The organism is Pseudonocardia sp. ICBG601 (genome assembly GCF_020496245.1).
This window is the reverse complement of sequence record NZ_JAHLJA010000041.1, coordinates 1-40,733: the sequence shown is the minus strand read 5'-3', so window position 1 is coordinate 40,733 and position 40,733 is coordinate 1. Positions and strand designations below refer to the sequence as shown.

Genomic DNA, 40,733 nt, shown 5'->3' with positions numbered 1-40,733 from the left:
GAGAGCGTGTTTGGAAATGGTGGGTGTGTCGGGATGGTCGACACGGCTGGGGTGCTCCATCGTGGTCGGCATGCAGGAACGACCGCGCCGGTACCCCTCGGACACCAGTGATGCCCAGTGGGTGGTGATCGAGCCGTTGTTACCGCCGCTCGCGCGGCGGGGGCGGCCTGTTGCTCATGCTCGTCGGGACGTGCTGGACGCGATCTTGTATGTCGTGCGGACCGGGTGTGCCTGGCGGGCGTTGCCGGTGGACTTCCCGCCCTGGCAGACCGTCTACTGGTACTTCAACCAGTGGGAACAGCAGAAGGTCACCGAGAAGATCCTCCCGGTCGTGCGGGGGCAGTTACGTATCGCCGAGGGCCGTGATCCGGAGCCGAGTGCGGGGATCATCGATTCCCAGTCGGTCAAGGGCGCCGACACCGTCGGCCAGGACTCCCGCGGCTACGACGCCGGGAAGAAGACAGGCGGACGGAAACGGTTCATCGTGACCGACACCCTCGGTCTGCTGCTGACCACGATGGTGTGCTCGGCCTCGGTACAGGACCGCGACGGCGCCAAGCCGATCCTGCTCAACCTCTACCTGCGCACCAGGGTGCGGTTCGTCTACGCCGACGCCGGCTTCGCCGGGCGACTGCTCGACTGGGCCGCCACGATCCTGCAGACAACGATCGAGATCATCCGCAAGCCACCCGAGCAGCGCGGATTCACCGTCCTCCCACGAAGGTGGGTGGTCGAACGGACCCTGGCCTGGCTCACCGCACACCGACGCCTGGCCCGAGACTACGAACGCCACCCCACCACATCCGAAGCCATGATCCGCTGGGCCGCGATCAACACCATCACCCGCCGCATCGCCCGTGGATACCCCGCCACCCGCCAGCAGAAAACACACGACACCCTCAACCCACTAGAATTTCCAAACACGCTCTTAGTGCTTCGCCGCGGGCTGACGGAGCGCGTCGAGGAGGGCCTGTTTGTCGGCGGGGACGGCGGGCGGGAAGGTCTGCTGGGTGCCGTTGATGGCGATGGTGGCCGAGCGCAGTGGTCGGAGCTGGCGGACGACGTTGCGGATGGTGAGCCCGGTGCGGTTCTGGATCTCGCGGGCGACTGCGAGGGCGGTGAACACGATGGTCAGGTGCGCTTCGATGGACTGGCGTTGGTGGTGGAACATCGGGCGGGCGCGTAGGTCGGTTTTGCTCATCCGGAAGGACTGCTCGACGTGCCAGAGGTCGTGGTAGTCGCCGATGATCTCCCCGGCCGCTGCGCCGCCGGCCGGGATGTTGGTCACGTAGCCCTTCAACCCGACCAACCGGTATGCCCGAGCCAAGGAGGCCTCGTCCAGGGCGCGGGAGCCGTTGGTGACCTTGACGAACCGCGGTGTGCGCGCGGGCTTCTCGCCGGCGATGACCTCGCGGGCCCGGTTCTCCTGCAGGGTCAACGTGCGCCGGTCCCGGACGGCCCGCTTCGTGGAGTAGGCCCAGACCGCCCGCCAGGATCCCGGATGCTGGTTGGGGTTCCAGACGGGCTCGGCCTTGACCTTCGGGCTGTTCTCGCTGCGCCCGGTGCGGCGGTCGCGTGGTGTGAGGGTGTCGATGATCTGCCCGTCGACGAAGGCGTCGCCGTGCCAGTGGAAGTGCGACTCCAGGTCAACCGGGGCCTTGGTGAGTCGGGAGCCGACGATGAACCGCAGGCCGGCCTCGTCGAGGTCGCGCAGGTTCGCGGCCGAGAGCATCCCTGCGTCGGCGACCACGACCATCCCGCCCGGCTCGACCGGCAGCTGGTGTCGGGCCCGGAAGGCCTCGATGATCGGCAGGATCGTCGCGGTCTCGGTCTTGTTGCCCTCGAAACAGCCGATCTCGAGGGGGAACCCTGCGCGATCGACCAGCAGCCCGACGACGACCTGCGGGTCGACCCGGCGTTCCTTGGAGAACCCGACCTTGCGCAGGTCGTCCTCCTTCTCCGCCTCGAAGTAGAGGGTGGTGACGTCGTAGAGACACAACGACACATCCCCACTGCCACGGGCGTGGGTGAAGCAGGCCCTCGCGATCTCGTCGCGGTAGCTGCGCCCGGTGCAGCGCAGCAGGGTGCGGCGCATCGTCTTTTCGCTCGCCGCGGTGACGCCCAGACCGGCCAGCACCCGACCGGTGTCCAGGATGGACGTGGGCTCGACGATCCGGGCGATCACCAGGTCGCGGAACGTGTCATCAGCGACCTCTGCGAACCCGAGGCCCGCGTAGACCTCGGCGAGGATGTCGAACAGCACCCGCGACCCGGTCGTGATCACCTGCGGCGCACCCACCCGCCGGGTTGTGGTGCTCGGGGCGCGCCGCGGCATCTGGCCGAACAGCCCCTCCTGCGTGGCACCGCCGGCCGCGGTGGGCGCGATCAGCTCGGCCCGCCGGGGTGACGGCGCGACGCCCAGATCCAGGGCCTGCTGTGCAGCGTCGTCGATCAGCCCACGGGCCTGCTCGACCAGCAGGCCCAGCTCGGCCTCGGTGTGCGCTGACCCGACATGGGCCACGATCCGTCGATGGCCCTGCACGGACTCGGCGATCTGGACCGCGGTCGCCCCGGAGGCCGTCCGTACCCGCCTCACCCACGCCACCTGACCGAGCGTAGAGCACCGAATTAGTGCCTCACACCGCTCCCGCGCAAACACATCACCGCAGCTCAGCGCAGTACAAGCTGCGAAACCAGGCTCGGGTGACCAAAGTCAGGACGGGCGGTCCGGCGGGTCCGTAACGCGATCAACTCGCGAGCCAGGGTGGACACCGGGGTGGCATAGACCCACTGGTAGATCGCCTCGTGAGACACCCGGTAAGTCTCGTCGGTCGGATAGAGCCGGGGCAGACGGCCCGCGATCGAGGCCGGGGACCAGCCGATCTGCAACAACCCGGTCACTACTTCCCGCAGCCGCGGTGACCGGTCCACCGCGAACATCTTCGGCCGGGACCGCCCGACCCGCGCCGCTTCCTCAGCCGGCCCCGCCCGGTAGCCGGCCCGGCCGCCGTGACGGGCGACCTCACGAGAGATCACCGACCGATCCCGCCCCACCACCGCAGCGATGTCGCACAACCGCCGGCCAGCGGCCAACCCCGGGAGATCTCCTCCCGATCAGCCAAAGTCAACAGTTTCCGCACGTCATGATCCTGTTCCTCGCCGAACAACAAGATCAAGTGCTACGACCGCCTGAGCGCGCCTCCCTGCTGGTGGGCGTGATGGCCGGGTTCGTCGCCGTCGCAGGAATGGTGACTGCACTCGTGCGGCGCCGCCGGGACAACCGATCTGACCGACCCGATACCGGTCCGTCCGCCCGGTGAGGCCATTCTTCACGTCGTCACATCGGCCCTGACCGGCCGGAGGTTCCCGCCTCCGGCCCAGTGGCGACCTACGGCGGCACCGAGCCGCGCGGTGAAGTATCGGCAACGATGAACGGATGAGGTACGGGACGCCGGGGAGCTTCTTTCGGGACTTCACCGACGAGCGGATTACGGTCGGCGACGTCGCCCTGAGAGTGCGCTACGGCGGAGACGGTCCTGCCGTGTTGCTGCTGCACGGCCATCCCCGTACTGCGGCGACCTGGCACCGCGTCGCCCCGCTGCTGGTCGATGCCGGATACACCGTGATCTGCCCTGACCTACGCGGCTACGGCGCGTCGTCCAAGCCACCCACAACCCATGACCATGCGCCGTACTCCAAGCGAGCAATGGCAGCCGACATGAGCCGGCTGCTCGGACGGCTCGGACACAAGGATGCCGCCGTCGTCGGCCACGACCGAGGCTCGTACGTGGCGTTCCGCATGGCGATGGACACCCCACACCTCGTGTCCCGGCTCGCCGTTCTCGACAGCGTTCCGATCGGCGAGGCACTGAGAGCGTGTTTGGAAATTCTAGTGGGTTGAGGGTGTCGTGTGTTTCTGCTGGCGGGTGGCGGGGTATCCACGGGCGATGCGGCGGGTGATGGTGTTGATCGCGGCCCAGCGGATCATGGCTTCGGATGTGGTGGGGTGGCGTTCGTAGTCTCGGGCCAGGCGTCGGTGTGCGGTGAGCCAGGCCAGGGTCCGTTCGACCACCCACCTTCGTGGGAGGACGGTGAATCCGCGCTGCTCGGGTGGCTTGCGGATGATCTCGATCGTTGTCTGCAGGATCGTGGCGGCCCAGTCGAGCAGTCGCCCGGCGAAGCCGGCGTCGGCGTAGACGAACCGCACCCTGGTGCGCAGGTAGAGGTTGAGCAGGATCGGCTTGGCGCCGTCGCGGTCCTGTACCGAGGCCGAGCACACCATCGTGGTCAGCAGCAGACCGAGGGTGTCGGTCACGATGAACCGTTTCCGTCCGCCTGTCTTCTTCCCGGCGTCGTAGCCGCGGGAGTCCTGGCCGACGGTGTCGGCGCCCTTGACCGACTGGGAATCGATGATCCCCGCACTCGGCTCCGGATCACGGCCCTCGGCGATACGTAACTGCCCCCGCACGACCGGGAGGATCTTCTCGGTGACCTTCTGCTGTTCCCACTGGTTGAAGTACCAGTAGACGGTCTGCCAGGGCGGGAAGTCCACCGGCAACGCCCGCCAGGCACACCCGGTCCGCACGACATACAAGATCGCGTCCAGCACGTCCCGACGAGCATGAGCAACAGGCCGCCCCCGCCGCGCGAGCGGCGGTAACAACGGCTCGATCACCACCCACTGGGCATCACTGGTGTCCGAGGGGTACCGGCGCGGTCGTTCCTGCATGCCGACCACGATGGAGCACCCCAGCCGTGTCGACCATCCCGACACACCCACCATTTCCAAACACGCTCTAAGACAAGTGACCGAAGTCAGGCCCGTCGTGGCGGCGGTAGGCCTCCATCTGCTCCCCGGATCGTCGAACCGACCTACATCGATGAACGACCTACTGAGGCTGAGGGGCGGGCGGTGCCCGGGCACTGGGAGGGCGACCTGGTCATCGGTAAAGCAGGTAAGACCGCGGTAGCGACGCTGGTGGAGCGCACTTCGCGGTTCCTGGTCCTGGTCCCGCTGCACGGGCGTGACTCCCACACTGTGACCCGGGCGGTGGTCGCTGCGACCGCTGGGCTCCCCGAGGTGATGCGCCGCTCGCTGACCTGGGACTGCGGGGCCGAGATGGCCGCCCACCACGTGGTGTCCAAGGGCTCGATGCCGGTCTACTTCGCTCGCCCGCGCTCTCCCTGGCAGCGCGGCAGCAACGAGAACCTCAACCGCATCGTGCGCGAGTACCTCCCCAAAGGCGTGGAGATCCCCTCCGACCCCACCTACCTGTCCATGATCGCCGCCGACATCAACGACCGACCACGTAAAATCTTCGACTGGAAGAAACCCTCCGAGGTATTCAGCGAACTCATCGAGGCAAGTGCTTCCACCGCCTGAGCGCGCCGGACTGTTCCAGCGGCGAACCGGGCCGGAGTATGCCGTTCCCATCCGGATCCGGAGATCGCCGAGCATCTCCGCCCAAATCACATCAGACGACATGATCGGGCCCGGCGTACGGATCGAAGGTCGGGATCGATCGTGTCGGCGTTGCACCAACACGACGCTCCCCACGACCGCGGAAACCACCACAATGATGATCACTCGGTTCAGGACGTCGTTCGTCAGGCGGTGAGAACCACACAGGCGCGTCGGTCGCGGTCGATTGTTGTAGCGACGTTGACGAGCGATACACGAGCCCGAGGTATCCGAACTGCTTGTAGCGACTGACCCTTTGTGAATTCCGTAGCGCGAGTTCCCCATCTCGGAAGAGCCGTGACCAATCAGGCGGGTGCGGCATCGATCGATCAGTCGACGGCGTCCCTCGATAGACAGCGGGGCGTTCGCGTGCGTCATCTACCCGCGGACGCACCTTCGATGGCGGTCATCTGGGCCGACACTTCCCAGAGTCGTTCGGCGTTGGCCGGGTCGACGGCGTAGTGGCGTACGCCACCGTCGTCCATCGAGCCGTCTGGACTGGCGAGCGGCGCGATGTCACAGTTCTCGCAGTAGGCCCCACCATGGTTGGCGAGGTCCGGTGACGTCGCCGCCCAGAGGCCGGTCGCCGCGCCCTGGCTGGGCGTCTTGAGTCCGGGCGCGATGACGTTGCCCTCTGCGTCGGTCCATCCCAGCGCGACCCCTTCTTCCGGCGTGATGTCGCGCTGGAGCTCGGTGAAGATGCTCCCAAGGTGCAGGGAGAACGCGCGGATGCCCTTGTCCTTCGCGATCGCGTCGAGGTGGACGGCGAACAGCGCGTTGGCGGTCTTCGACTGCCCATAGGCGAGCCACTTGTCGTAGCCGCGCTCGAAGGCCATGTCGTCCCACCTGATGTCGGAGAGGTGGTGTCCCGCAGAGGAGTACGACACCACTCGCGCTCCGTCCGCATTCGCAAGTAGCGGGAGCAGCAGGTTCACGAGGACGAAGTGGCCGAGGTGGTTGATCGCGAACTGGCTCTCCCAACCCGGTCCGACGCGCCGCACGGGAGAAGCCATCACCCCGGCTGCAGTGATCAGCACGTCGAGCCGCGACTCGGACGCGCCCAACTGCTCGGCGGCCGCGCGTACGCTCGCGAGGTCCGCCAGGTCCATGTGCATCACAGTGAGCCTTTCCCAACCTGTTTGTGCTGGTCAGGCGGTGGTGATCATGAGGGTCTGGATCGCTGCGACGAGCTGAGCAGCCTGGGAGGGGCTGGAGCGGATCTTGCGGAGGATCTTCCAGTTCTTCAGCTCGGCGTTGACCCGCTCACCCGGTGCCCGCCGTCGGGCGTGAGCGGCGTTGACGGCCTTCTGATTCGCTGACAGGGGCCGGTGTCGAGATCGCGGCGTCGGCGTCGGTGCGGGACGGTGATCGCGGGACCGCCGCCCTGGTAGGCGGTGTCAGCGACCGCCCGCACCCCGGTGGTGTTGACCGCGTCGATGATCCCGTGGATCCGGGCAGCGCCCATGTCGTGCCGTGCCCCCGGTAGCGGCGGGGAGATCCACACCAGCCGACCCGCGGGGTCGGCGATGACCTGCACATTCAGCCCGTGACACTTGTGCTTCCCGCTATAGAACGCCCGGTCATAGCCCGAGCCCATGCCGACCCGGTCGATACGCAGCAGCGTCCCGTCCAGGATCACGAACGCCTTCCCGGCCGCGACCGTGATGGCCTGCTCCAGGGTCGGCGCGAGCGCAGCGAGCAGCCCGATCGCCTCGGCGACATACCGGGACACCGTGGACTTCCCGACTCTGAATCCGCTGGCCAGGTCGGTGTAGGTCTCGCCCTTACGTAGGTGCGCGAGCACGAGCAGGGCCTGACGGGCCGGGGTCAGGAGCCGCCACCGGGTCCCGATCCGGCGACGATGTCCGCGCAGCAGCCCGGCCAGGACACGAACCGTGCGAGTGGACATCGACATCCCGGATGGGTAGGACAACACGCGGGGCTCCTCGGTAGGCGGTGGCGCGACAGCTATCCGTCTACCAGGAGCCCCACCCATCTCACGACAAGCCACGCACCTCACACCCCTGACCAGCACAAACAGGTTGGGAAAGGCTCAGTGACGTTGCTGAGGTGTCCAAGTCGTTCGTGGGCGAGCTCGGGACGCCGCGCGGGCACTAGCACGCGCGCACCCGCCTTCACTAGGGCACGGGTTGTTTCCAGACCCAGGCCCGAGTATCCGCCCGTGACCATCGCCGTCGCGCCCCCCAGATCGACACCCGCCATCACGTCATCGGTCGTGGACGTGGCGGTGAATCCGGAGTCGAGAGGTGCCTGCACATTCGCTGTCATGCCGCCAACGTAGGAGTTAGAGTTCCCTCTAGGTCAAGGGCGAAAGAGGGTCGCATGAGTGAATCGGGACAGGCCCAGGAGATGTTCACGATCGGTGAGGTCGCTGAACGGACAGGGCTTAGTGTGCACGCGTTGCGGTACTACGAGCGTGAGAACCTGCTCGTCAGCCCCGTACGACGGACAGCCGACGGCCGACGAACATATACTGCCGCCGATATCGAGTGGCTCCGATACGGCGTCAAGCTCCGCGAATCAGGCATGCCCCTCACGGACCTCGCCCAACTCGCCGCGCTGGTCCGACAGGGGCCAGGCAACGAGAACGAACGCCTACGGATCCTCGACGCGCACCTGCATCGCATCGAGGGCCAGATTGAGGCTCTCGAGCAATCCCGCGCCCTGATCCAGTGGAAGGAGGCTTATTCAGGGCCCGTGAAATAACGATCTAGCCCGGCGTGTCGGGTTGGGCGACAGCCCGTCCATCGCGAAGATTGGTTTGTCGAATCAATCCGAGATGAATGGGCTGTCGCAGTATGTACTATACCACTGGCTTTCGGCGTGATGAGATTCAGGATCTTGCCGCTCTGGTGCATGAGCAGGATCAGCGGAACGCGACTGGCCTGCGACGGCCTTGGCCGCCGATTCTGGGATTGTTCTGGTCGGTGGTGATCACGTTGGCGTATCTGCGCGGGAATCGTGTGCAGTGGGAGTTGGCGGAAACCTACGGGGTGTCGCAGTCGACGGTCAGTCGAGCGATCGCGGGGGTGACACCGTTGCTGGCGCAGGCGCTGCGGAGTGTAGTTCCGACTGCGGAGGAGCTTCGTGCCGATCGGCAGTACATCATCGACGGAACCCTGCTGCCCTGCTGGTCATGGACCGCCGTACCAGGTCTGTGGTCGGGCAAGCATCGCACCACCGGCGTCGTCGTCCAGGTCGCAGCCACCCTGGAAGGGCAGCTGTCGTGGATCTCCGACCCGACCCCAGGCTCCCGACACGACCTACATTGCCTCGACCAATCCGGCGCCCTCGACCACCTCGCCACATACCCACCGATCGGCGATAAAGGCTACATCGGGCGCGGCATGCTCACCCCGTTCAAAAAACAACCCGGCCGGGAACTTCTCGACTGGCAGAAAACATTCAACAAGAGCCTCAACCGCACACGCGCCACCATCGAGCGAGTCATCGCCCATATCAAGTCGTGGAAAGTTCTCCACACAGACTACCGCCGACCCTACGCCACATTTAAAACGACGATCTCGGCAGTCATCGGACTCATCTTCTACGCACTTACCTGACGGAGCCTGAATAAGCCTCAAGGTCGGCTTCTACGGCGACCACCTACGGGCCGGCTCCGCGACCGGGCTATGGGACCCCACACAGGGTGACCGGACAACGCCATCCAACGTCGGCAACGTCATGGCCAGCAACACCTAGATTCGTCGCGGCTGGACCCACGCCCGGGGTTCTGCCTCGCCGCGTCGCGAATGGGATGAAAGCGGTCGCCCCGTCCGCCGCGAGCCGGCGAGCAGGACCCGTTCGCACGACCCATGGCTCCACGTCGCAGGCTCGAGGATCCGAGCGTTTCCGCTGTTCGGACCTGGAGCCGGAGGTCGGGATCGAACCGACGACCTACCGCTTACAAGGCGGTTGCTCTACCACTGAGCTACACCGGCGAGGGACCACAGCCTAACGCCCCGGCACCGTCACGACCCTCCCGCCCGCCCCCGCCGACGCCGGGTGTGGGGCCGGGCAGGGCGCCGTCGGCCCGCCCCTAGCCTGGTGCGGACAGCACCGACGGAGGGAGTGACCCGTGGCCGAGGGAACGCCGCCGGCCGACCGGTTCGCGCGGCGGTTGCGCGGCGCGCTGCGGCGTGACGCGAGACGGCTGCTCACCCCGGGTCCGTCGACGGTGCCGATGCTCATGCTCGGCCCGCAGGTCCCCGACGACGCCCGCGTGCAGGAGGTCCTGGACCTCTGCATGCGGATCGGTGAGATCGCGCTGTCCTCCGGCGAGTCGGTCGACGAGGTCACGGCGACCATGCTGCGGCTGGCCAACCTGGCGGGTCTGCCCGCCGTCGACGTGGACATCACGTTCACCTCGATCACCATGTGCTGCCACCGGGGCAACGCCGCGCAGCCGGTGACGACGATGCGGCTGGTCCGCTACCGGACGCTCGACCTCTCCCGGCTGGCCGAGACCGAGGAGATCATCCGCGAGGTCGAGGCGGGGCGGCTCGACGTGCGGGCGGCGTCGTCGAAGGTGTCGGAGGTGGTGCGGCATCCGCACCCGTACCCGCGCTGGGTGGCGACGTTCGGCTGGGCCGCGCTGGCCGCGTCGATCGCCCTGCTGCTCGGCGGCGGCCCGCTGACCGCGACGACGGCGTTCGTCACCACCGCGATCATCGACCGGATCGGACGGGTGCTGGCGCGGCGCGGGGTCGCGGCGTTCTTCCAGCAGGTGGTCGGCGGGTTCCTCGTCACCGCCTCGACGGTGGCCCTGGTGCAGCTGGAGGTGTTCCCGCCGGGCACCCGGGCGTCCTACGTCGTCGCGGCCGGCATCACGGTGCTGCTGTCCGGGCTGAGTGTGGTCTCGACCGTGCAGGACGCGCTGACCGGTTACTACCTGACCGCGGCCGCGCGCATGGTGGAGATCTCGTTGCTGTCGGCGGGGCTGCTGACCGGCGTCGTGCTGGGGCTGCAGCTGGGGCTCGCGATGGGCACCCAGATCGAGGTGTCCGGGGACCTGCCGTCCGGTCCCGGCCAGTTCGGGCTGTCGCTGGTCTCCGGTGCGCTGGCGGCGGCGTTCTACGCGCTCGCCGGGTACGCGCCACTGCGGTCGTTGCCGATCGCGGGCGCGGTCGGCGCGTCGAGCTGGCTCGTCTACGGCCTGCTCACGCAGAACGCCGGGCTCGGGCAGGTGCCGGCGACCGGGGCCGCTGCGCTCGTCGTCGGCCTGGCGGCGGGCCTGCTGCGCCGGGGCACCCAGACCCCGCCGATGGTCGTCACCCTCGCCGGGGTCACACCGCTGCTGCCCGGTCTGGCCGCCTACCGCGGCTTCTACCAGCTGGCGATCGAGGGGCCGTCCGAGGGACTGGTGACGATCACGATCGCGCTGGCCGTCGGGCTGGCGCTGGCCGCGGGCGTCGCCCTGGGGCAGTTCGTGGCCAGCCCGCGCCGCCGCCCGGAGGACCGGCCCGGCGGGGCCGAGAACTCACCCACCGGCGGAGCGGCCGTCGGCTCCCCGGTGTCGGACGGCACGGCCGACGGCGCCGATCCGAAGTAGGGTCGGCGCGAGGGTCGAGCGTCGAGGAGGGCGTGTGTCCACAGGGGAACCGGTGTCGGCGGCGGATCTGGTGGTGGTGGCCAACAGGCTCCCCGTGGACCTGGAGCGGCACCCGGACGGCAGCACCACCTGGCGACGCAGCCCGGGCGGCCTGGTCACGGCGCTGGAGCCGACCCTGCGGGCCCGGGAGGGCGCCTGGGTCGGCTGGCCGGGCGTCGCCGACGCCGAGGTCGAGCCCTTCGCCGAGGACGGCCTGTCGCTGTTCCCGGTGACGCTCACCGCGAGCGAGGTCACCGACTACTACGAGGGCTTCTCCAACGGCACGCTGTGGCCGCTCTACCACGACGTCGTCGCGCCGCCGCAGTTCCACCGGCACTGGTGGCGCGCCTACACCGCGGTGAACCAGCGCTTCGCCGAGGAGGTCGCGAAGATCGCCGCGCACGGCGCGACGGTCTGGGTGCAGGACTACCAGCTGCAGCTCGTCCCGGGGAAGCTGCGCGAGCTGCGCCCGGACCTGCGGATCGACTTCTTCCTGCACATCCCGTTCCCGCCGGTCGAGCTGTTCCGCCAGCTGCCGTGGCGGACCCGGATCATGGAGGGGCTGCTCGGCGCGGACCTGGTCGGCTTCCACACCGACGGCGGCGTCCGCAACTTCCACTGGCTCGCCCAGGAGCTCGCCGGGGCCGTCTCCGAGCGCGACCCCGAGGTGCTCCGCCACGGCGGCCGGCGTATCCGGCTCGGCGCCTTCCCGATCTCGATCGACTCGCACCGGCTCGACGAGCTGGCCCGCACCCCCGAGGTGGAGAAGCGCGCCGCGCAGATCCGCGAGGAGCTGGGCAGCCCGCGCAAGATCGTCCTGGGCGTCGACCGGCTCGACTACACCAAGGGCATCGACGTCCGGCTGCGCGCCTTCCACGAACTCCTGGAGGAGCAGCGGGTGACCGTGGACGACGCCGTCATGATCCAGCTGGCGACGCCGTCGCGCGAGCGGGTCGAGCACTACCAGCAGATGCGCGCCGACATCGAGCAGGCCGTCGGGCGGATCAACGGCGAGTTCGCCCGCGTCGGGCACCCGGCGGTGCACTACCTGCACCGGTCGCTGCCGCGCGAGGAGCTTGCCGCGTTCTTCCTCGCCGCCGACGTCATGCTCGTGACCCCGCTGCGCGACGGCATGAACCTCGTCGCCAAGGAGTACGTCGCCTGCCGCCCGGACGACGGCGGCTGTCTCGTGCTGTCCGAGTTCGCCGGCGCCGCGATCGAGCTGACCAGTGCCCTGCTGGTGAACCCGCACGACACCGACGGCGTCAAGGAGGCGCTGTACGCGGCGCTGACCATGAACGCCGAGGAGGGCAGGAAACGGATGCGCACCCTGCGCAGACAGGTCCTCGACCACGACGTCGACCGCTGGGCGACCTCGTTCCTGGAGGCGCTCGGGATCCGGGTGGAGCAGTGAGCCTCGACGACGCGCTGACCCGCCTCGCCCGGGTGCCGCGGCTGCTCGTCGCGCTCGACTTCGACGGCGTGCTGGCCCCGCTGGTCGACGACCCGTCGGCGTCCCGGCCGCTGCCGGCCGCCGCCGACGCCGTCCGTCGTCTCGCCGCGCTCGACGACACGACCGTGGTGATGCTGTCCGGGCGTGGCCGCGACGACCTCGCGGCCGTCTCCGGGTTCGGCCCGCCGGTCGGGCTGGTGGGCAGCCACGGCGCCGAGTACGACGACGAGCTCGGCGCGTTGCTCGGCCGCGGCGGCCTCCTCACCGCCGAGCAGGAGCAGCGGCGCGCGACGCTGCTCGACGGCCTGCGCGCCGTGGTCGACGGGACTCCCGGGGCGCGGCTGGAGACCAAGCCCGCGGGCGGTGCGGTGCACGTGCGCGGGATGGACCCGGCCGCCGGGACGGCCCTGCTGGAACGGGTCCGCGCCGACTGGGTCCGGGACGGGGTGGACGCCACCGCCGGCAAGGACGTGCTGGACCTGGCGGTCGTCGAGACGACGAAGGGGTCCGCGGTCGACGCGCTGCGGGCAGCGCTGGGCGTCGACGCGGTGCTGTTCGGCGGCGACGACGTCACCGACGAGACCGCGTTCCGGGTGCTGGGCGACGGCGACGTCGGGATCAAGGTCGGCGACGGCGACACCGCCGCCGGGTACCGGGTCGCCGACCCGCAGGAGATGGCCGCGGTCCTGCAACGTCTCGCCGCGCTGCGCACCGGGGCGTGACGGGGCCGGGTCAGTCGAGGTCGGCCAGCGCGGCCGGGGGCTCGCGGCACGGGTCGTCGGCGGCGGGCAGGTCGGAGGCGTTGCCCGCGATGCCGATGCCCTCGGTCGCGGCGAGCCCGCCCATCTGGGCGTACCAGCGCGGGGCGCGCTCGCGGGCGTGCCAGTAGCCCTTCGCGCTGATCCAGCCGCGCTCGCCGGGGTCGGCGACGCCGTTGCCGTTGGCGTCGCCGAGGAAGCGCATGCCACCTCCGGGGGCGCGCTCGACGTGCAGCGGGGACGGCAGCAGCCCGACGAGCTGGGCGGACTCGTCGACGCTGAGCGAGCGGCTGGACTTGCCGAAGTAGTACCAGGACGCGGCGCAGACGCCGTAGACGCGCGGCGCGAACTGCGCGACGTTGACGTAGATCTCCAGGATCCGCCGCTTGGACATGACGATCTCCATCGTCTCGGCCGGCGGGATCTCCAGTGCCTTGCGGAGCGGTTCGAGCGGCGGGTAACGACCGGCCCACAGGAACAGGTTCTTCGAGGTCTGCTGGGTGATCGTCGACCCGGACGGGTCGTCGGTGCCGTCCAGGTACGCCTGGACGCGCGCCCACTGCATCCCGTAGTCGACGGCGAGCGTCCGCTCCGGGAACTGCTGGTCCTCCTGCCCCATCACCACGACCAGGAAGTTGCGCGACACGTGCTCGGCGTCGGTCCACTGCGCGACGGTCGGCCCGAAGTTCCACAGCCGGAACATCGTGTACGGCGGGTTGACCAGCGTGAACAGCAGTACCAGGACCAGCGGGACGGTCTGGGCGACCAGCGCCCAGCGCAGCACCCTGCGCAGCCGGGCCCGGGTCGACGGCGGCGGGGTCCCCGGTGGCCGCTGCGGTCGCAGCCGGCGCAGCCGTTCCCGCAGCGCCGCGACCTGCGGCCCGATCGGGCGGCGCGAGGGGCGGCCGACCTCCGGCCGGGGTTCCGGGACCGCCGCTCCGCGTCGCGGGGGCGGGCCGCTCCGGCGGACGCCGCGGCGGGAGGGCAGGGGTCGCTGGGCGGGGTGGAGCACCTCCGGCGCCTGCGATGCCTCGTCCCGGCGCCGGTCGGCGTCCACGCGGTCGTCGGCCGGTGGGACCGGCCGTGGGGCGGCCGGGGGTAACGCCGGGCCGCGGCGGGGCGGGACGACGCGCGGTGCGGGCGGCGCGGAACGCCCGGTGGGCGGGGCCGGCGGCGCGGACGGCGACGCGGGACCCCGGCCGGCGACGCGCGGGGGTCCGCCCCGTCCCGGGCCGCGCTGGTCCGACGGGGCGGGCCGGGCGCCGCCCGGTCCCGGGGCTCGCGCGGGGTCCGGGCCGGCAGGGCGCGGCGGACCCGACGGCGGGCGCGGTGCGGCGGGCGGAGACGCCGGCGGCGGCACGGCGGAGCGTCCGTGCGGCGGGCCGCGGCGCGGGCGTCGGGGCGGGCCGGCGTCGTTCAACCCAGCCTCCCCCTCGCCCGGTCCGGCCACCCGGACGGGCGACCCGAACCCGACGATACCGACGGGCCGGGACGATCCGTCGCCGGTCGGGTCAGCGCGGCGGGCCGCAGGCCGGGTCGACGGCGTCGAGCACCTCGACCGGGTCACCGACGGTGATCTCCGCGCCCGGGTCGTCCGGGATCAGGTTGACCCCGAACCACACCTTGCCGTCGAACCGCCGGTGCCGGGCCAGGGTCGCCATCGGCTCGCGGCCCTTGGCCGCCGTCTCCGGGTCGACGGTGGTGAGCACGCAGCGGGCGCAGCCCTTCGCCACCCGGAACTCCGCGGCGCCGATCCGGATGCGCCGCCAGCCGTCCTCGGCCCACGCGGGTGCGCCCTCGACGACGGCGTTCGGCCGGAACCGGGTCATCGGCAGCGGCGCCTCCGCCGCGTGCCTGCCCTCGGCGACCAGTGCGTTCAGCGCGTCGAGCGAGGCGCCGGAGGTGAGCAGCAGCGGGTAGCCGTCGGCGAAGGAGACGCGGTCGTCGTCATGGGAGAAGTCCGGGTCGGGACGGCGCCGGGCCGGGTCGTCGAGGTGGAGCAGCCGCACCGGGGAGCCGAGCAGGTCCGAGAACCAGGCGTCGGCCTCGGAGCCGGCCGGGACGCCCGCGGTGTCCCAGCGGTGCACGCGGGCTGGCAGCGGCTCGCCGTCGGGCACCGGGACGGTCAGCGGCGGCATCCCCGGCCCGGTCAGGCGGAGCCCGTCGGCGGCGGGGTGGGTGCGACGAGCACGAGCCGGGGATGGGTGCGCGCGGTGACCACGGCGCCGTCGTCGCGGACGAGCATCCACCGCCGGTCCCCGGCGAGACCGGCCCGTTCGACGACGGCGCGCGCCACCTCGGCACCCCGGCAGGACTTCACCGGGTAGCGCCGCAGCCCGGACAGACTCACCATCCGGAGAAGAACTCCCCGGACTGACGCAGTTCCCGGGTGGTCGACCCGACGATCAGCTCGGTCGGGAGGGTGACGTACTCGGGGACGTGGCGGTCGCCGCGCTCGAGCAGCAGCCGCCCGGTCTCGAGGCCCTTCTCCCGGAACGGCTGGCGGACCGTGGTCAGGCCGAGGCGCTCGGCCTCGGGCACGCCGTCGAACCCGGCGACCGAGAGGTCCTCGGGGACCCGCACGCCGCGGTCGCGGGCCTCGCGCAGCGCGCCGAGGGCGAGGATGTCGGAGGTACACACCAGCGCGGTGATGCCGGGGTGCGACGCCAGGAGGGTGGCCGCACCGTCCGCGCCGGCGTCGAGGGAGTGCTCGAACCGCTCGATGACCGGGACGTCGGCCCAGTCGACACCGGCCTCGGTGAACGCCGCGCGCAGCCCGGCGAGGCGCTCGCGCTGCACGGCGTAGGAGCTCCCCTCCTGGCGTGCGATGTCGGCCGGGCCGTCGTGCCGGTGCGACGACAGGCGCATGCAGAGCACGCCGACGCGGCGGTGGCCGAGCTCGACGAGGTGCCGGCCGAGCGCGAGGGTGCCGGCGCGGTCGTCGACGCCGACCCGGTCCACGCCGGTGATCCCGGTGGGCTGGTCGCAGACCACCGTCGGCACCGGGCGCTGCAGGACGGCCCGGAAGTGCGGGTCGTCCTCGCTGACCGAGTAGACGACGAACCCGTCGACCCCGGCCTGGTAGACCGCGTCGACGTCGGAGCGCTCCGGGCTGACCGGGATCAGCAGCAGCCCGGTGCCCGCCTTCTCGCAGGCCAGGGCGAGCCCCTCCAGGAAGCCGGTGGCGCCCGGGTCGCGGAAGGCGTAGCTGAGCGCCTCGGTGCAGCGAGGCCGACCGCACCGGCACGCCGGGTGCGCAGTGAGCGGGCGACCGGGTCCGGGCCCGGGTAGCCGAGCCGGCGGGCCGCCTCCAGGACGCGCTCGCGCAGCGGCGCGGACAGCTGGTCGGGCCGGTTGTAGGCGTTCGACACGGTCGTCCGCGAGACCCCGAGCTCGGCGGCCAGCGACGCCAGCGTCGCCGGGCGCCGCGGGTGCTGGGGTCCGGTCATTCCCCGAACGGTAGCGGCGCGGTCACGCACGTGAAAGTCGGCCCCGACCGGCCGCGACGGGATCACACGGCGGGCGCGGGCCCGGCGCGCCGTGCAACGGTAGAGTGAATCTGAGAATGATTTCCAATAAATGTATGCCGATGTGTTGATGGGAGTTCCGTCCGTGTCCCGATCCCCGCTCCGCCCGGCCGCGCTCGTGGCCGGGCTGGCCGCACTCGCCCTGGGGCTGACCGCCTGCGGCTCCGGCCAGGTCGACGCCCCCACCAGCGCCGACACCCCGCAGGTGAAGATCGTCGCCTCCACCGACGCCTGGGGGCCGTCGCCCGCGCCGTGGGCGGCAACTACGCCCAGGTCCAGTCGATCATCAGCTCCCCCGACGTCGACCCGCACGGCTACGAGCCCACCCCGCAGAACGCGGCCACCGTCGGCGAGGCCCAGCTGCTGCTCATGAACGGCGGCGGGTACGACGCCTTCATGACCGACCTCGTCTCCGCCTCCGGCAACAAGGCCCCGCTGATCGACGCCGTCGAGGTCTCCGGCATCGAGGGGGCCCAGGAGGCCGCCGCGGACGACCATGGCCACGACCACGCCGCCGAGCCGACCACCGGCGCCGACCACGACCACGCCGGTGAGGCCGGGGCCGAGCCCGCCGCGGGCGCCGAGCACGAGCACGAGCACGGCTCGTTCAACGAGCACGTCTGGTACGACCCGGCCGCGGTCGGCCGGGTCGCCGACCAGCTCGCCGAGCAGCTCGGCCGGATCGACCCGAGCGCCGCGGAGTACTTCCGCACCAACGCCCAGACCCTCCAGGGCGGCGTCGCCCAGCTGACGTCGAAGGCCACCGAGATCGGCCGTGCACACCCGGGTGCCCGGGTCGCCGTCACCGAGCCGGTGCCCGACTACCTGCTGCAGGCCGCCGGGATCGCGAACGCCACCCCGCAGGAGTTCTCCTCGGCCGTCGAGGAGGGCACCGACCCGCCGGCCGCCGTCGTCGCGCAGATGCTGGGGCTGTTCACCGCCCAGCCGCCGGTCGACGCGCTGATCCTGAACAGCCAGACGACCTCGCCGACCACCGACCAGGTCCGCGACGCGCCCAGAAGGCGAACGTTTCGGTGATCCAGATGTCGGAGACCCTGCCCGCGGGCACCACCGACTGGGTGCAGTGGATGAACGCCAACCTGGACGAGCTGTCCGCGGCGCTGAACCGCTGACATGGGATTCCCGGAACGGTCCGCGCTGTCGCTGCGCGGGGCAGGCCTGCGGTTCGGGGACCGGACCCTGTGGTCCGGCCTCGACCTGGACGTCGCACCCGGCGAGTTCGTCGCCGTCCTCGGTCCGAACGGCTCCGGCAAGACGACGCTGATGCGCGTCCTGCTGGGGCTGCTCCCGCTGTCCGAGGGCACCGTGACCGTCGGCGGGCACACCCCGCGACGCGGCAGCCCCGAGATCGGCTACGTCCCGCAGCAGCAGCCGCTGGACCCGGACCTGCCGCTGCGCGGGCGCGACCTCGTCGGTCTCGGTCCTCGACGGGCACCGCTTCGGCCTCGGCCTGGGGCGGCGACGCGAGCGGCGCGAGCGGGTCGACCGCGCGCTGTCCCAGGTCGGCGGCACCGGGTACGCCGACGCCCCGGTCGGGCGGCTGTCCGGCGGCGAGCAGCAACGGCTGCGGGTCGCGCAGGCACTCGTCGGGGACCCGGCGGTGCTGCTGTGCGACGAGCCCCTGCTCAGCCTGGACCTGTCCCACCAGCGGATCGTGACCCGGCTGATCGACGAGCGCCGCCGCGCCGCGGACACCGCGGTGCTGTTCGTGACCCACGAGATCAACCCGGTGCTGCCGCTGGTGGACCGGGTGCTCTACCTCGTCGACGGCCGGTTCTCGATCGGGACCACCGACGAGGTCATGACCTCGGAGACGCTGTCGCGGCTCTACCGCACCGACGTCGACGTGCTGCGGGTCCGGGACCGGCTGGTCGTGGTCGGGGCCGACGACTCGCCGGTCACCCGCGACGAGCACGCCGAGCACGGCGTCACCGCGGTCGGGGGTGGCGCGTGACCGAGTTCCTGGCCCGGATCCTCGATCTGTCCGGCACCGGCGCGCTGCTGGGCTACCCGTTCGTCCGCAACGCGCTCATCGCCTGCGCGGTGCTCGGGCTGGTCGCCGGGCTGCTCGCCCCGCTGATCGTCAGCCGCGGGATGGCCTTCGCCGTGCACGGCACCGCCGAGCTGGCCTTCACCGGCGCCGCGGCCGGGCTGCTGCTCGGCGTCGCCGTCGGGGTGGGAGCGGTGGTGGGCGCCGTCGTCGCCGCGGTGATCTTCGGTGTGCTGGGGCTGCGGCAACGCGAGCGGGACTCCGCGATCGGCGTGGTGATGGCGTTCGGGCTCGGCCTGGGCGTGCTCTTCCTGGCCCTCTACGACGGCCGCTCCTCCAACCGCTTCGGCCTGCTCACCGGCTCGATCGTCTCGGTCGACCAGCAGAACCTGTGGGTGCTGGGGGTCGTCGCGGCCATCGTGCTCGCGTCGCTGGCGGTGCTCTACCGGCCGCTGCTGTTCGCCAGCACCGACCCCGACGTCGCGGTGGCGCGCGGCGTGCCCGTCCGCGCGCTGACCCTGGTGTTCAGCGTGCTGATCGGGCTGGTGACGGCGCTGGCCGTGCCGATCGTCGGCGCGATCCTGGTGCTGTCGGTGCTGATCGTGCCCGGCGCCGCGGCGAACCGGGTCACCGCGAACCCGCTGCTGGCGACCGTCATCGCGATCGTCATCGCGGAGGTCGCACTGGTCGGCGGGACGATCCTGTCGCTGGCGCCGGGGCTGCCGATCTCGGCCTACGTGGCGACCATCGGGTTCGTCGCCTACCTGCTGTGCCGCCTGGTGGGCCGGCTGCGCGGCCGAGGCCCGGTCCGCGCCTGATCCGCACGGCGCGCGGTGATCCGCTGTTCGCGCGCCTCCGGACGCGCGCGGGGAGCAGATCACCGCGCGTCGCGGCGATCATGGGATCGGGTCAGCGGTGGGTGCGACGGCGGCGGGCCACCTCGGCCAGCACGACGCCGGTGGCGACCGAGGCGTTCAGCGACTCCACCCGGCCGGCCAGGGGGATCGAGACGGTCACGTCGCAGGTCTCACGGACCAGCCGGGACAGTCCCTTGCCCTCCGAGCCGGTGACGATCACCAGCGGCCCGGTGGCCAGGTCGAAGTCGTCGAGGGAGACGTCGCCGTCGGCGGCCAGGCCCGCGACCATCAGCCCGGCGGAGGCGTACTCCTGCAGGGTGCGGGTCAGGTTCGTGGCGCGTGCGACCGGGACCCGGGCCGCGGTGCCCGCCGAGGTCCGCCACGCGACCGCGGTCATGCCGGCGGCGCGCCGCTGCGGCACGACGACGCCGTGCCCGCCGAACGCCCCCACCGACCGGACGACCGCACCCAGGTTGCGCGGGTCGGTCACCCCGTCCAGGGCGACGGCCAGTGCCGGGCGCCCGGAGTGCGCCGCGGCCTCCAGCACGTCGTCGGGGTGGGCGTAGGAGTACGGCGGCACCTGCAGGGCGAGGCCCTGGTGCAGCGCTCCGCCGCTGATCCGGTCGAGGTCGTTGCGCGGCACCTCCAGGATGGAGATGCCCCGCTCCGCCGCCAGTGCGACGGCCTCGGTGACCCGGTCGTCGGCGGACATGCCGGTGGCCACCTGCAGCGCCGTCGCCGGGACGCCCGCCCGCAGGCACTCGACGACCGGGTTGCGCCCGAGCACGGTCTCCGGGGTCTCCCCGTCACCGCGACGGCCCGCGACCGGGCGTCGGCGCTGCTGCTGGGTCCTGGGCGGCACGCCGCGCGCGCGGCCGCCCTCGCCTTCGGGTGGCCGGGGCGCATCTCGGCGGGCGGGGTCGGCCCCTTGCCCTTCAGTGCGCGCCGGGCCTGACCGCCGGAACCGACGACCATGCCCTTCTTGGTGCCTTCCTTGCGGATCGCACCGCGGCGCTTGGAATTGCCTGCCATGAGTTCTACGAGTCCAGTTAAGCGTCTTTGAGAGTCCAGGTGGAGCCGTCGGCGCCGTCCTCGACGGCGATCCCGGCGGCGAGCAGCTCGTCGCGGAGCCGGTCCGCGGTGGCGAAGTCGCGCTCGGCGCGCGCGGCCCGGCGGCGCTCGAGCATCGACTCCACCAGGGTGCCCAGGGCCTGCCGGGCGGCGTCGCCCGACTCCTCGGCCGCACCGCCGGCTGCCAGCGGGTCCAGGCCGAGCACCTCGGTCGTCGCACGGACCGCGGACGCGGTCCGCAGGGCGCCCGCGACGTCCCCGGCGTCGAGGGCGGTGTTGCCCTCGCGCACCAGGGTGTGCACGGTGCCGAGGGCGAGCGGGGTTCCCAGGTCGTCGTCGAGCGCGGCGGTGAACGCGCCGGGCAGCTCCGCCGCGACCTCGGGCAGGCCGTGCCGCTCGCGCACCCGGTGCACGAACGACTCGATCCGCCGGTACGCGGCGACGGCCTCGTCCAGCGCGGCGTCGGAGTACTCGATCGCCGACCGGTAGTGCGGGCCGACCAGGTAGTAGCGCAGCTCGGCCGGGCGGACCCGCTCGAGCAGGTTCTCGATCGCCAGGGTGTTCCCCAGCGACTTCGACATCTTCTCCCCGCCCATGGTGACCCAGGCGTTGTGCAGCCAGTAGCGGGCGAAGCCGTCGCCGGCGCGTGGCTCTGGGCGCGCTCGTTCTCGTGGTGCGGGAAGACCAGGTCCAGGCCTCCGCCGTGGATGTCGAACTCCGGGCCGAGGTAGGCCGTCGCCATCGCCGAGCACTCCAGGTGCCAGCCGGGACGCCCGTTGCCCCAGGGGGTGGGCCAGCTGGGCTCGCCGGGCTTGGCCGCCTTCCACAGCGTGAAGTCCAGCGCGTCGCGCTTGGCGCCGTCCTCGCCCTCACCCTGGTGGACGTCGTCGACGCGCTGACCGGACAGCGCGCCGTAGTCGGGCAGGGTGCGCACGGCGAAGTACACGTCGCCACCCGCGGCGTAGGCGTGACCGCGCTCGATCAGCCGCTCGATCAGCTCGACCATCTGCGTGATGTGCCCGGTCGCCCGGGGCTCCACCGACGGCGGCAGGCAGCCCAGCGCGTCGTACGCGGCGGTGAAGGCCCGCTCGTGGGTGGCCGCCCACTCCCACCACGGACGGCCCGCGGCCTGCGCCTTGCGCAGGATCTTGTCGTCGATGTCAGTGACGTTGCGGACCAGCGTGACGTCGTAGCCGGACCGGGCCAGCCAGCGACGCAGCACGTCGTAGTTCAGGCCCGAGCGGACGTGGCCGATGTGCGGCAGGCCCTGCACCGTCGCCCCACAGACGTACATCGACACGGCTCCGGTCCGCAGCGGCGTGAAGGCACGCTGCTCCCTGGTCGCTGAGTCGAGAAGTCTGAGGCTCACGTCACCAGGGTACGGGCCTCCGATTCGTCCACTACACGCGCGGTGGGGCTGGGGCAAGGTGTCCGGCATGGCTGTTGAGCGGATGTACCCGCGGCTGGTCGTGCACGACGCCGACGCCGCGATCGACTTCTACCTCGCCGCGTTCGGCGCGGAGCTCGTGGAGCGCTACACCGACGGCTCCGGTGCCGTGGTGCACGCCCTGCTGCGGGCCGGTCGGCGCCGAGTGGGCCCTCAAGGACGGCGACGCCGTCGACCCGGCGCCGTCGGGGCCCGGAGCGGTGATCATGGCCCTGGAGGTCGACGACCCGGACGCGGTCGCCGCGGCGATGGTGGCCCACGGCGGCCGCGTGCTGTTCCCGGTGACCGACCACGACTACGGGCAGCGCGCCGGGCGGATCGCCGACCCGTTCGGCCACGCCTGGATGGTGGCGGCCCACACCGGCGACCTGACCCCGAGCAGATCCAGGAGCGGACCGGGCGTCTCTAGCCCACAGCCCTAGCCCGGAGCTCTAGTCCGCAGCGAGCAGCAGCGCCGTCGCGACGGCGGCGCGCCCTCACCGCGTCCGGTCAGCCCCAGCCCGTCGGTGGTCGTGCCGGATACCGACACCGGGCCGCCGACCACCTCCGACAGCACCCGTTCGGCCTCGGCCCGGCGTGTGCCGATCTTGGGGTCGTTCCCGATCACCTGGACGGCGGCGTTGCCGACGGTCCAGCCGTCGCGGGCGAGCAGGCGGCGGACCTCGCCGAGCAGGGTCGCCCCGCTCGCGCCCGTCCACTCCGGACGGCCGGTGCCGAACACCGCGCCCAGGTCGCCCAGCCCGGCCGCGGACAGCAGGGCGTCGCACAGGGCGTGCGCGGCGACGTCGCCGTCGGAGTGTCCGGCGCACCCGTCGGTGCCCGGTCCACAGCAGACCCGCGACCCAGCAGTCGCGGCCCGGCTCGACCGGGTGCACGTCGGTTCCGATCCCGACCCTCATGCGTGTTCCTCGTGCTCGGTGACGCGGCCCGCCCCGGCGAGCAGCAGTTCGGCGATGCGCAGGTCCCACGTGGTGGTGACCTTGAACGCGAGCGGGTCCCCGCGCGACGGTGGCGACCGGCTCGCCGAGCGCCTCGACCAGCCCGGCGTCGTCGGTGCGGGGGTCGGGCGTGCCCGCGTGCGCGCGACGCAGGTCGGCCGCGCGGAATCCCTGCGGGGTCTGCACCGCGCGCAGCTCCGAGCGGTCCACGGTGGACACGACGGTGCCGCCGGCGTCGACCCGCTTGACCGTGTCGGTCACGGGGAGCACCGGGATGACGGCGGGTGCGCCCGCGCGCACGGCGTCGACCACCCGGCGGACGACGTCGGGTGGCGTGAGCGGGCGCGCGGCGTCGTGCACCAGCACGACCTCGGCGTCCGAACCGGTCGCGGCGAGACCCGCCGCGACGGAGGCGGTGCGGACGGCACCACCGGCGACGACGGTCGCCGGGCGTCCGGGCAGCATCGCCGCGGCGTCGTCCACCTGGTCCGCGGGGACGACGACCACCACGTGCCCGACGACGTCGGACGCGAGAAGGCCGTCGACCGCGCGCACCAGCATGGGAACCCCGGCCAGTCCGACGAACGCCTTGGGCACACCTGCACCCAGCCGCACCCCGGAACCGGCCGCGGGAAGCACCGCGACGACACCCGCCCCGGAGGACGGTCCGTGCACGCCGGTCAGGCGTTCGCGGTGGCGAGCACCTCGTCGAGCAGGACCTCGGCCCGCTCCTCGTCGGTGCCCTCGGCCAGCGCGAGTTCACTGACCAGTATCTGCCTCGCCTTGGCCAGCATCCGCTTCTCACCGGCGGACAGGCCCCGGTCCTTCTCTCGCCGCCACAGGTCGCGCACGACCTCGGCGACCTTGTTCACGTCGCCGGACGTGAGCTTCTCCCAGTTCGCCTTGTACCGGCGCGACCAGTTCGTGGGCTCCTCGGTGTGCGGCGCGCGCAACACCTCGAAGACCCGATCCAGTCCCTCCTGGCCCACGACGTCACGAACACCGACCACCTCGACGTTGTCGGCGGGGATGCGCACCGTCAGATCACCCTGCTGGACCTTCAGGACGAGATACTGCACTTCCTCGCCCTTGATCGTCCGGGTCTCGATCGCCTCGATGAGCGCGGCACCGTGGTGCGGGTAGACGACGGTCTCTCCGACCTTGAAAACCATGTGTCCTCTGGCCCCTTTCGCTGCGTCCAGATTAACACGTCGTCAGAGCGGGACGGCGACCGGCTTTCACCGTCGTCGCAGGGCTGCGTCCTCGGAGGTGGTGTACGAGTCCCCCGCTGGTGAACGGCGTGGCGTCGTGATGTGAGACGGCCACCGCGTGATCTTGATGAGTACCGACCAAGGAACTCACCGAGAGGATCACCACGATGGCCGCACCGCACAGTATCGAGCCCGCCGAGCTGTTGGAGCAGCAACTGCAGGGCGCGTCGCCGGATGTGCTGCGTCAGATGATCGCTTCGTTGGCGAACGCGATGATGTCCGCCCAGGCCGACCAGGTCTGTGGCGCGGGCTGGGGCGAGCGCAGCGACGCGCGCACGAACCGGCGCAACGGGTATCGGGCCCGGGAGTGGGACACCCGCGCCGGTACCGTCGAGCTCGCGGTGCCGAAGCTGCGCGAGGGCTCCTACTTCCCGGACTGGCTGCTCACTCATCGTCGCCGCGCCGAGCAGGCCCTGGTCACCGTGGTCGCCACCGCCTACCTGCTCGGGGTGTCGACCCGGCGGGTGGAGCGGCTGGCCGAGCAGCTCGGGGTCAAGTCGCTGTCTCGCTCGCAGGTCTCGGAGATGGCTTCGCACCTCGACGCCCAGGTCACCGCCTTCCGCGAGCGCCCGCTCGATCAAGGGCCCTACACCTTCGTCTGGGTCGACGCTCTCGTCGTGAAGGTCCGCGAGGACGGCCGCGTGGTCAACGTGCACGCGCTCGTGGCGACCGGGGTGAACGCCGACGGGCACCGCGAGATCCTGGGCCTGGACGTCGCAAGCACCGAAGACGGTGCGGGCTGGCTGGCGTTCCTGCGCGGGCTGGTGGCGCGCGGGCTGTCCGGGGTGCAGCTGGTCATCTCCGACGCCCACCCCGGCCTGGTCGCGGCGATCGGCTCGGCGCTGCCCGGCGCGGCCTGGCAGCGGTGTCGCACCCACTACCTGCGCAACCTGCTCACCCGCGTGCCCAAGAGCGCGCAGCCGCACGTGGCCACCCAGGTGCGCACCATCTTCGACCAGGCCGACGCCGACGCCGTGGCCGCGCAGTACAACCGCGTCGTCGAGGCCCTCGAGCCCCGCTTCCGCGAGGCGGCCGAGCACCTCGAGGCGGCCCGGGCCGAGTTACTCGCGTTCACCGCCTACCCGCGTGAGATCTGGCGCCAGATCTGGTCGAACAACCCTCAGGAACGGTTGAACAAGGAGATCCGCCGCCGCACCGACGTCGTCGGGATCTTCCCCGGCCGCGACGCCCTGATCCGCCTCGTCGGCGCCGTCCTGGCCGAGCAGCACGACGAATGGACCGAAGGCCGCCGCTACATGAGCCTGGAACTGCTCGCGAAGTCCCGCATCCGCGTCGTCACCACCGAACCAGCCACGAGCCACGCCGAGCCGGCCGAGACAACCGAGGAACTGACCGCCTAAACTCAACCAAGATCACGCGGAGTCGATCTCATACACCAGCTCCGCGGACGTGGCCTCGTCGCAGGTCAGGGGGTTGACAATGGCGGAGGAACGTGTTCCCCGCGGGCGTGGCGCCCGTCGGGGGCCATCCGGCCACGTGCCGGTCGCCGCCGCGTCACGTCCCGGACCACCGGGTCTTCCGTCCCCGCCGTCCAGTGGGGACGCGGTCGTCACACCCGGGCGCCCGACCGCGCAACCTGTCGGAGCGCGCGACTAGGCTGCCCCCGACAGACCCAGCACGTGCGCCGGGGGCACTTCGGGGCACCGGCAAGGAAGGACACGACGACCGTGAGCCGCACCCGCCGTTCCACCCGGACCCTGGCCGGGGTCGCCGGCGCCGCCGCCCTGACCGGCCTGCTGCTCAGCGGCTGCGGGACCGGGCAGATCTCGCAGACCTCCCGCCAGGTCGCCGCCGTGAACGGCGCCAACGTCACGGTCGGCTCGGTCGACCTGCGCGACGTGCAGATCGCCTACCCGACCACGCCCGCCGGTCCGGACGCGCTGTACCGCCAGGGCGGCGCCGCACCGCTCGTCGCGACCCTGGTCAACACCGCTCCGGTCGCCGACCGCCTGTTGTCGGTCACCTCCCCCGCCGCGGCGTCGGTGCAGATCCAGGGCGACCCGACCATGCCGCAGGACATCGCGCTGGTCTCGCCGGGCAACCTGCAGCTCTCCCCGACCAACGCCAAGCGGGTCCAGCTCGTCGCCGAGGGTCTGACCCGTCCGGTCCCGGCCGGGGCGCAGATCCCGATGACCTTCGTGTTCGAGAAGGCCGGCTCGGTGACCGTCACCGTCCCGACCGGCGTGCCGCACGCCGCGGGCTCGCCGGGGCACGCCCCGGAGCGGGCGTCGTTCGACTCCGAGGAGTCCGGCACCAACGGCGCCGAGACCGGCGTGAACTCCGAGACCGGCGGCCAGGCCGAGGCCCCGCCGGTCGACCGGCCGAACCCGGTCCCGGCCGGTGAGGGCGCCCCCGTCGCGCCCGGCAACGAGGGCAGCGGCGCCGGCGGCGCCGCCGGCAACTGACCCCCCGGTCCCGCGCCGCCCGCTCGGGCGGCTACCGCTGCACCGAGTGCGACCACCGCACGGCGCAGTGGGTGGGGCGTTGTCCGGGCTGCCAGGCCTGGGGCTCGCTGGAGCAGGTCGAGCCGGTGCGCACCGGCGGGGGCGGCCGGACCGTCGTCGCCGGAGCACCCAGCACCCCGGCCCGGCGGATCGCCGAGGTGGAGCTGGACTCCGCCAGGGCCCGGCCGACCGGCGTCGACGAGCTGGACCGGGTGCTCGGTGGCGGGCTCGTCCCGGGCGCGGTGGTCCTGCTGGCCGGTGAGCCGGGCGTCGGCAAGTCGACGCTGCTCCTGGAGGTCGCCGCGCAGGCCGCGGCCCGGTCCCGGGTCCTGTACGTCTCGGGTGAGGAGTCCGCGGGCCAGGTGCGGCTGCGCGCCGAGCGCACCGGCGGTGTCCACGACGAGCTCTACCTCGCCGCCGAGTCCGACCTGGAGTCGGTGCTCGGCCACGTCGACGCGCTGCGGCCGTCGCTGCTGGTGGTGGACTCGATCCAGACCATGTCCACCGCCTCGGTCGACGGCAGCCCCGGCGGGGTGACCCAGACCCGCGCGGTGACCGTGGGTCTGACCGCGCTGGCGAAGGAGCGCGGCCTGGCCGTGCTGCTCGTCGGCCACGTCACCAAGGACGGCGGCATCGCGGGCCCGCGGGTGCTGGAGCACCTGGTCGACGTGGTGCTGCACTTCGAGGGCGACAAGCACTCGGCGCTGCGGATGGTCCGCGGGGTGAAGAACCGGTTCGGCCCGGCCGACGAGGTCGGCTGCTTCGAGCTGCGCGACTCGGGCATCGTCGGCCTCGCCGACCCCTCGGGGCTGTTCCTCGGCCGGTTCGGCCAGGGCGCCGACGCGGTGCAGCCGGGGACCGCGGTGACCGTCGTGATGGACGGGCGACGCCCGCTGCTGGCCGAGGTGCAGGCGCTGGTGGCGGGGGCGAACATCCCGAGCCCGCGCCGGGCGGTGACCGGGCTGGACTCGTCCCGGGTGCCGATGCTGCTCGCCGTCGTCGAGCGGCGGGGCGGGCTCAAGCTGCACGACGCCGAGGTCTACACCGCGACCGTCGGCGGGATGCGGATCACCGAGCCCGCGGCCGACCTCGCGATCGCGCTCGCGGTCGTCTCGGCGAAGCGGGACGCGGCCCTGCCCGCGGACCTCGTCGTGCTGGGCGAGCTCGGGCTGGCCGGCGAGCTGCGCCGGGTGCACGGGGTGGACCGGCGCCTCGCGGAGGCCGCGCGGCTGGGCTTCACCCGGGCGATCGTCCCGACCGGGGCCGAGGTCGGCCGCACCGGCATGCAGATCACCGAGGCCTCGTCGCTGCGCGAGATCATGGCCCGCATCCGCTGAGCCTCAGCTCATGAGCAGCGGGACGGGCTCGCTCACGACCTGGTCGAGCCGGGCCAGGACCCGGTAGCCGCCGGGGCCCACCCGGGTGCGCTCGCCCGCGCAGCCGGGCTCGGAGCCGAGCCCGGTCCAGGTCACGGCGAAGGCCACCGGCTGGCCGGGCACCAGGGTCCGCAGATCGTCCGACGACGGGTTGGAGCAGTCGTTGGACGACCAGAGCTTGGTCGCCCCGTCGCCGCTCCACACCGCGATCTCCTGCTGGGCGCCGTCGAGGTCGCGCACGCAGGGCTGGCCGGAGACGTTGGTGACGACCAGCCGGAGCTCGGGTCGCGCGCCGGCGGGATAGGTCGGCTGCCCCGTCTCGGCGCGCACCTCGATCATCGCGTCGGTGCAGGGCACCGGGCCGGTCGGCGGGGACGGTGCCGCCTGCGGCACCTGCACGGACGGGCGTGGTGTGTCGTCGGGGCGGACCGTCTCGTCCGCCGGGCCCGCGTTCGGGGTCACGGGCCCGGCGGACGTCCCCGCCGCGGCGGCCGGAGGCGTTCCGGGCGCGGCGGGGGCGGGGAGCGGCACGGACGGGGGCGTCCCCGTCCCCGGGGCTGGGGATGCCGGGGACGGGGACGCCGGGGACGGCGCGGGGGCCGCCGTCCCGGTGTCCGATGTGGTCTGCGACGACTGGGGGGTCGTCTGTGCGGCCGTCCCAGTCGGCTCGTCGGAGCCCCGCGGGACCAGCACCCCGGCGGTGAGCCACAGCAGCGCGAAGAGCGCGAGCAGCGCGACGCCGACCGCGCACGCGCGCCGACGCCAGTAGACCGACGCCGGCAGGGGACCCACCGGGTGCATGTCACCGACGGTAGATCTCCGGTTACGCGAAGTCGCCAACGCCGCGCCGGGACCGGACATGTCCGGCGAGGTCCACCCGGCGGGGCTACCCGCGCGTCCCGACCGGGTGAGCACACCGGCGGAACGGTCGCCCGCGCACTCCTCGGACCGACCCGGACGGGGTCGCCGAACCGGATCGCCCGACCCCCGGGCAGGTGACTCGTCGACCTCGGGTGACCGTCGTCGTCCGGCGGTACCGTCCCGACCGGTCCCCGGCGGCGGGGAACCGCCCCGGTCGTGGCGCGCGCCCCGGTGGCGGACGCGGTAGAGGACGTGATCCACATGCCGGGGCCGCGGCGGCCTCCCGCGACGCCGACGCGCCCGACCCGTTCCCCCGGTGGGGTCGTCGCCGGGGCCTGGCCCGGGGCGCGCGACACTGGGGCCGTGGTGGCCGATCTGATCTCCCCGTGGTTCCGGGCGCACGCCCGCGACCTGCCGTGGCGGCGCCCCGAGACCACCCCGTGGGGCGTGCTCGTCAGCGAGTTCATGCTCCAGCAGACCCCGGTCGCGCGGGTCGAGCCGGTCTGGCGGGACTGGATGGAGCGCTGGCCCGCGCCGTCGGCGCTGGCGGCCGCACCGCGCGCGGACGTGCTGCGGGCCTGGGGCAAGCTCGGCTACCCGCGCCGCGCGATCCGGCTGCACGACGCGGCCGCGGCGATCGCGGAGCAGCACGGCGACGCCGTCCCCTCCGACGTCGAGGCGCTCGAAGCCCTGCCGGGCGTCGGCTCCTACACCGCGCGGGCGGTGGCGGCGTTCGGCTTCGGCCTGCGTGCCGCCGTCGTCGACACCAACGTCCGGCGGGTGGTGGCCCGCGCGGTGCACGGACAGGGCGACGCGGGGCCGGCCCGCACCCGGGCCGACCTGGCCGACGTCGACGCACTGCTGCCCGACGACGATGCCGAGGCCGCCGTCGTCTCCGCCGGCCTGATGGAGCTGGGCGCGGTGGTCTGCACCGCCCGCTCGCCGCGCTGCGCGGACTGCCCGGTCGCGGCCCGCTGCGCCTGGGTGGCGGCAGGCCGCCCCGCCTACGACGGCCCGCGCAAGCCGGTCCAGGGCTTCGCCGGCACCGACCGGCAGGTGCGCGGCAGGCTCATGGACGTGTTGCGCACCGCGCACGGGCCGGTCGAGCGGGCCGCGCTGGACGCCGTCTGGTCCGATGCGGGCCAGCGCGACCGGTGCCTGCACTCGCTGCTCGTCGACGGGCTGGCCGAGCAGACCGACGACGGCCGCTTCGCCCTCCCCGTCTGAGCGGCGGCCCCGATGCCCAGCACCGTCCGGTTCCGGCTCGACGACTACGGCGCCGCCGCACTCACCGCGCTGCGCGACCGGCTCGCCGGGGCCGGGATCCCGGTCCCGGCCGGGACGCCGCACGTGACCGTCGCCGCGGCGGGCACGATCCCGCCGACCGCCGTGCGGGAGCTGACCGCCCAGCTGCGGCTGGTCGCGCTGCCGGTGCTGTGGCTGGCCGGTCTCGGTTCGGTCGGCCCGGACGCACCAGAGGTGCTGGCACTGACAGCCGTCACCGACCCCGAGGTGCTGGCCGTGCACACCGCCGTGCACGACGCGCTGGCCGGACGGGTGCGGGGAGCGCACGCCGCACACCTGCCGGGCTCCTGGCTGCCGCACGTGGCGCTGGCGACCGAGCGGCCCGCCGAGGCCTTCGCGCTGCTGCACCCGGTCTCCCCGGTGCGGGCGCGGATCACCGCCGTCGAGCTGCACGACTCACGCACCGGGGAGACGGCGGTCCTCGGAGCGCGGCCGGAGGGCCCCGCCCGTCGCCCCTAGGCTTGCCCCGTGGGGGACGAACAGGACGTGCGGCGGATCGCGCTCGCCCTCGACGGTGTCGTCGAGAACCCGAGCGAGGGGTTCGACTTCCGGGTGCGCGGCAAGGGCTTCGTGTGGTCGTGGCCGGAGCGGGTGCCCGGCAGACGACGGGTGATCAGGACCGACGTCGCGGTGCTGTACGTCGGGGACGAGGCGGAGAAGCAGGCCCTGCTGCTCGGCGAGCCCGACCTGTTCTTCACCGACCCCGGGCACGCACCGTGGCCGCTGGTGCTCGTCCGCCTGGAGCAGGTGGACACCGGCCGGCTGGCCGAGCTGATCGGTGACGCATGGCGCATGCGCGTCGACGAGGCCGGGCAGGGATAACGTGGCGGGCATGGCCATTGTGAAGATCAACGCGATCGAGGTCCCGGAGAACGCGGGCCCCGAGCTGGAGAAGCGGTTCGCGAACCGCCTGCACGCCGTCGACGGGCAGCCCGGCTTCCTCGGGTTCGAGCTGCTGCGCCCGGTGTCCGGTGACGACCGGTACTTCGTCGTGACCCGCTGGGAGACCGAGGAGGACTTCCAGGCCTGGCGCGCGGGGCCGGCCGCCGAGGCGCACGCCGGTGAGCGCTCGCCGCAGCCGGTCGCCAAGGGCGCGTCACTGCTGGAGTTCGAGGTCGTCGACCTGCAGCAGATCGCGGCGGGGTCCTGATCGACCCGCGCCCCGACCCCGGCGAGGTCGCCGCGGCCTTCTCCACCGAGATCGCCGCGGCGGCGCGCCTGGTCCGTGACGCGGACGCCCTGCTGATCACCGCGGGCGCGGGGATGGGCGTGGACTCCGGGCTGCCGGACTTCCGCGGCGGCGAGGGCTTCTGGCGGGCCTACCCGCCCTACGCGCGCCTCGGGCTGCGTTTCGAGGAGCTGGCCGACCCGGAGCACTTCGCCGACGACCCGGAGCTGGCCTGGGGCTTCTACGGCCACCGCCTGCACCTCTACCGGGACACCGTGCCGCACCCCGGGTTCGCGGTGCTGCGCCGCTGGGCCGACCGAATGCCGTCGAACGTGTTCACCTCGAACGTCGACGGCCAGTTCCAGCGGGCGGGCTTCGCCCCGGAGGACGTCGCCGAGGTCCACGGCTCCATCCACCACCTGCAGTGCCTGCGGCTCTGCGGTCACGGCGTGTGGCCCGCCGACGGCGTCGAGGTGCCGGTCGACGAGGCCACCATGCGCGCCGTCGGTGAGCCGCCCCGCTGCCCGGGCTGCGGCGGGCTCGCCCGTCCGGCGATCCTGATGTTCGGCGACGGCGGCTGGGACGACTCCCACGCCGCGACGGCGCTGCAGCGTCACGTGGACTGGCTGGCGGCGCACCGGGCCGGGGTGGTCGTCGTCGAGCTGGGGGCGGGCGGGGCCCTACCCACGGTGCGTCGCCGCTCGGAGCTGGCCTCGGCCGCGACCGGCGCGCTGGTGCGGATCAACGTCCGCGAGCCGCAGGTGCGCCACGGCCGCGGTGTCGGCATCCCGGCCCCCGCCGCCGCGACCCTCGCCGCGATCGACGCCGTCCTCTGACGACACCGCCCTCTGACCGGCCCGCCCGGGCCCGGGCGGGGTGCGGCTCAGGAGGGGACGGCCTTCTGGTCCGGGACGACGATCGCGGGCAGGTCGGCGAGGCCGGCCAGCGCCGCGTCGTGGACCTCGGCCGCCGCGACGGTGCCGTGCACGCCGGGCAGGGCGCGGGTGGCCGTGGCCGCCGCGACGACGGTCGGCACGTAGCCGCCCGAGAACGCGCTGCGCGCGGTGGAGTTCACGCACATGTGCGTCATGAACCCGGCGAGCACGAGGTCCTGGTAGCCCTCCAGCAGCTCCGCCAGCCCGGTGTGGACGAACGCGCTGGGGAAGTTCTTGGTCACCACCGCCTCGCCGTCGCGCGGGGCCACCGAGTCGTGGATGGCGCCGATCGGCGCGGTGACGTCGTACGGGCTGCCCGCACCCGCGTCGTGCCGGACGTGGATGATCCGGGACCCGGCGGAGCGGGCGCGGTCGAGCAGCTCGGCCGCCTCGCCGAGGGCCGGCTCGACGTTCTCGAGCCGCATCACGCCCTCGATGTAGGTGTTCTGCAGGTCGATCATGATGAGTGCGGAGCGGGACAGCGGCGCCGGGTCCGCCGACAGGCCCATCAGTCCGCGCAGGGTGTGCGTCATCGGTGCTCCTCGCCCCGGGTACGACCACGGCCCGGGGCGGGGTGCCCCGGGCCGTGGTGGGTCAGTCCTGCATCGCCCGCCACTCGTCGTCGGTGAACAGCCGCGAGCGGATCAGGAACCGGACGCCCTCCGGCGCCTCGACCGAGAACCCGCTGCCGCGTCCCTTCACGACGTCGACGGTGAGATGCGTGTGCTTCCAGTACTCGTACTGCGACGCCGACATCCAGAAGCCGATCGGCTTCTCCAGTCCCTCGACCCGCAGGTCGCCCAGGTGGACGTCCGAGTTGCCGGTCTTGAAGTCACCGTCCGGGTAGCACATCGGGGCGCTGCCGTCGCAGCACCCACCGGACTGGTGGAACATCAGCGGACCGTGCAGGTCGGTGAGTCTGACCAGCAGATCGGCGGCGGCCGGCGTCAGCGTCACCCGCTCGGTCGAGGTGACACCGACGTCCGGCTCACCCATCAGAAGAAGCCCAGCGCGTTCGGCGAGTAGCTCTGCAGGATGTTCTTGGTCTGCTGGTAGTGGTCCAGCATCATCTTGTGGTTCTCGCGCCCGATGCCGGACTGCTTGTAGCCGCCGAAGGCCGCGTGCGCCGGGTAGGCGTGGTAGTTGTTCACCCACACCCGGCCGGCCTGGATCTCGCGGCCCGCCCGGTACGCGGTGTTCGCGTCGCGGCTCCACACGCCGGCGCCGAGGCCGTAGAGCGTGTCGTTGGCGATCTTCATGGCGTCGTCGTAGTCGGTGAAGCGGGCCACCGAGACGACCGGGCCGAAGATCTCCTCCTGGAAGATCCGCATCTGGTTGTTGCCCTCGAACACGGTCGGCTTGATGTAGTAGCCGCCCGCGAGGTCACCGCCCATCTCGGCCTTCTCGCCACCGGCGAGGACCTTGGCGCCCTCCTGCCGGCCGATGTCGATGTAGGACAGGATCTTCTCGAACTGGTCGTTCGAGGCCTGCGCACCGATCATGGTCTCGGTGTCGAGCGGGTTGCCCTGCTTGATCTGCTCGACCCGCTTGACGGCCTGCTGGAGGAACTCGTCGTAGATGCCGCCCTGGATGAGCGCGCGCGACGGGCAGGTGCAGACCTCGCCCTGGTTGAGGGCGAACATCGCGAAGCCCTCGAGCGCCTTGTCGTAGAAGGCGTCCTGCTGCGAGGCGACGTCGTCGAAGAAGATGTTGGGGCTCTTGCCGCCGAGCTCCAGGGTGACCGGGATCAGGTTCTCCGAGGCGTACTGCATGATCAGCCGGCCGGTGGTGGTCTCACCGGTGAAGGCGATCTTGCGGATGCGCTTGTTCTGCGCCAGCGGCTTGCCTGCCTCGACACCGAAGCCGTTGACGACGTTGACCACGCCCGCGGGAAGCAGGTCGGCGATCAGCTCCAGCAGCACGTGGATCGAGACGGGCGTCTGCTCGGCCGGCTTGAGGACGACCGCGTTGCCGGCGGCGAGCGCCGGGGCCAGCTTCCAGATCGCCATCAGGATCGGGAAGTTCCACGGGATGATCTGGCCGACGACGCCCAGCGGCTCGTGGAAGTGGTAGGCGATGGTGTCGGCGTCGATCTCCGACGACGAGCCCTCCTGCGCCCGGATCGCACCGGCGAAGTAGCGCAGGTGGTCGACGGCGAGCGGGATGTCGGCGGCCAGGGTCTCGCGGCAGGCCTTGCCGTTGTCCCAGGACTCGGCGATCGCGATCAGCTCGAGGTTGGCCTCGACCCGGTCGGCGATCTTGTTCAGGATGTTCGCCCGCTCGCCGGCGGAGGTCTTCCCCCACGCCGGGGCGGCGGCGTGCGCGGCGTCGAGCGCCTTCTCGATGTCCTCGGCGGTGCCCCGGGCGACCTCGGTGAAGTTCTGACCGGTGATCGGGGTCGGGTTCTCGAAGTACTGGCCCTTCACCGGAGCGACGTACTCGCCGCCGATGAAGTGCTCGTAGCGCGGCTTGAAGGAGACGACGCTGCCCGGCTGACCGGGGTTGGCGTAGACGGCCATGAATGGTCCTTCCCTGAGGTGCTTCGTCGAACCGAGGGCGCGGTGCGGAACGCACGTTGCGCGTGACCGCCGACACTAGGAAGGTGGGGGTTTGCACAGAAGTTGCACGCAGATGCGGAACCTCACCCTCCAGTGAGTGCCGATCACGCGGATTCGATTCAGGTAAGGCAAAGCTGACCGTAAGGTGAGGACGTGGCAGCGGAGCACGCGGATCGCCGGGTGTACGAGCGGGCGCGCGACGCCCTGCTCGGCGGCACCCCCGGCACGCACCCCGCCGGGGTCCGGCCCGAGGTCCGCGCCTCCTGGGCCCGCTCGCTGGCCGCGGCGGTCGACCCGGAACGCGCCCGTCCCCCGCACGACTACGACCGCGCCGAGCTCACCGACCGGCGGGCGGCGCACCCCCTCGCGTCCGTGCTGCCGGTACTGCGCGACACGCTGACCGACGCCGCCGAACAGGCCCGGCACATGATGGTCGTGACCGACGGGCGCGGGCGGGTCCTGTGGCGCGAGGGGGCCCGCGCGGTGCTGACCCGCGCCGAGCGGGTCGACCTGGTGGAGGGCACCCGGTGGAGCGAGGACGCCGTCGGCACCAACGCGATGGGCACCGCGCTGGCCGGCGCCGCCCCGGTCCGCATCCACTCCGCCGAGCACCTGGTCAGCGCCTACCCCCGTGGACCTGCGCGGCCGCGCCGGTGCGCGACCCCGCGACGGGCAGGTGGTGGGCACCGTCGACGTCACCGGTCCGGAGGAGACCTTCCACCCGACGACGCTGGCGCTGGTCACCGCGGCCGCGCGGCTGGCCGAACACCGGTTGCTGGCCATCGCCGAGGCCCACGACCGGCGGCTGCGCGAGGAGTACTGGCCGCACCTGACCCGGCTCGGGGGCGCACCGGGCGCGCTGCTGTCCGCGCACGGGCGGGTGCTGGCCGCGTCGCCGGGCAGCGAGTTCCCGGAGCGGATCGCCCTGCCCGACGGCGGGGACCGAGTCGTCGTCGACGGCGTCGTGGTCGGCGGGGCGCCGTGGGCGGCGGGTCCGTCGCGGGGGTGCTGGAGCCGCTGGGCGAGGGCTGGCTGCTGCGGCTGTCCGTGGGCGGGCCCGCGCGGACGGCACTGACCCTGCCGCTGCTCGGGGCGCGGACACCCGTCGTCGCCCGCCGGGACGGGCGCCCGGTGCGCCTGGGCCTGCGCCACGCCGAGGTCCTCGCGCTGCTGGCGCTGCACCCGGAGGGGCTGACCGCCGACCAGCTCGCGGCCGCCCTCTACGGCGACGGCGGCCGCGCCATCACCGTGCGCGCCGAGGTGCACCGACTGCGGCGTGCCGTCGGTGAGGACACGGTGCGGACCCAGCCCTACCGGCTCGTCGCCGACGTCGACGCCGACTTCCTCCGGCTGCGCTCGGCGCTGCGGGAGGGTCGGGTCCGCGACGCCGCGGCCGAGGCCGCCCGTGGGCCGTTGCTGCCGACCTCCGACGCACCGGAGATCCGCCGGGCCCGCGAGCAGCTCGCCGTCGCGGTCCGGTCGGCGCTGCTGCGGGCCGACGACCCGGACGCGCTGTGGACCCTGGTCCGGGCCGGTCGGACCGCGGGCACCGACGACGAGGAGCTGCGCCACCGGCTGCGGGGTCTGCTGCCGTCGTCGGACCCGCGGCGCGACGAGCTCGGCTGAGGGCTCAGCCCGGGATGGTGGTCGGGGATGCCGTCGTCGTCGGTGTCCGGGAGGCGGCGACGCGGATCGAACCGGAGCAGGGCCGTCACCACCGCGACGACGAGTGCGGGCGGGCCGACCGGACGGAGCTCAGGACACCTGGACGGCGTCCACGACGAAGACGAGGGTCTCGTTGGGCGCGATGCCGCGGCCGCCCGGCCCGTACGCCTTGTCCGGCGGGATCACCAGCAGTCGGCGGCCGCCCTCGCGCATGCCGACCACACCTCGTTCCAGCCGTCGATGACCGGGGCGTCGCCAACCTTCTCCAGTGGGAAGGTCTCGCCGCGGAACCAGGAGGCGTCGAGCTCCCGCTTGTCCGACCAGGTCACGAGGTCGTAGTGGGTCTGCACAGTGGAGCCGAGGACGACCTCGGGACCGGTGCCGACCACGAGGTCCTTGCTCAGGAGCTGCGCGGGCGGGGTGCAGGTGTCCGGCACGGTGATCGTCGGCTTGCTGCCGGGGTCCCCCGCCACGCCGATGTCGTCCACCGTGCAGACGGGCGGCGGCGCGGGGGCGGCCGCCGGTGCGGGGGCCGGTTCGGGGGCCGGGGAGGAACAGCCCGCCAGAGCGACGAGCAGGCCGAGGACGGCGAGGGAGCGCATGGAGTCGACCTGAGAGCGTGTTTGGAAATGGTGGGTGTGTCGGGATGGTCGACACGGCTGGGGTGCTCCATCGTGGTCGGCATGCAGGAACGACCGCGCCGGTACCCCTCGGACACCAGTGATGCCCAGTGGGTGGTGATCGAGCCGTTGTTACCGCCGCTCGCGCGGCGGGGGCGGCCTGTTGCTCATGCTCGTCGGGACGTGCTGGACGCGATCTTGTATGTCGTGCGGACCGGGTGTGCCTGGCGGGCGTTGCCGGTGGACTTCCCGCCCTGGCAGACCGTCTACTGGTACTTCAACCAGTGGGAACAGCAGAAGGTCACCGAGAAGATCCTCCCGGTCGTGCGGGGCAGTTTACGTATCGCCGAGGGCCGTGATCCGGAGCCGAGTGCGGGGATCATCGATTCCCAGTCGGTCAAGGGCGCCGACACCGTCGGCCAGGACTCCCGCGGCTACGACGCCGGGAAGAAGACAGGCGGACGGAAACGGTTCATCGTGACCGACACCCTCGGTCTGCTGCTGACCACGATGGTGTGCTCGGCCTCGGTACAGGACCGCGACGGCGCCAAGCCGATCCTGCTCAACCTCTACCTGCGCACCAGGGTGCGGTTCGTCTACGCCGACGCCGGCTTCGCCGGGCGACTGCTCGACTGGGCCGCCACGATCCTGCAGACAACGATCGAGATCATCCGCAAGCCACCCGAGCAGCGCGGATTCACCGTCCTCCCACGAAGGTGGGTGGTCGAACGGACCCTGGCCTGGCTCACCGCACACCGACGCCTGGCCCGAGACTACGAACGCCACCCCACCACATCCGAAGCCATGATCCGCTGGGCCGCGATCAACACCATCACCCGCCGCATCGCCCGTGGATACCCCGCCACCGCCAGCAGAAACACACGACACCCTCAACCCACTAGAATTTCAAACACGCTCTGAGGGAGGGCGAGAATGACGGCCGTGGACACCCCGGCACGGATCGACCGCTTCGACGAGCTGGTGGAGCGCGCGCGGGCGCTCACGCCGGACGACGACGGGCGCTGCTGGGCATCGCGGGCTCGCCCGGGGCCGGGAAGACGACCGTCGCACTGGCCCTGGTCCGCGCGCTCGCCACCGCGCCCCCGGCCGGGCTCGGCCCGGGCGGGTCGCCCACGTCCCGATGGACGGCTACCACCTCGCCGACGTCGAGCTGGACCGGCTGGGCCGCCGTCACCGCAAGGGCGCCCCGGACACCTCGACGCCGACGGCTACGCCGCACTGCTCGCCCGCCTGCGGGCCACCCCCCACCGACGGCGCGGGCCCCGTGTACGCCCCGGCGTTCGACCGGGAGATCGAGCAGCCCGTGGCCGGGTCGATCCCGGTGCACCCGGAGTGCCTCCTCGTGGTCAGCGAGGGGCAACTACCTGCTGCTCGACACCCCCACCTGGCGGGCGGTGCGGGCGGGTTCGACGCGGTGTGGTTCCACGAGACCGACGAGTGCTCCGGCTGGAACGCCTGGTCGCCCGGCACGTGCACTTCGGCAAGACCCCGGAGGCGGCGCGGGCCTGGGTGGAACGGACGACGAGCCGAACGCCCGCCTGGTCGAGGCCTCCCGGGGCCGGGCCGACCTGGTCGTCGCGCTGCGCTCGGCGTAGACCCCGCACACGACGGCGGGCCGCCCCGGGAACTCCCGGGACGGCCCGCCGTCGTCGTGCGTGGGTCCTGCTACTCCTCGCCGGCCAGCGCGGTCGGCGGGGAGTCCGGCACCGGCTCGGACGCCTTGCGCTCACCGCGGAAGGTGAACTTGGCCTTGTCCGACCAGGCGTTGGAGCCCTCCTCCGCGGAGGTGTCGAGGCCCTCGACGTCGACGATGACGATCTGTCCGGCCTCGATCTCGCCGAACAGGATCTTCTCCGACAGCTGGTCCTCGATCTCCCGCTGGATCGTCTCGGCGCAGCGGCCGGGCGCCCAGGACGGGGTCGACCCGCGGTGGGCCAGCAGCTTCTTGGCGTTGTCGGTGAGCTCGATGCCCATGTCCTTGTTCGCCAGCTGCTTTCCACCCGCCCGATCATCAGGTCGACCATCTGGATGATCTGTTCCTGGTTGAGCTGGTGGGGAAGACGATGATGTCGTCGATGCGGTTGAGGAACTCCGGCCTGAAGTGCTTCTTCAGCTCGTCGTTGACCTTCGTCTTCATCCGCCTCGTAGTTCGACTTCTCGTCGCCGCCGGAGGAGAAGCCCAGCCCCACGGCCTTCGAGATGTCCTGGGTGCCCGGTTCGAGGTGAAGATCAGCACGTGTTCTTGAAGTCGACCGTGCGACCTGGCCGTCGGTGAGACGGCCGTCCTCGAGCACCTGCAGGAGCGTGTTGTAGATCTCCTGGTGCGCCTCTCGATCTCGTCGAACAGCACCACCGAGAACGGCTTGCGTCGCACTTCTCGGTGAGCTGGCCGCCCTCCTCGTAGCCGACGTTACCGGGAGGGGCACGAACAGCCGCGAGGCGGTGTAGCGGTCGGGAACTCACCCATGTCGATCTGGATGAGGGCGTCGTCCTCGCCGAACAGAAGTTCGCGAGCGCCTTGGACAGCTCGGTCTTACCGACACCGGACGGGCCGGCGAAGATGAACGAGCCGGACGGGCGCGCTTCGGGTCCTTCAGACCGGCGCGGGTACGACGGATCGCCTGCGAGACGGAGCGGACCGCGTCCTCATGGCCGATGATCCGCTTGTGGACCTCGTCCTCCATCTTGAGCAAGACGGGTCGTCTCCTTCCTCGGTCAGCTTGAAACACCGGGATGCCGGTCCAGTTCCCCAGCACCTCGGCGATCTGCTCGCCGTCGACCTCCGCGACGACGTCGAGGTCGCCCCGACTTCCACTGCTTCTCGCGCTCGGCCTTCTCGCCGAGCAGGTGTTTCTCCTGTCGCGCAGGTGCGCGGCCCGCTCGAAGTCCTGCGCGTCGATCGCCGACCTTGTCCCGGGGGACGTTCGCGATCTCTCGTCGAACTGCCCGCAGGTCCGGCGGAGCGGTCATCCGGCGGATGCGCATCCGGGCGCGCGGCCTCGTCGATCAAGTCGATCGCCTTGTCGGCAGGAAGCGGTCGTTGATGTAGCGGTCGGCCAGCGTCGCCGCCGAGGTCAAGCGCGTCGTCGGTGATCGTGACGCGGTGGTGCGCCTCGTACCGGTCACGCAGCCCGCGCAGGATCTCGATCGTGTGCTCGACCGACGGCTCGGACACCTGGATCGGCTGGAAGCGGCGCTCCAGCGCGGGGTCCTTCTCGACGTACTTGCGGTACTCGTCGAGCGTCGTCGCACCGATGGTCTGCAGCTCGCCGCGGGCCAGCATCGGCTTGAGGATCGAGGCGGCGTCGATCGCGCCCTCGGCGGCACCCGCACCCACCAGGGTGTGGATCTCGT

At 72.2% G+C, this 40,733-nt stretch carries 38 protein-coding genes, 1 tRNA gene and 11 pseudogenes; 23 read left to right on the top strand and 27 right to left on the bottom strand.

The genetic code is table 11. The annotated features are described in order from the left end of the window. Positions 1-16 precede the first annotated feature (16 nt). Positions 17-772: pseudogene (locus KPL57_RS15345) on the top strand (IS5 family transposase); the annotation flags it as partial. A 156-nt stretch (positions 773-928) separates the two neighbouring features. Here KPL57_RS15345 and KPL57_RS15340 read toward each other — a convergent pair. Continuing rightward, positions 929-2,605, bottom strand: a complete 1,677-nt coding sequence (locus KPL57_RS15340; RefSeq protein ID WP_226350710.1) for an IS1634 family transposase — start codon at positions 2,603-2,605, stop codon at positions 929-931. 65 nt (positions 2,606-2,670) lie between these two features. Beyond that, positions 2,671-3,036, bottom strand: a complete 366-nt coding sequence (locus tag KPL57_RS15335) for a transposase (RefSeq protein WP_374203724.1) — start codon at positions 3,034-3,036, stop codon at positions 2,671-2,673. A gap of 400 nt (positions 3,037-3,436) precedes the next feature. Between KPL57_RS15335 and KPL57_RS15330 the strand changes: the two genes are divergently transcribed. Continuing rightward, positions 3,437-3,901: an alpha/beta fold hydrolase gene (locus KPL57_RS15330; RefSeq protein WP_374203723.1), complete on the top strand. Its 465-nt coding sequence runs from the start codon at positions 3,437-3,439 to the stop codon at positions 3,899-3,901. On the opposite strand, the pseudogene KPL57_RS15325 reads toward KPL57_RS15330, so the two are convergent. Continuing rightward, positions 3,874-4,783: pseudogene (locus tag KPL57_RS15325) on the bottom strand (IS5 family transposase); the annotation flags it as partial. The gene KPL57_RS15330 and the pseudogene KPL57_RS15325 overlap by 28 nt on opposite strands. Here KPL57_RS15325 and KPL57_RS15320 point away from each other — a divergent pair. Next, positions 4,682-5,383 carry an IS30 family transposase gene (locus KPL57_RS15320; RefSeq protein ID WP_308252886.1) on the top strand — a complete coding sequence of 234 codons (702 nt, stop codon included), beginning with the start codon at positions 4,682-4,684 and terminating at the stop codon, positions 5,381-5,383. The pseudogene KPL57_RS15325 and the gene KPL57_RS15320 overlap by 102 nt on opposite strands. Positions 5,384-5,835: 452 nt before the next feature. Here the strand turns inward: KPL57_RS15320 and KPL57_RS15315 are convergent, their stop codons facing one another. The 3 genes and pseudogenes from KPL57_RS15315 to KPL57_RS72195 form a co-directional block, all read right to left on the bottom strand. Further along, a complete protein-coding gene (locus tag KPL57_RS15315) occupies positions 5,836-6,576 on the bottom strand; it encodes an SDR family NAD(P)-dependent oxidoreductase (RefSeq protein ID WP_226352122.1) in 741 nt (246 codons plus the stop codon). A 33-nt stretch (positions 6,577-6,609) separates the two neighbouring features. Then, positions 6,610-7,397, bottom strand: a pseudogene (locus KPL57_RS15310) (transposase family protein). Positions 7,398-7,477: 80 nt separating this feature from the next. Next, positions 7,478-7,651, bottom strand: coding sequence for an SDR family NAD(P)-dependent oxidoreductase (locus tag KPL57_RS72195; RefSeq protein ID WP_374203727.1), 174 nt, complete (start codon positions 7,649-7,651; stop codon positions 7,478-7,480). 153 nt (positions 7,652-7,804) lie between these two features. On the opposite strand from KPL57_RS72195, the gene KPL57_RS15300 reads away from it, so the two are divergent. After that, complete coding sequence (locus tag KPL57_RS15300; protein WP_226352121.1) at positions 7,805-8,188, top strand: MerR family transcriptional regulator; 384 nt, start codon at positions 7,805-7,807, stop codon at positions 8,186-8,188. 92 nt (positions 8,189-8,280) lie between these two features. Beyond that, positions 8,281-9,045, top strand: coding sequence for a transposase family protein (locus KPL57_RS15295; protein ID WP_226350834.1), 765 nt, complete (start codon positions 8,281-8,283; stop codon positions 9,043-9,045). Between the two features lie 303 nt (positions 9,046-9,348). Here the strand turns inward: KPL57_RS15295 and KPL57_RS15290 are convergent. After that, positions 9,349-9,423: transfer RNA gene (locus tag KPL57_RS15290), tRNA-Thr, on the bottom strand. Between the two features lie 137 nt (positions 9,424-9,560). Here KPL57_RS15290 and KPL57_RS15285 point away from each other — a divergent pair. From KPL57_RS15285 to otsB, 3 genes are read left to right on the top strand one after another with little or no spacing between them, the layout of a single operon-like run. Beyond that, entirely contained in the window at positions 9,561-11,033 is a 1,473-nt protein-coding gene (locus tag KPL57_RS15285; protein ID WP_075309711.1) for a threonine/serine exporter ThrE family protein, read from the top strand. A gap of 34 nt (positions 11,034-11,067) precedes the next feature. Further along, positions 11,068-12,486: a trehalose-6-phosphate synthase gene (locus KPL57_RS15280; RefSeq protein ID WP_226352120.1), complete on the top strand. Its 1,419-nt coding sequence runs from the start codon at positions 11,068-11,070 to the stop codon at positions 12,484-12,486. Next, positions 12,483-13,247, top strand: a complete 765-nt coding sequence (gene otsB, locus KPL57_RS15275; RefSeq protein ID WP_020627144.1) for a trehalose-phosphatase — start codon at positions 12,483-12,485, stop codon at positions 13,245-13,247. The genes KPL57_RS15280 and otsB overlap by 4 nt, the downstream gene beginning before the upstream one ends. A 10-nt stretch (positions 13,248-13,257) precedes the next feature. Here the strand turns inward: otsB and KPL57_RS15270 are convergent, their stop codons facing one another. The 4 genes and pseudogenes from KPL57_RS15270 to KPL57_RS15255 form a co-directional block, all read right to left on the bottom strand. Further along, entirely contained in the window at positions 13,258-14,340 is a 1,083-nt protein-coding gene (locus KPL57_RS15270) for a transglycosylase domain-containing protein (RefSeq protein ID WP_226352119.1), read from the bottom strand. A 454-nt stretch (positions 14,341-14,794) separates the two neighbouring features. Then, entirely contained in the window at positions 14,795-15,292 is a 498-nt protein-coding gene (locus tag KPL57_RS15265; RefSeq protein WP_226352130.1) for an MOSC domain-containing protein, read from the bottom strand. Positions 15,293-15,355: 63 nt separating this feature from the next. Beyond that, a pseudogene (locus KPL57_RS15260) lies at positions 15,356-15,636 on the bottom strand (MOSC domain-containing protein); the annotation flags it as partial. Then, positions 15,630-16,732 (bottom strand): annotated as a pseudogene (locus tag KPL57_RS15255) (LacI family DNA-binding transcriptional regulator). The pseudogenes KPL57_RS15260 and KPL57_RS15255, both read right to left, overlap by 7 nt. 126 nt (positions 16,733-16,858) lie before the next feature. Between KPL57_RS15255 and KPL57_RS15250 the strand changes: the two are divergent. The 3 genes and pseudogenes from KPL57_RS15250 (at position 16,859) to KPL57_RS15240 (ending at position 19,639) form a co-directional block, all read left to right on the top strand. Beyond that, positions 16,859-17,848, top strand: a complete 990-nt coding sequence (locus KPL57_RS15250; protein WP_308252885.1) for a metal ABC transporter solute-binding protein, Zn/Mn family — start codon at positions 16,859-16,861, stop codon at positions 17,846-17,848. A gap of 96 nt (positions 17,849-17,944) precedes the next feature. After that, a pseudogene (locus KPL57_RS15245) lies at positions 17,945-18,785 on the top strand (metal ABC transporter ATP-binding protein). Beyond that, positions 18,782-19,639 (top strand): metal ABC transporter permease, encoded by an 858-nt coding sequence (locus KPL57_RS15240; protein WP_374111644.1) that lies wholly within the window; start codon positions 18,782-18,784, stop codon positions 19,637-19,639. The pseudogene KPL57_RS15245 and the gene KPL57_RS15240 overlap by 4 nt, the downstream one beginning before the upstream one ends. Before the next feature lie 91 nt (positions 19,640-19,730). On the opposite strand, the pseudogene rlmB reads toward KPL57_RS15240, so the two are convergent. The 3 genes and pseudogenes from rlmB to KPL57_RS66535 form a co-directional block, all read right to left on the bottom strand. After that, positions 19,731-20,710, bottom strand: a pseudogene (gene rlmB, locus KPL57_RS15235) (23S rRNA (guanosine(2251)-2'-O)-methyltransferase RlmB). 17 nt (positions 20,711-20,727) lie between these two features. Continuing rightward, positions 20,728-21,225, bottom strand: coding sequence for a DALR domain-containing protein (locus KPL57_RS66540; RefSeq protein ID WP_374203726.1), 498 nt, complete (start codon positions 21,223-21,225; stop codon positions 20,728-20,730). Between the two features lie 24 nt (positions 21,226-21,249). Continuing rightward, positions 21,250-22,043: pseudogene (locus KPL57_RS66535) on the bottom strand (cysteine--tRNA ligase); the annotation flags it as partial. On the opposite strand from KPL57_RS66535, the pseudogene KPL57_RS72190 reads away from it, so the two are divergent. Next, positions 22,003-22,618 (top strand): annotated as a pseudogene (locus tag KPL57_RS72190) (VOC family protein). The pseudogenes KPL57_RS66535 and KPL57_RS72190 sit on opposite strands and share 41 nt — an antisense overlap. Positions 22,619-22,627: 9 nt before the next feature. On the opposite strand, the pseudogene ispF reads toward KPL57_RS72190, so the two are convergent. From ispF to KPL57_RS15210, 3 genes and pseudogenes are all read right to left on the bottom strand, one after another. Then, positions 22,628-23,095 (bottom strand): annotated as a pseudogene (ispF, locus tag KPL57_RS15220) (2-C-methyl-D-erythritol 2,4-cyclodiphosphate synthase). After that, positions 23,092-23,809 (bottom strand): annotated as a pseudogene (gene ispD, locus KPL57_RS15215) (2-C-methyl-D-erythritol 4-phosphate cytidylyltransferase). The pseudogenes ispF and ispD overlap by 4 nt, the downstream one beginning before the upstream one ends. Before the next feature lie 5 nt (positions 23,810-23,814). Then, positions 23,815-24,306 carry a CarD family transcriptional regulator gene (locus tag KPL57_RS15210; protein WP_020625956.1) on the bottom strand — a complete coding sequence of 164 codons (492 nt, stop codon included), beginning with the start codon at positions 24,304-24,306 and terminating at the stop codon, positions 23,815-23,817. Between the two features lie 206 nt (positions 24,307-24,512). On the opposite strand from KPL57_RS15210, the gene KPL57_RS15205 reads away from it, so the two are divergent. The 3 genes from KPL57_RS15205 (at position 24,513) to radA (ending at position 28,207) form a co-directional block, all read left to right on the top strand. Then, positions 24,513-25,766, top strand: a complete 1,254-nt coding sequence (locus tag KPL57_RS15205; protein WP_226352117.1) for an IS256 family transposase — start codon at positions 24,513-24,515, stop codon at positions 25,764-25,766. Between the two features lie 327 nt (positions 25,767-26,093). Beyond that, on the top strand, positions 26,094-26,831 hold the full coding sequence (locus tag KPL57_RS15200; protein ID WP_226352116.1) for a copper chaperone PCu(A)C: 738 nt from the start codon (positions 26,094-26,096) through the stop codon (positions 26,829-26,831). Further along, the gene (gene radA / locus KPL57_RS15195; protein WP_075309695.1) at positions 26,828-28,207 is read left to right on the top strand and encodes a DNA repair protein RadA; all 1,380 of its coding nucleotides are present in this window, start codon (positions 26,828-26,830) and stop codon (positions 28,205-28,207) included. The genes KPL57_RS15200 and radA overlap by 4 nt, the downstream gene beginning before the upstream one ends. Before the next feature lie 3 nt (positions 28,208-28,210). Here radA and KPL57_RS15190 read toward each other — a convergent pair whose 3' ends face one another. Next, the gene (locus KPL57_RS15190) at positions 28,211-29,047 is read right to left on the bottom strand and encodes a hypothetical protein (RefSeq protein WP_226352115.1); all 837 of its coding nucleotides are present in this window, start codon (positions 29,045-29,047) and stop codon (positions 28,211-28,213) included. A 423-nt stretch (positions 29,048-29,470) separates the two neighbouring features. Here KPL57_RS15190 and KPL57_RS15185 point away from each other — a divergent pair, with 423 nt between their 5' ends. From KPL57_RS15185 to KPL57_RS15165, 5 genes are all read left to right on the top strand, one after another. Further along, positions 29,471-30,334 carry an A/G-specific adenine glycosylase gene (locus KPL57_RS15185; RefSeq protein WP_226352114.1) on the top strand — a complete coding sequence of 288 codons (864 nt, stop codon included), beginning with the start codon at positions 29,471-29,473 and terminating at the stop codon, positions 30,332-30,334. Between the two features lie 12 nt (positions 30,335-30,346). Next, on the top strand, positions 30,347-30,871 hold the full coding sequence (locus tag KPL57_RS15180) for a 2'-5' RNA ligase family protein (protein ID WP_226352113.1): 525 nt from the start codon (positions 30,347-30,349) through the stop codon (positions 30,869-30,871). Positions 30,872-30,880: 9 nt separating this feature from the next. Then, entirely contained in the window at positions 30,881-31,234 is a 354-nt protein-coding gene (locus tag KPL57_RS15175) for an MmcQ/YjbR family DNA-binding protein (protein WP_226352112.1), read from the top strand. Positions 31,235-31,244: 10 nt separating this feature from the next. Next, the gene (locus KPL57_RS15170) at positions 31,245-31,562 is read left to right on the top strand and encodes an antibiotic biosynthesis monooxygenase (RefSeq protein WP_075312689.1); all 318 of its coding nucleotides are present in this window, start codon (positions 31,245-31,247) and stop codon (positions 31,560-31,562) included. Positions 31,563-31,675: 113 nt separating this feature from the next. Continuing rightward, a complete protein-coding gene (locus KPL57_RS15165) occupies positions 31,676-32,416 on the top strand; it encodes a Sir2 family NAD-dependent protein deacetylase (RefSeq protein ID WP_226352111.1) in 741 nt (246 codons plus the stop codon). 47 nt (positions 32,417-32,463) lie between these two features. On the opposite strand, the gene KPL57_RS15160 is transcribed toward KPL57_RS15165, so the two are convergent. The 3 genes from KPL57_RS15160 to KPL57_RS15150 all read right to left on the bottom strand — a co-directional run bounded on the left by KPL57_RS15160 (position 32,464) and on the right by KPL57_RS15150 (position 35,034). After that, positions 32,464-33,048: a cysteine hydrolase family protein gene (locus KPL57_RS15160; RefSeq protein ID WP_226352110.1), complete on the bottom strand. Its 585-nt coding sequence runs from the start codon at positions 33,046-33,048 to the stop codon at positions 32,464-32,466. A gap of 61 nt (positions 33,049-33,109) precedes the next feature. Beyond that, positions 33,110-33,511: a DUF779 domain-containing protein gene (locus KPL57_RS15155; RefSeq protein WP_060714052.1), complete on the bottom strand. Its 402-nt coding sequence runs from the start codon at positions 33,509-33,511 to the stop codon at positions 33,110-33,112. Then, positions 33,511-35,034 (bottom strand): aldehyde dehydrogenase family protein, encoded by a 1,524-nt coding sequence (locus KPL57_RS15150; RefSeq protein ID WP_226352109.1) that lies wholly within the window; start codon positions 35,032-35,034, stop codon positions 33,511-33,513. Before KPL57_RS15150 ends, KPL57_RS15155 begins: the two co-directional genes overlap by 1 nt. Before the next feature lie 670 nt (positions 35,035-35,704). On the opposite strand from KPL57_RS15150, the gene KPL57_RS15145 reads away from it, so the two are divergent. Then, positions 35,705-36,148: a hypothetical protein gene (locus KPL57_RS15145; protein ID WP_226352108.1), complete on the top strand. Its 444-nt coding sequence runs from the start codon at positions 35,705-35,707 to the stop codon at positions 36,146-36,148. Then, positions 36,079-36,699: a helix-turn-helix domain-containing protein gene (locus KPL57_RS15140; protein WP_226352107.1), complete on the top strand. Its 621-nt coding sequence runs from the start codon at positions 36,079-36,081 to the stop codon at positions 36,697-36,699. The genes KPL57_RS15145 and KPL57_RS15140 overlap by 70 nt, the downstream gene beginning before the upstream one ends. Positions 36,700-36,828: 129 nt before the next feature. On the opposite strand, the gene KPL57_RS15135 is transcribed toward KPL57_RS15140, so the two are convergent. Together KPL57_RS15135 and KPL57_RS15130 are read right to left on the bottom strand one after the other, a co-directional pair. Continuing rightward, positions 36,829-36,951 carry an FKBP-type peptidyl-prolyl cis-trans isomerase gene (locus KPL57_RS15135; protein ID WP_264198145.1) on the bottom strand — a complete coding sequence of 41 codons (123 nt, stop codon included), beginning with the start codon at positions 36,949-36,951 and terminating at the stop codon, positions 36,829-36,831. After that, positions 36,921-37,340: an FKBP-type peptidyl-prolyl cis-trans isomerase gene (locus KPL57_RS15130; RefSeq protein ID WP_226352106.1), complete on the bottom strand. Its 420-nt coding sequence runs from the start codon at positions 37,338-37,340 to the stop codon at positions 36,921-36,923. The genes KPL57_RS15135 and KPL57_RS15130 overlap by 31 nt, the downstream gene beginning before the upstream one ends. An 81-nt stretch (positions 37,341-37,421) precedes the next feature. Between KPL57_RS15130 and KPL57_RS15125 the strand changes: the two genes are divergently transcribed. After that, positions 37,422-38,279 carry an IS5 family transposase gene (locus KPL57_RS15125; protein WP_226352126.1) on the top strand — a complete coding sequence of 286 codons (858 nt, stop codon included), beginning with the start codon at positions 37,422-37,424 and terminating at the stop codon, positions 38,277-38,279. 765 nt (positions 38,280-39,044) lie between these two features. On the opposite strand, the gene KPL57_RS15120 is transcribed toward KPL57_RS15125, so the two are convergent. From KPL57_RS15120 to KPL57_RS72180, 4 genes are all read right to left on the bottom strand, one after another. Then, complete coding sequence (locus KPL57_RS15120) at positions 39,045-39,353, bottom strand: hypothetical protein (protein WP_264198144.1); 309 nt, start codon at positions 39,351-39,353, stop codon at positions 39,045-39,047. 37 nt (positions 39,354-39,390) lie between these two features. After that, complete coding sequence (locus tag KPL57_RS66530) at positions 39,391-39,615, bottom strand: AAA family ATPase (protein WP_374203722.1); 225 nt, start codon at positions 39,613-39,615, stop codon at positions 39,391-39,393. Then, the gene (locus tag KPL57_RS72185) at positions 39,609-39,905 is read right to left on the bottom strand and encodes a hypothetical protein (protein ID WP_374203725.1); all 297 of its coding nucleotides are present in this window, start codon (positions 39,903-39,905) and stop codon (positions 39,609-39,611) included. The genes KPL57_RS66530 and KPL57_RS72185 overlap by 7 nt, the downstream gene beginning before the upstream one ends. A gap of 67 nt (positions 39,906-39,972) precedes the next feature. Continuing rightward, positions 39,973-40,662 (bottom strand): hypothetical protein, encoded by a 690-nt coding sequence (locus tag KPL57_RS72180; protein WP_226352124.1) that lies wholly within the window; start codon positions 40,660-40,662, stop codon positions 39,973-39,975. Between the last annotated feature and the right edge of the window lie 71 nt (positions 40,663-40,733).

Excerpts from the sequence above, each read along its gene's own strand:
- KPL57_RS15330 (WP_374203723.1), top strand. The coding sequence starts at position 3,437 with ATGAGGTACGGGACGCCGGGGAGCTTCTTTCGGGACTTCACCGACGAG.
- KPL57_RS15315 (WP_226352122.1), bottom strand. The coding sequence starts at position 6,576 with ATGCACATGGACCTGGCGGACCTCGCGAGCGTACGCGCGGCCGCCGAG.
- KPL57_RS72195 (WP_374203727.1), bottom strand. The coding sequence starts at position 7,651 with ATGGTCACGGGCGGATACTCGGGCCTGGGTCTGGAAACAACCCGTGCC.
- KPL57_RS15300 (WP_226352121.1), top strand. The coding sequence starts at position 7,805 with ATGAGTGAATCGGGACAGGCCCAGGAGATGTTCACGATCGGTGAGGTC.
- KPL57_RS15295 (WP_226350834.1), top strand. The coding sequence starts at position 8,281 with ATGTACTATACCACTGGCTTTCGGCGTGATGAGATTCAGGATCTTGCC.
- KPL57_RS15210 (WP_020625956.1), bottom strand. The coding sequence starts at position 24,306 with ATGGTTTTCAAGGTCGGAGAGACCGTCGTCTACCCGCACCACGGTGCC.
- KPL57_RS15205 (WP_226352117.1), top strand. The coding sequence starts at position 24,513 with ATGGCCGCACCGCACAGTATCGAGCCCGCCGAGCTGTTGGAGCAGCAA.
- KPL57_RS15190 (WP_226352115.1), bottom strand. The coding sequence starts at position 29,047 with ATGCACCCGGTGGGTCCCCTGCCGGCGTCGGTCTACTGGCGTCGGCGC.
- KPL57_RS15180 (WP_226352113.1), top strand. The coding sequence starts at position 30,347 with ATGCCCAGCACCGTCCGGTTCCGGCTCGACGACTACGGCGCCGCCGCA.
- KPL57_RS15170 (WP_075312689.1), top strand. The coding sequence starts at position 31,245 with ATGGCCATTGTGAAGATCAACGCGATCGAGGTCCCGGAGAACGCGGGC.
- KPL57_RS15165 (WP_226352111.1), top strand. The coding sequence starts at position 31,676 with ATGGGCGTGGACTCCGGGCTGCCGGACTTCCGCGGCGGCGAGGGCTTC.
- KPL57_RS15160 (WP_226352110.1), bottom strand. The coding sequence starts at position 33,048 with ATGACGCACACCCTGCGCGGACTGATGGGCCTGTCGGCGGACCCGGCG.
- KPL57_RS15155 (WP_060714052.1), bottom strand. The coding sequence starts at position 33,511 with ATGGGTGAGCCGGACGTCGGTGTCACCTCGACCGAGCGGGTGACGCTG.
- KPL57_RS15150 (WP_226352109.1), bottom strand. The coding sequence starts at position 35,034 with ATGGCCGTCTACGCCAACCCCGGTCAGCCGGGCAGCGTCGTCTCCTTC.
- KPL57_RS15135 (WP_264198145.1), bottom strand. The coding sequence starts at position 36,951 with ATGCGCGAGGGCGGCCGCCGACTGCTGGTGATCCCGCCGGACAAGGCG.
- KPL57_RS15130 (WP_226352106.1), bottom strand. The coding sequence starts at position 37,340 with ATGCGCTCCCTCGCCGTCCTCGGCCTGCTCGTCGCTCTGGCGGGCTGT.
- KPL57_RS15125 (WP_226352126.1), top strand. The coding sequence starts at position 37,422 with ATGCAGGAACGACCGCGCCGGTACCCCTCGGACACCAGTGATGCCCAG.
- KPL57_RS15120 (WP_264198144.1), bottom strand. The coding sequence starts at position 39,353 with ATGGGCATCGAGCTCACCGACAACGCCAAGAAGCTGCTGGCCCACCGC.
- KPL57_RS72180 (WP_226352124.1), bottom strand. The coding sequence starts at position 40,662 with ATGCTGGCCCGCGGCGAGCTGCAGACCATCGGTGCGACGACGCTCGAC.